The 56,794-nt window shown below is 63.3% G+C and carries 51 protein-coding genes and 1 tRNA gene (1 of these 52 only partly in view); 23 read left to right on the top strand and 29 right to left on the bottom strand.

The features are described 5' to 3' along the window. The 8 genes from DV733_RS14110 to DV733_RS14145 all read left to right on the top strand — a co-directional run. On the top strand, positions 1-167 hold the final stretch of the coding sequence (locus tag DV733_RS14110; protein ID WP_237560462.1) for a hypothetical protein. 313 nt of this gene lie to the left of the window's left edge; the window shows 167 of its 480 coding nt (coding positions 314-480); its start codon lies off the left edge, out of view; the stop codon is at positions 165-167. Positions 168-219: 52 nt separating this feature from the next. Beyond that, the gene (locus DV733_RS14115; protein WP_049992633.1) at positions 220-906 is read left to right on the top strand and encodes an MBL fold metallo-hydrolase; all 687 of its coding nucleotides are present in this window, start codon (positions 220-222) and stop codon (positions 904-906) included. Between the two features lie 70 nt (positions 907-976). Beyond that, complete coding sequence (gene rqcH, locus DV733_RS14120; protein ID WP_049992634.1) at positions 977-3,106, top strand: ribosome rescue protein RqcH; 2,130 nt, start codon at positions 977-979, stop codon at positions 3,104-3,106. Positions 3,107-3,245: 139 nt separating this feature from the next. After that, on the top strand, positions 3,246-5,375 hold the full coding sequence (katG, locus tag DV733_RS14125; RefSeq protein WP_049992635.1) for a catalase/peroxidase HPI: 2,130 nt from the start codon (positions 3,246-3,248) through the stop codon (positions 5,373-5,375). An 80-nt stretch (positions 5,376-5,455) separates the two neighbouring features. After that, positions 5,456-6,133: a DUF4013 domain-containing protein gene (locus DV733_RS14130; RefSeq protein ID WP_049992636.1), complete on the top strand. Its 678-nt coding sequence runs from the start codon at positions 5,456-5,458 to the stop codon at positions 6,131-6,133. 82 nt (positions 6,134-6,215) lie between these two features. Next, positions 6,216-6,884: a DUF4013 domain-containing protein gene (locus DV733_RS14135; RefSeq protein WP_049992637.1), complete on the top strand. Its 669-nt coding sequence runs from the start codon at positions 6,216-6,218 to the stop codon at positions 6,882-6,884. A 50-nt stretch (positions 6,885-6,934) separates the two neighbouring features. Next, positions 6,935-8,002 carry an mRNA surveillance protein pelota gene (locus DV733_RS14140; RefSeq protein WP_049992638.1) on the top strand — a complete coding sequence of 356 codons (1,068 nt, stop codon included), beginning with the start codon at positions 6,935-6,937 and terminating at the stop codon, positions 8,000-8,002. A 65-nt stretch (positions 8,003-8,067) separates the two neighbouring features. After that, the gene (locus DV733_RS14145) at positions 8,068-9,225 is read left to right on the top strand and encodes a sensor histidine kinase (RefSeq protein ID WP_049992639.1); all 1,158 of its coding nucleotides are present in this window, start codon (positions 8,068-8,070) and stop codon (positions 9,223-9,225) included. Between the two features lie 18 nt (positions 9,226-9,243). Here DV733_RS14145 and DV733_RS14150 read toward each other — a convergent pair whose 3' ends face one another. After that, complete coding sequence (locus tag DV733_RS14150; protein WP_049992640.1) at positions 9,244-9,999, bottom strand: MBL fold metallo-hydrolase; 756 nt, start codon at positions 9,997-9,999, stop codon at positions 9,244-9,246. 142 nt (positions 10,000-10,141) lie between these two features. Between DV733_RS14150 and DV733_RS14155 the strand changes: the two genes are divergently transcribed. Then, positions 10,142-10,465: a PRC-barrel domain-containing protein gene (locus tag DV733_RS14155; protein ID WP_049992641.1), complete on the top strand. Its 324-nt coding sequence runs from the start codon at positions 10,142-10,144 to the stop codon at positions 10,463-10,465. On the opposite strand, the gene DV733_RS14160 is transcribed toward DV733_RS14155, so the two are convergent. Continuing rightward, complete coding sequence (locus DV733_RS14160) at positions 10,462-11,916, bottom strand: DHH family phosphoesterase (RefSeq protein WP_049992642.1); 1,455 nt, start codon at positions 11,914-11,916, stop codon at positions 10,462-10,464. The genes DV733_RS14155 and DV733_RS14160 overlap by 4 nt on opposite strands. Before the next feature lie 131 nt (positions 11,917-12,047). Here DV733_RS14160 and DV733_RS14165 point away from each other — a divergent pair. After that, positions 12,048-12,121, top strand: a tRNA-Lys gene (locus tag DV733_RS14165). Positions 12,122-12,369: 248 nt separating this feature from the next. Here DV733_RS14165 and DV733_RS14170 read toward each other — a convergent pair. The 3 genes from DV733_RS14170 to DV733_RS14180 form a co-directional block, all read right to left on the bottom strand. Continuing rightward, positions 12,370-13,806 (bottom strand): oligosaccharide flippase family protein, encoded by a 1,437-nt coding sequence (locus DV733_RS14170; RefSeq protein ID WP_049992643.1) that lies wholly within the window; start codon positions 13,804-13,806, stop codon positions 12,370-12,372. Positions 13,807-13,939: 133 nt separating this feature from the next. After that, entirely contained in the window at positions 13,940-14,905 is a 966-nt protein-coding gene (locus tag DV733_RS14175) for a hypothetical protein (protein WP_049992644.1), read from the bottom strand. A 65-nt stretch (positions 14,906-14,970) separates the two neighbouring features. Then, a complete protein-coding gene (locus DV733_RS14180) occupies positions 14,971-16,035 on the bottom strand; it encodes a glycosyltransferase (protein ID WP_079979348.1) in 1,065 nt (354 codons plus the stop codon). A 111-nt stretch (positions 16,036-16,146) separates the two neighbouring features. On the opposite strand from DV733_RS14180, the gene DV733_RS14185 reads away from it, so the two are divergent. Continuing rightward, positions 16,147-17,136: an alkaline phosphatase family protein gene (locus DV733_RS14185; protein WP_049992646.1), complete on the top strand. Its 990-nt coding sequence runs from the start codon at positions 16,147-16,149 to the stop codon at positions 17,134-17,136. A gap of 102 nt (positions 17,137-17,238) precedes the next feature. Here the strand turns inward: DV733_RS14185 and DV733_RS14190 are convergent, their stop codons facing one another. Together DV733_RS14190 and aglG are read right to left on the bottom strand one after the other, a co-directional pair. Next, entirely contained in the window at positions 17,239-18,384 is a 1,146-nt protein-coding gene (locus tag DV733_RS14190; RefSeq protein WP_049992647.1) for a glycosyltransferase, read from the bottom strand. 69 nt (positions 18,385-18,453) lie between these two features. After that, the gene (gene aglG, locus DV733_RS14195) at positions 18,454-19,386 is read right to left on the bottom strand and encodes a glucosyl-dolichyl phosphate glucuronosyltransferase (protein WP_049992648.1); all 933 of its coding nucleotides are present in this window, start codon (positions 19,384-19,386) and stop codon (positions 18,454-18,456) included. 157 nt (positions 19,387-19,543) lie between these two features. Here aglG and DV733_RS14200 point away from each other — a divergent pair, with 157 nt between their 5' ends. The 3 genes from DV733_RS14200 (at position 19,544) to DV733_RS14210 (ending at position 24,817) form a co-directional block, all read left to right on the top strand. Then, a complete protein-coding gene (locus tag DV733_RS14200) occupies positions 19,544-22,471 on the top strand; it encodes an oligosaccharyl transferase, archaeosortase A system-associated (RefSeq protein WP_049992649.1) in 2,928 nt (975 codons plus the stop codon). 2 nt (positions 22,472-22,473) lie between these two features. Beyond that, on the top strand, positions 22,474-23,454 hold the full coding sequence (locus tag DV733_RS14205) for a DUF368 domain-containing protein (protein WP_336884730.1): 981 nt from the start codon (positions 22,474-22,476) through the stop codon (positions 23,452-23,454). Between the two features lie 64 nt (positions 23,455-23,518). Then, positions 23,519-24,817 (top strand): glycosyltransferase, encoded by a 1,299-nt coding sequence (locus DV733_RS14210; protein ID WP_049992650.1) that lies wholly within the window; start codon positions 23,519-23,521, stop codon positions 24,815-24,817. 29 nt (positions 24,818-24,846) lie between these two features. On the opposite strand, the gene DV733_RS14215 is transcribed toward DV733_RS14210, so the two are convergent. The 4 genes from DV733_RS14215 to DV733_RS14225 form a co-directional block, all read right to left on the bottom strand. After that, positions 24,847-26,361: a carboxypeptidase M32 gene (locus DV733_RS14215; RefSeq protein WP_049992651.1), complete on the bottom strand. Its 1,515-nt coding sequence runs from the start codon at positions 26,359-26,361 to the stop codon at positions 24,847-24,849. Positions 26,362-26,459: 98 nt separating this feature from the next. Continuing rightward, entirely contained in the window at positions 26,460-27,533 is a 1,074-nt protein-coding gene (locus DV733_RS14220) for a M20 family metallopeptidase (RefSeq protein WP_049992652.1), read from the bottom strand. Between the two features lie 55 nt (positions 27,534-27,588). Then, positions 27,589-27,726 carry a hypothetical protein gene (locus DV733_RS17170; protein ID WP_154019508.1) on the bottom strand — a complete coding sequence of 46 codons (138 nt, stop codon included), beginning with the start codon at positions 27,724-27,726 and terminating at the stop codon, positions 27,589-27,591. Between the two features lie 428 nt (positions 27,727-28,154). Further along, positions 28,155-28,904 carry a PHP-associated domain-containing protein gene (locus DV733_RS14225; RefSeq protein ID WP_049994256.1) on the bottom strand — a complete coding sequence of 250 codons (750 nt, stop codon included), beginning with the start codon at positions 28,902-28,904 and terminating at the stop codon, positions 28,155-28,157. 116 nt (positions 28,905-29,020) lie between these two features. Between DV733_RS14225 and DV733_RS14230 the strand changes: the two genes are divergently transcribed. Next, the gene (locus tag DV733_RS14230) at positions 29,021-29,326 is read left to right on the top strand and encodes a DUF7565 family protein (RefSeq protein WP_049992653.1); all 306 of its coding nucleotides are present in this window, start codon (positions 29,021-29,023) and stop codon (positions 29,324-29,326) included. On the opposite strand, the gene DV733_RS14235 is transcribed toward DV733_RS14230, so the two are convergent. From DV733_RS14235 to DV733_RS14260, 6 genes are all read right to left on the bottom strand, one after another. Beyond that, positions 29,323-30,138, bottom strand: a complete 816-nt coding sequence (locus tag DV733_RS14235; RefSeq protein WP_049992654.1) for an endonuclease III domain-containing protein — start codon at positions 30,136-30,138, stop codon at positions 29,323-29,325. The genes DV733_RS14230 and DV733_RS14235 overlap by 4 nt on opposite strands. Before the next feature lie 88 nt (positions 30,139-30,226). After that, positions 30,227-30,640 (bottom strand): DUF371 domain-containing protein, encoded by a 414-nt coding sequence (locus tag DV733_RS14240; RefSeq protein WP_049992655.1) that lies wholly within the window; start codon positions 30,638-30,640, stop codon positions 30,227-30,229. A 45-nt stretch (positions 30,641-30,685) separates the two neighbouring features. Continuing rightward, positions 30,686-31,822: a DUF373 family protein gene (locus DV733_RS14245; protein ID WP_049992656.1), complete on the bottom strand. Its 1,137-nt coding sequence runs from the start codon at positions 31,820-31,822 to the stop codon at positions 30,686-30,688. Between the two features lie 100 nt (positions 31,823-31,922). Further along, the gene (locus DV733_RS14250; RefSeq protein WP_049992657.1) at positions 31,923-32,813 is read right to left on the bottom strand and encodes a coiled-coil protein; all 891 of its coding nucleotides are present in this window, start codon (positions 32,811-32,813) and stop codon (positions 31,923-31,925) included. Positions 32,814-33,130: 317 nt separating this feature from the next. After that, a complete protein-coding gene (locus tag DV733_RS14255) occupies positions 33,131-34,975 on the bottom strand; it encodes a glycoside hydrolase family 2 protein (protein ID WP_237560463.1) in 1,845 nt (614 codons plus the stop codon). Positions 34,976-35,128: 153 nt separating this feature from the next. Further along, entirely contained in the window at positions 35,129-35,848 is a 720-nt protein-coding gene (locus DV733_RS14260; protein WP_049992658.1) for a diphthine--ammonia ligase, read from the bottom strand. A 230-nt stretch (positions 35,849-36,078) separates the two neighbouring features. Here DV733_RS14260 and DV733_RS14265 point away from each other — a divergent pair, with 230 nt between their 5' ends. Further along, entirely contained in the window at positions 36,079-36,576 is a 498-nt protein-coding gene (locus tag DV733_RS14265; protein WP_049992659.1) for a hypothetical protein, read from the top strand. 137 nt (positions 36,577-36,713) lie between these two features. Here DV733_RS14265 and DV733_RS17390 read toward each other — a convergent pair whose 3' ends face one another. Then, the gene (locus DV733_RS17390) at positions 36,714-36,866 is read right to left on the bottom strand and encodes a hypothetical protein (RefSeq protein WP_170178709.1); all 153 of its coding nucleotides are present in this window, start codon (positions 36,864-36,866) and stop codon (positions 36,714-36,716) included. Positions 36,867-36,996: 130 nt separating this feature from the next. Further along, complete coding sequence (locus tag DV733_RS14270; protein WP_049992660.1) at positions 36,997-37,965, bottom strand: sugar phosphate nucleotidyltransferase; 969 nt, start codon at positions 37,963-37,965, stop codon at positions 36,997-36,999. A 98-nt stretch (positions 37,966-38,063) separates the two neighbouring features. On the opposite strand from DV733_RS14270, the gene DV733_RS14275 reads away from it, so the two are divergent. Then, positions 38,064-38,354 (top strand): transcriptional regulator, encoded by a 291-nt coding sequence (locus DV733_RS14275; RefSeq protein ID WP_049992661.1) that lies wholly within the window; start codon positions 38,064-38,066, stop codon positions 38,352-38,354. A gap of 16 nt (positions 38,355-38,370) precedes the next feature. On the opposite strand, the gene DV733_RS14280 is transcribed toward DV733_RS14275, so the two are convergent. Further along, the gene (locus DV733_RS14280) at positions 38,371-38,796 is read right to left on the bottom strand and encodes a Rieske (2Fe-2S) protein (protein ID WP_049992662.1); all 426 of its coding nucleotides are present in this window, start codon (positions 38,794-38,796) and stop codon (positions 38,371-38,373) included. Between the two features lie 91 nt (positions 38,797-38,887). On the opposite strand from DV733_RS14280, the gene DV733_RS14285 reads away from it, so the two are divergent. From DV733_RS14285 to DV733_RS14295, 3 genes are all read left to right on the top strand, one after another. Then, entirely contained in the window at positions 38,888-39,955 is a 1,068-nt protein-coding gene (locus DV733_RS14285; RefSeq protein WP_237560464.1) for a saccharopine dehydrogenase family protein, read from the top strand. 25 nt (positions 39,956-39,980) lie between these two features. Continuing rightward, complete coding sequence (locus DV733_RS14290) at positions 39,981-40,514, top strand: DUF1684 domain-containing protein (protein ID WP_049992664.1); 534 nt, start codon at positions 39,981-39,983, stop codon at positions 40,512-40,514. 132 nt (positions 40,515-40,646) lie between these two features. Beyond that, a complete protein-coding gene (locus DV733_RS14295; protein WP_049992665.1) occupies positions 40,647-42,104 on the top strand; it encodes an MATE family efflux transporter in 1,458 nt (485 codons plus the stop codon). A gap of 243 nt (positions 42,105-42,347) precedes the next feature. Here the strand turns inward: DV733_RS14295 and DV733_RS14300 are convergent, their stop codons facing one another. Next, entirely contained in the window at positions 42,348-43,226 is an 879-nt protein-coding gene (locus DV733_RS14300) for an aminotransferase class IV (RefSeq protein ID WP_049992666.1), read from the bottom strand. 86 nt (positions 43,227-43,312) lie between these two features. Between DV733_RS14300 and DV733_RS14305 the strand changes: the two genes are divergently transcribed. Next, complete coding sequence (locus DV733_RS14305; protein ID WP_049992667.1) at positions 43,313-44,113, top strand: RIO1 family regulatory kinase/ATPase domain-containing protein; 801 nt, start codon at positions 43,313-43,315, stop codon at positions 44,111-44,113. Here DV733_RS14305 and DV733_RS14310 read toward each other — a convergent pair. Continuing rightward, on the bottom strand, positions 44,110-45,009 hold the full coding sequence (locus tag DV733_RS14310) for a DMT family transporter (protein ID WP_049992668.1): 900 nt from the start codon (positions 45,007-45,009) through the stop codon (positions 44,110-44,112). The two genes, DV733_RS14305 and DV733_RS14310, sit on opposite strands and share 4 nt — an antisense overlap. 115 nt (positions 45,010-45,124) lie before the next feature. On the opposite strand from DV733_RS14310, the gene DV733_RS14315 reads away from it, so the two are divergent. Further along, complete coding sequence (locus DV733_RS14315; RefSeq protein WP_049992669.1) at positions 45,125-45,577, top strand: pyridoxamine 5'-phosphate oxidase family protein; 453 nt, start codon at positions 45,125-45,127, stop codon at positions 45,575-45,577. A 9-nt stretch (positions 45,578-45,586) separates the two neighbouring features. Beyond that, positions 45,587-46,471, top strand: coding sequence for a universal stress protein (locus DV733_RS14320; RefSeq protein WP_049992670.1), 885 nt, complete (start codon positions 45,587-45,589; stop codon positions 46,469-46,471). A gap of 13 nt (positions 46,472-46,484) precedes the next feature. Here the strand turns inward: DV733_RS14320 and DV733_RS14325 are convergent, their stop codons facing one another. From DV733_RS14325 to DV733_RS14355, 7 genes are all read right to left on the bottom strand, one after another. Next, positions 46,485-46,973, bottom strand: coding sequence for an SRPBCC family protein (locus tag DV733_RS14325; RefSeq protein WP_049992671.1), 489 nt, complete (start codon positions 46,971-46,973; stop codon positions 46,485-46,487). A 43-nt stretch (positions 46,974-47,016) separates the two neighbouring features. Next, positions 47,017-48,828, bottom strand: coding sequence for an alpha-amylase domain-containing protein (locus DV733_RS14330; protein ID WP_079979350.1), 1,812 nt, complete (start codon positions 48,826-48,828; stop codon positions 47,017-47,019). Between the two features lie 123 nt (positions 48,829-48,951). Further along, positions 48,952-50,715, bottom strand: coding sequence for an alpha-amylase domain-containing protein (locus DV733_RS14335; RefSeq protein ID WP_079979351.1), 1,764 nt, complete (start codon positions 50,713-50,715; stop codon positions 48,952-48,954). Positions 50,716-50,866: 151 nt separating this feature from the next. After that, a complete protein-coding gene (locus DV733_RS14340; protein WP_079979352.1) occupies positions 50,867-53,008 on the bottom strand; it encodes an alpha-amylase domain-containing protein in 2,142 nt (713 codons plus the stop codon). Between the two features lie 138 nt (positions 53,009-53,146). Beyond that, entirely contained in the window at positions 53,147-54,382 is a 1,236-nt protein-coding gene (locus DV733_RS14345) for an alpha-amylase domain-containing protein (protein WP_237560465.1), read from the bottom strand. A gap of 196 nt (positions 54,383-54,578) precedes the next feature. Further along, complete coding sequence (locus tag DV733_RS14350) at positions 54,579-55,835, bottom strand: Glu/Leu/Phe/Val family dehydrogenase (RefSeq protein WP_049992673.1); 1,257 nt, start codon at positions 55,833-55,835, stop codon at positions 54,579-54,581. Between the two features lie 70 nt (positions 55,836-55,905). Further along, the gene (locus tag DV733_RS14355) at positions 55,906-56,754 is read right to left on the bottom strand and encodes an HpcH/HpaI aldolase/citrate lyase family protein (protein WP_049992674.1); all 849 of its coding nucleotides are present in this window, start codon (positions 56,752-56,754) and stop codon (positions 55,906-55,908) included. Between the last annotated feature and the right edge of the window lie 40 nt (positions 56,755-56,794).

Consider the following 56,794-nt stretch of genomic DNA (forward strand, 5'->3'; position numbering starts at 1 on the left):
CACCCGAGGTGGTGTTCGAGCGGACCCGCTCGATCGTCCCGACCTGGGAGCGCAACCGTCACGCTGACTGGGAAGCGGTCTGGCGCGAGCGGACCCAGCGAGTGCTCCAGTGGGCGGTCGTGTTCGGCCTCGTGACAGCCGACGACGGCCAGTTTGGCACCCAATAGCGCCCTCCATCTGTCGGGCGGTTTATGGTTGCTGAGGCGTTAGAGAAGGTGTATGGCGGAAGAACTGGCTCCGGGTGTGTGGTTTCTCGATCTCGGCTTGATCAGGCCGGTCGAGACCAACTGTTATCTCGTCGACGACGGCGAGGTGACGCTCATCGACACCGGACTCTGGTGGAACCGCCCCTCGATGGACGCCGAACTTGCGGAGGCGGGGTACACGCCCACAGATGTCGACCGCGTGCTCCTCACGCACTACGATCTGGACCACACCACGGGACTGCGACACCTCCCTGGATTCGAAGGGCCGATCTACATCGGCGAGGCCGACTACGACCTCTACACCGGCGCGAGCGACCCGCCGTTGATCCACCACAAGGGACTCTTTCACCGGCTCGTTCGGCCGTTCTTCCCGCTGCCGAGAGACGCCGACGTCCGGCCCGTCGCCGATGGCGAGCGGATCGGCAATTTCACGGCGTATCACACGCCCGGACACAACCCCGGTCACCTGGCGTACGTCCACGACTCGGGTGCGGCGTTCGTCGGCGACCTCCTCTGGGAGGACGACGGCGAGCTGACGCCGCCGTTCTGGCTGGACTGCTACGACACCACGCAACTGCGCGAGAGCATCGTCGCCTTCGCCGGGGCGATCCCGGACGTGGAAGTCATGGGCATGGGCCACGGCACGCCGATCAGAACGGGCGCGCATCGACTGCTCGACGATCTCGCGGCGCGGCTGTGAGTAGTTCGTCGGTGCGCGTCGCCCGACAGCCGAACGTCACGTCTTTGGGGCCGCCGCCAGTGGTGGCAGTATGGACCGAAAGCGGGAACTCACGAGCGTCGACATCGCGGCCCTGGCCGGCGAGTTGGGCCGGTACCGCGGCGCGAAAGTCGACAAAGTCTATCTCTACCCCGAGGAGGATCTGCTGCGCTTCCGAATGCGCGATTTCGACCGCGGCCGCGTCGAATTCCTGATCGAAGTCGGCGAGGACAAGCGCGCCCACGTCGCCGACCCCGACAACGTCCCGGAGGCCCCCGAACGCCCGCCGAACTTCGCGATGATGCTGCGCAATCGCCTCTCGGGCGCGGATCTCGCGAGCGTCGAGCAGTTCGAGTTCGATCGCATTCTCGTCCTCGAGTTCGAACGCGACGACGCCAACACGAAAGTCGTCGCCGAGCTATTCGGCGACGGCAACGTCGCCGTCCTCGACGAGAACGACGACGTCGTCGACTGCCTGGATACCGTGCGCCTGAAATCTCGGACCGTGGTCCCGGGCAGTCACTACGAATTCCCGTCGGCGCGGTTCAACCCCCTGACCGTCGACTACGACACCTTTCTCGACCGTATGGGCCAGTCCGACAGCGACGTGGTCCGGACGCTGGCGACGCAGCTGAACTTCGGTGGCCTGTTCGGCGAGGAACTGTGTTCGCGTGCCGGCGTCCCCTACAACCAGGACATCGACGAGACGACCGAGGCGGAGTTCGAGACGCTCTACCGGGAGATCGAGTCGCTGTCGCGACGCCTCTCGGAGGGCGATCTCGACGCCCGGGTCTACTACGAGGGCGAGGGCGACGACCGCGTCCGGGTGGACGTGACGCCGTTTCCCCTCGAAGAGTACGACGAGCGCGAGAGCGAGGCCTTCGAGTCGTTCAACGCCGCGCTGGACGACTACTTTACCCACGCCGAGGCGGATCACAGCGAACACGAGTCGAGCAGCGGGGACGGTGGTCGGGGACGGCCCGACTTCGAGAGCGAGATCGAGAAACAGAAGCGGATCATCCAGCAACAGCAGCAGGCCATCGAGGACTTCGAGGACGAGGCGGAGGCCGAACGCGAGAAGGCCGAGCTGCTCTACGCTAACTACGATCAGGTCGACGAGGTACTCTCGACGGTTCAGGAGGCCCGCGAGGCGGGTCACTCCTGGGACGCGATCGCCGAGACGTTCGAGGAAGCCGCCGAGAGCGGCGTCGAGGCCGCCGAAGCCGTCCGTGACGTCGACGGCAGCGAAGGGACGGTCACGCTGGACGTCGATGGGACGAGAATCACGCTCGACGCGAGCGACGGGGTCGAGAAGAACGCCGACCGCCTCTACACCGAGGCCAAGCGGATCGAGGAGAAAAAGGAGGGCGCGAAAGCCGCCATCGAGGACACGCGCGAACGCCTCGAAGACGTGAAAGCCGAGCGCGAGGCCTGGGAAGCAGACGACGGCGAAGCGAAAGAGAGCGACGAGAGCGAGGACGAGGAGGAAGTCGACTGGCTCACTCGCTCGTCGATCCCGATCCGCCAGAGCGAGCAGTGGTACGAACGGTTCCGGTGGTTCCACACCAGCGACGACTACCTCGTGATCGGCGGCCGAAACGCCGACCAGAACGAGGAACTGGTCAAGAAGTACCTCGACCGCGGGGACCTGTTCTTCCACACGCAGGCCCACGGCGCGCCCGCGACGATTCTCAAGGCGACCGGGCCGAGCGAGTCTGCCAGCGACGACCTCGAGATCCCCGAGGGGAGCAAAGAAGAGGCCGCCCAGTTCGCCGTCTCGTACTCGACAGTCTGGAAAGAGGGCAAGTACGCCGCCGACGTCTACATGGTCGGCCACGACCAGGTCACCAAGACGCCCGAGAGCGGCGAGTATCTCGAAAAGGGGAGCTTCGCGATTCGCGGGGATCGCACCTACTACGAGGACACACCTGTCGGAGTCGCTGTGGGGCTCACCTGTGAACCCGAGACGCGCGTGATCGGCGGCCCGCCGAGCGCGATCGGTCCACAGGCCGAGACCAGTATCGAGGTCGAACCCGGCCAGTTCGCCCAGAACGACATCGCGAAACGCCTCTACCGCGAATTCAAGGAGCGGTTCGCAGACGAGACGTTCGTCCGGAAGATAGCCAGCCCGGACCTGGTTCAGGAATTCCTGCCGCCGGGCGGCAGCCGGATGGTCGAGTGAGAGCTCACGGATTTCCCGTGGCGTGGGGGCGAGGGCGTCTACGATCGGATTTCTCCATCCATTAAAAATCTTTTGTGAAGTGGGACATCACGTTCGTCGTTTAGCCAATCTTTTACGTATTGGGCGGAATTCGATCACGATGCCCCGATCCAATCAGGACTGGTGGCCGAACCGACTGAATCTGGAGATTCTCGATCAGAACGGCCGTGACGCCGGGCCGATGGAGGAGGAGTTCGACTACGCGGACGCGTTCGAGCAGCTCGACCTCGACGCAGTGAAAGCCGACATCGAGGGGGTCATGACGACCTCCCAGGAGTGGTGGCCGGCCGACTACGGTCACTACGGGCCGCTGTTCATCCGGATGGCCTGGCACAGCGCCGGGACCTACCGCACTGCAGACGGTCGCGGCGGGGCCGCAGGCGGGCGACAGCGCTTTGCCCCATTGAATAGCTGGCCGGACAACGCGAACCTCGACAAGGCCCGACGGCTGCTGTGGCCGGTCAAGCAGAAGTACGGCCGGAACCTCTCGTGGGCCGACCTGATCGTCCTGGCCGGCAACGTCGCCATCGAGTCGATGGGTGGGAAGACTGTCGGCTTCGCCGGCGGTCGCGAGGACGCCTTCGAGCCCGACGACGCCGTCGACTGGGGGCCGGAAGAGGAGTGGGAAGCCAACGAACGCTTCGACGAACCCGGCGAGATCCAGGAGGGTCTGGGCGCGTCGGTGATGGGGCTGATCTACGTCAATCCAGAGGGTCCCGACGGCAACCCCGATCCCGAGTTGTCTGCGAAGAACATCCGCCAGACCTTCTCCCGGATGGCGATGAACGACAAGGAGACGGCCGCGCTCATCGCCGGCGGACACACCTTCGGAAAGGTCCACGGTGCCGACGATCCAGAGGAGAACGTCGGTCCCGAACCCGAAGCGGCCCCGATCGAGCAGCAGGGGCTGGGCTGGGAGCACGAGGGCTCCAAAGAGGGCGCGATGATCACCAGCGGGATCGAGGGTCCCTGGACCAGCTCGCCGATCGAGTGGGACATGGGCTACGTCGCGAACCTCCTCGACTACGAGTGGGCAGCCCAGAAGGGTCCCGGCGGGGCCTGGCAGTGGACGCCGGTCGATGACGACATCGAGACTGCACCGGACGCCCACGACGACGAGGACGTCACGCCGATGATGCTCACGACCGATATCGCGCTCAAGCGTGATCCCGACTATCGCGAGATCATGGAGGAGTTCCGGGACAACCCAATGTCCTTCGGGATCAACTTCGCGAGAGCCTGGTACAAACTGACCCATCGCGACATGGGCCCGCCCGAGCGCTTCCTCGGTCCCGAGGTCCCCGACGAGGAATTCGCGTGGCAAGATCCCTTGCCGGACGCCGATCACGGACTGGTCGGCGAGGAAGAGATTGCGGCGCTCAAAGACGAGATTCTCGACTCCGATCTCTCGACCGCCCAGTTGGTCAAGACGGCCTGGGCGTCGGCGTCGACCTACCGCGACAGCGACAAGCGCGGCGGAGCCAACGGAGCGCGGCTCCGCCTGGAACCCCAGAAGAACTGGGACGTCAACGAACCCGAACAACTGGAGCGCGTCCTGGAGACGCTCGAGGACATCCAGGCCGAGTTCAACGAATCACGGGGTGACGGCACGCGCGTCTCGCTCGCGGATCTGATCGTCCTGGGCGGCAACGCAGCCGTCGAACACGCGGCGGCCGAGGCCGGCTACGACGTGACGATTCCGTTCGAACCGGGTCGCGTCGACGCCGACCCCGCCCAGACCGACGTCGAGTCCTTCCAGGCCCTGAAGCCGCGCGCGGACGGCTTCCGCAACTACCTGCCCGAGGACGAGGAGACGCGGGCCGAAGACCTCCTGGTCGACAAGGCAGACCTGCTGAATCTGACCCCGTCCGAGATGACGACGCTCGTGGGCGGCATGCGTGTGCTCGGTGCGACCTACCAGGACACAGACTGCGGCGTCTTCACCGACGAATCGGGCACGCTGAGTAACGACTTCTTCGTGAATCTGCTCGGGATGAACCTCGAATGGGAGCCGGTCTCCGAGGATCGACAGGTGTTCGAGGGATACGATCGTGACACTGGCGACCTCGCCTGGAAAGGGACGCGCTTCGATCTCGTCTTCGGCTCGAACGCGCGCCTTCGAGCCATCGCGGAAGTCTACGCCGCCGACGACGGCGAAGAGCAGTTCGTGCAGGACTTCGCGGACGCGTGGCAGAAAGTGATGCGACTCGATCGGTTCGACCTCGAATAGCGGCTGGCCGCCAGCCGCTGAGCGCGCCCGGCCGAAACTGCTACGTTTATACCCGGCCCGCCGTGACTCGACGGTGAGAGATGATCAAGGAGGCGCTTCGGGCCCCACTGGCTGGCGAGCGACGATGGAAACGCCTTGCGATCGGCGGTGGATGGCTCGCGGTTTCGTTCGGTATCGTCCCACTGTGGGTCGTTCTGGGGTACGTGGTCCAGTTCGCCGAGGCCGTCGCCGAGGACCGTTCGGACGTTCCGCCGTCGTTCGAGTACTGGGGCCTGCTCATGAGCAGGGGGGTCCGGGCGTTCGGCATCAGTGTGGTCTATCTGTTCGTACCGGCGGCGTTCGCGATCTACGGTGCCTTCCTGTATTTCATCGCACCGTTCAACGAGAGCTTCACCACCGCGCGGGCCCACGAACCGCTCGCTATCGCGGCTGTGCTCTTCGCGATTGCGTTCTACCTCCTTCCGGCAGCACTGCTCACCTACGCCATCGACGGCCGTACCCGTGCAGGCTTCTCCCCGCGCCAACTGGTCCGGTTCTGGGTCTCCTGGACCTATCTCCGGAGCTGGCTCCTCTCCGTGTCACTCGTGGTCGCTTTGCACCTCTGTGCAATCGCCGTCGCGCTGACTGCCATCGGCGTGCTCGCAGTTCCCGTTGTGATCTTCTACAGCTATCTCGTCGGCATGTACGTCCTCACGACTGGAACGAGCAGTCTGCTGGCAGACATCGATACGCGCACTCGGCCGGGGCGACGGACGTAATACCACCGGGACGATCCTCTCTGAGGATCCGTCGTCGAATCAGGGTTCGTTTTTATATGGTTATTCCTCGTTGGCATCGACAATGATCGAAGACGCGATTTCGTTTCCACGGAACAGTGACGACTGGCTGACGACACTGCTGATCGGCGCGATACTCTCGATATTCTCGTTTCTGCTCGTCCCTGGGTTGATCCTCCAGGGGTTTCTGCTCCGGGTTGCGCGGGCCGGCGCGAACGACGAGGTAGAACCGCCGACGTTCGGCAACTGGATCGAACTGCTGGTCGACGGCGTGAAAGCTTTCATCGTCGCCTTCGTCTACGGAATTCTTCCAGCGATGGTATTCGTCGCCATGATTTCGGTCCTGGCCGGCGGTGCGGTGTTCTCGGCGCTGAGTGGGAACGCGGGGGCTGCGGCCGGATTCGGCGTGCTGATCGCCGTGGTCGTCCTCGTGATGCTGCCGGTGTTCCTGTTGATCGGCTATCTCACGATCGCTGCACAGGTCCGCCTTGCAGTCACCGGCGACCTCGGCGCGGCATTCCAGGTCGGCACAGTCGCCCGGACCGCGTTCAACGCTGATTTCTTCGTGGGGTTCCTCCTCGGAGTGATCGTCGGGATCGCCCTTTCGATCGTCGGCTCGCTCCTCGTGATCGTCCTGGTCGGCCTGTTGATACTGGTCTACGCACAGATCTCGATGTACTATCTCTTCGGCCGTGGGTACGGGAAGGCGACCGGCGATAGTAGTCGGGCGTGACACAGATCGGAAACAGCAGGCACTTACCGCCACCTCTCGGAGCCACGACCATGCGAATCGCCGAGCGCCAGCGCGTCGAGGGCGGGGGCGAGCGGATCACTGTCGTCCCCGAGAGTCTCGACGACCTCTGGCACCTGAGCTACGTCATCGATCCCGGCGACTTCGTGGCCGGGGACACGACCCGCCGTATCCAGCGCAACGACGAGGACCTCCGGGACACTGGCGGCGAGCGCGAACACCTCTGGGTCAAACTGGAGGTCGAGGACGTCGAGTTCGCGAAGTTCGCCAACCGACTCCGGGTGTCCGGCGTCATCTCGGAGTGCTCGCGGGAGGACCAACTGGGGCTGCACCACACGATCAACGTCGAGGAACACACCGAACTCGACGTCGAAAAGGTCTGGAACACAGATCAGCTAGAACGCCTCGAAGAAGCCGAAGAGGCCACTGACCAGCCCGACGTCGCCATCGCGACCGTCGAGGAAGGCGAGGCCTACGTCCACACGGTCGCCCAGTACGGCACCGAAGAGCGGGCGTCGATCACCGGGCCGACGGGCAAAGGCGAGTACGCCCGCCCTCGCGAGGAGCTGTTCGAGGAACTCACGGCCGTCCTGCAGCGCCTCGATGCGGACGCGATCATCCTCGCGGGACCGGGATTCACCAAACAGGACGCCCTCGGATACATCGAGGAGAACGCGGCAGACCTGATGGAGAAGATCACGACCGTCGATACGAGTTCCGTGGGTGATCGTGGCGTCCACGAGGTGCTCAAACGCGGTGCCGTCGAGGACGTCCAGCAGCAAACTCGGATCGCCGAGGAGGCGTCGCTGATCGACGAACTCACCGAGCGCATCGCTACGGGGGCAGAAGTCGCCTACGGCCCGGATTCGGTCGCCGAAGCGGCCGACTATGGCGCGATCGAACACCTGCTCGTACTCGACGACCGACTTCGCTCGGAGCGTGCAGGCGAGGGCGAGTGGGACATCGACGTCGACCGGCTCGTCGAGACCACCGAACAGAAGGGCGGTGAGGTGACGGTCTTCTCGAGCGAGTTCGACCCCGGTCAGCAACTCGCGAACCTCGGCGGGATCGCTGCATTGCTCCGTTATCGCCTTTCATAATCTCGCCGAAACGGTTTTTTGCCTCCCCGTCCATCGTTCTGTAATCGGGTACCGATTCGAGATAGATGTCATTCGAAGAACAGGCAGACTTCGCCAAGCAGGTCGCCGATCTCAACAAGTACGGACAGGCCCTCAACAGCTGTGAGACTGTCGAAGAGGTCGTCTCACTCACGCTGGAGGCAGTCTCACTACTGTTCGATTTCACTTCAGCGACGTTGATCGAGGTTCGGACGAACGGACCCGAGGTCATCGAGAGCACGAATCGGAACCTCTCTGCGGGCGATCGGCCCAGTGAGGTGGGCCGTCGTGCCGTCGAGACCAAGGAGACGATCACCGAGACTGGCGCGGACGCCGGAGTGGCCCCCGATTCGTCGGTCACGGCGACGCTTGCGGTCCCGGCGAAGATCGTCGACGACGTGGTGGTCGTCCTCGTCATTCGGTCGACGTCAGTCGACGAGATCGGCGAAGAGTACGCGACGCCGCTGGAGATTCTGGCCTCACACGCGGCGACGGCGATCAGCAACATCCGCTCGCGCCAGCAACTCGAACGCGCCCGCAACGACCTGGCAAAGCGCAAGGAGATGATCGAGCTCTACGACAAACTCCTGCGCCACGACCTGGGTAACGACCTGCAGGTCATCTCCGGGTTTGCCGACGCGCTGGTCGGTCGCCTCGACGGTGACAACGCCCGCTACGCAGAGAAGATCCATCGGGCGGCCGAGAACTCCGCCGACCTCATCGAGCGGGTCGGGAACCTCGTCTCGACGCTCGAAGCCGAGGAAGAGCCCGAACCCCGGTCGCTGCAGACCGTGCTCACGACCGTCGTCAAGAACGTCGATTCCCAGTACGAGACGTTGCGGATCGAGTTCGATCCCGACATCTTCGACTACCAGGTCTACGGTGGGGATCTGCTGGATTCGGTCTTCCAGAACATTCTCTCGAACGCCGCCGTCCACAACGAGGGCGAGGTCACGGTCCGGCTATACGTCGAGGAACTCCCGCCGGATGCGCTCGTGGTCGGCATGGCTGACGACGGCAGCGGTATCCCCGAAGCGATCCGCGACGAACTGTTCGAGATGGGCAAGAAAGGCCCCGAGAGCGAGGGGACCGGTCTGGGTCTGGGCTTCGTCCGTGCGCTCACGGAATCGTACGGCGGCGGTGTCGAAGTGACCGACAGCGAGTTCGGCGGTGCCGAGTTTCGCGTCCACCTCGAACGCGTCTGAGTCGCCCCCGCGCTCCGATCAACTGACCTCGACCGTGAGCCCGTCCTCGGCGAATCTGACGTCCCCGTCGTATTGCTCGTCGAGCGCGTCCAGCATCCGCTCGTGTCGCCCCTCGGTGTGTGGATAGAGGTGGCTAAGATAGACGCGGCCGACCTCGGCGTCCGCGTTCGCCAGTGCCCGGCCCAGACTGGTCGGCGTGGCGTGGTTCGAGACGTCGACCTCGTCGGGGAACGAGCAGTCGTGGACGAGGACTGCCGACCCGTCGGCGAACGCGATCAAGTCGGTGAAGGCCTCGCTGTCACCCGAGAACGTGAGTTCGGCCTCGCTGTCGGGGTGGCCGAGTCGGTAGGCGAAACACTGCATCGAGTGGCGCGTCTCCATCGCCTGGCAGTCGAATCCGGCGAGGGAGAACGACCCCTCCTCGAGGTCACGGATCGCCAGGTCGACGCGGTCTTGCAGGTAGTCGTGGACCTCGAGCAGATCGCGGACGAGCGACGCCGTACCCGGCGGGCCCGCGACGGTCAGCGACTCTGCGCCGGCGAGCCAGCGTGCTTTCAGCAGGGCGAGCAGATCCGAGACGTGATCGAGGTGGTGATGCGTCAGGAGGACGGTGTCGACGCCCTCGTAGCCGACGGGGGTGCGCTGGAGGGCGTGCAGGACCCCGCTGCCGCAGTCGACCAGGAGTCGGTCGTCACCCGATTCGACGAGGAGTCCGGTCTGGAACCGGGTGCCAGTGGGCATCGCAGATCCAGTACCGAGGACGGTGAGTTGCATGCATAGAGCGACGACGCCCGGGAGAAAATGGCTGGCGGTCCCCAGCGCCAGTGACAGAATCTCGCTGCCGCGCAAGACGCGAGTCAGACGCTCGGAAGCCGAGCAACCAAGAGTTAAGGTTCCACAATTCGAGAGGCCGCATATGGCTATCGACAGGGAGACCACGCCATCGGAGATCACGACGCTGGTCGGTCGCGAAGTCTACTCGAACAACGGCGTCTTCGTCGGCGAAATCGAGGATCTACGCCTCGATCTCAACGCCGAGTCCGTCACGGGCCTCGCCCTCCACCAGCTCAACCACGAACTGTTCGACCAGGAGACCCGCAGCTCCAGGGGCGTCATCGTCCCCTACCGCTGGGTCCAGGCCGTCGGCGACGTCGTCATCATCAACGAGATCGTCGAGCGGATGCAGACCCCAGACTCCGAATCGGCAGAGCCGGACGCAGAAGGCGAAATGCGCGCCTAGGACCCGTTGGAACTGTCGCCCTCGACGCCCATCGCCTCGAACAGTTTCGTCTTGACGGCTTCCTCGGTGAGCGACAACAGCAGTTCGCGATTGTCCTCACTGCTCTCGATGCCCGTAAAGATGCCAAGCGGAATCTCGACGCTGGCGTCGGTCGAGTGGCCCGCGGCCTCGCCGATATCGGAGAACGCGTCGCTGAGGACGTTCCCGATGTTCATCCGGATATCCTTCGAGCGCGCGGCGAGATAGATCGTCTCGTCGACGATGCCGAAGACTGCAGTCGTGGTGATTCCCTCCAGATTGAGGAGTTGCTGGGCGGCCTGGGCCAGCGCCTCCCGATCGCGGATGAAGCCGGCGTTCGAGACGAGGTGGCTCCCCCGGACGTCTCGGTTGCGGATCGCCTCGGCGAGAACGTCGAGGGTCTCCGGGCTCATCGACGGCGACTCGACCTGTTCGAGCGTGTCGTGATCCGCGAACGGATAGAGATAGGCGGCCGCAGTCAGATCCGCCGGCGTCGTGTCGCGTTTGAAGTCCAGCGTCTCGGCTCGAATACCGTACAGCAAGGCTGTCGCGACTTCTTGACTCAGGTTGAGGTCGAACTCCTGAACGTATTTGGTGAGGATGGTCGAGGTCGCGGAGACGTTGGGCCGGACGTCCGAGAAACTGGCGTCGATCTCGGTTTCGGGTTCGTGATGGTCGATGAGGATGTCGACGCTTTCGAGTGGTGTGGCCTCCGGGTCGCCGCTCTTTGAGTAGTCGACGATGGCGATCGTGTCGTACTCGTCGAGATTGGTCTCGTCGCGGGCGAGGAGATCGATCCCCAGGAGATTGACGAACGCGCGGTTCTCGTGGTGGCCGATCTCTCCCTCGTAGATGATATCGGCGTCGATTCCGCGGTGGTCGGCGATCGCCTGCAATGCGGCCGCACTGGCGATCGAGTCCGGGTCCGGGCCCCGGTGAATGAGAATCGCGAGTTGATCGCCGGTCGCGTCGATGACCTCGGAGAGTTGTTTCGCGCGGTGTTCGAGTTCGCCGGTTTCGAGCGATCGGAGTGCAGAGTCGGCGATGACGGCCGAGGGATTGATGACGACGTCGGCTCCGCGCTCGGCGAGTTCGTCCGCGGAGACGGGGTCGGACGCGCGGGCGACGATGAAGTGGTCGGTCTCTGCTTCTCGAAGCGTTTCGACGGCCGTTTTGTTGGCCTCGACTTCAGATGAGAGGATGAGGACGGCGTCGCGGCCGGCGACGTCCTCTGCGATCGAGGGGTCCTGAATGTCCGCGACGCGTGCGTTGAGATCCTGATCGCGGAGCGCTTCGACCCGTCCCTCGTCCTTGTCGAGGATGAGGACGTCTTTGCCCTCCTCGACCAGTTCTTCGGCGACGGCGTGGCCGACGCTTCCACAACCGAGGATGGCGTAGGAAGACATCGAGGCCATCGTAACGACGCTGCTCATAGCGTCTTGGTGGTCGTGTCGGAAGGCCTTATAACACCGACTTTCCTCTCAGTCTTTGAAATGAGAGGGCGTGCCGTCCCGCGGTCGAAAGGAAACCTATTTTACCGGCCTGCCATTACGAGCAGGTGCAAGGGCCGGTAGCTCAGTCTGGCAGAGCGTCTGACTCTTAATCAGACGGTCACGTGTTCAAATCGCGTCCGGCCCGCTCACTCTATCGCTCGCAAAACCGCGAGCAATTGCTGTGCGGACCCGGCGGGATTTGAACGCAGGGAGTGGGAGGTGAGCGACGTCGAAGGCGGAGCGAACGGGAACGACCGTGTGTTCAAATCGCGTCCGGCCCGCTCACTCACTCTTCGTTGTACGTCACGAGAAGCACACTGACATCGCTGCGGCCCCGCATCGTTTGACCGACCAGTCCGGGGTCGACAAGAGGATTTGAACGTTACTGGCCAGTCATAACAGCCCCGCATCACGTCCGATAGCCCGCACGGTCGATCGAAGCTCTTTGCTGGTGAACAAGAGCGAGACGGTGTAGGTCAGGCCACCGACACAGAGGATCGCGATGACATTTCCCCACCACGCTAGCGGTAGCATCGACCTGGCCGTCCACACGACAGCGGCCATCAGCGCACCGCTGACGAACTGTTCGATCAGCGGCCGTGGGAGGAGTTCGATCCCTGGAACGAGAGTGCCCACCACATAGGCTCGGAAGAGATACCCAAGAGCTTCGCTGACGACCGTCGCGGCGACGACACCGATCGGCCCGATCAGGAAGTACAGACCGACGCCCAACAACAGGTTCACGGAGAAGACGACGACAGAGGTTCTGAGATTGAGTTCTGGTCGGTCCACCCCGTTTATCACCGAGACGAGGATCGATTTCTGTGACCGAAACAGGTGAAACAGCGCTAGTCCGGCGACGAAGGCCCCAGCATCCGCGTATTCGCTCCCGAAGAACGTGACCACGACTGGTCGGCCCATCACCAACCCACCGAAAAACAGGGGGACAGCGATCACGCTGGCGTACGCGAGATTGTTCCGGACTTCCCGTTCGATCTCCTCGCCCTTGCTCTGGAGATTACTGATTCGCCCCATGAGACCACTGCTCGACACGCCCGCAACGAACATCGCCGGCATGGTAATCTTCATACTCACTTCGTAATTACCGACGACACTGGTACTGGCCAGCGCACCGAGGAGTAGCACGTCCATTCGATTCTGTGCGGTGCCGACGATACCGTTCGGGATACTCGACCGGGCGAAAATCCCGATTTGGCGGAGTGAGTCCAGGGACGGGACCCGCGGTCGGGCCCCGATCAGGTAGAGCGCAACCGGTGCGACCACGAGGTTCGCGATGACCATCCCACCGACCATCCCCGCGACCCCGTAGCCGCCGAGCACAAACGCCGCCTGTGCGAGGACGCGGATGACGTCCCTGGCTGCCATCAGCCAGTTGCTCACGCCAAAATATGCAGTCGATTTGAGCACTTCCAATGTCGTGAGATACACGACAACGCCCGAGAACAGCACCGAAACTAGAATCCAGCCGTCGGATTGCTCGGTAAGCCTCGCGATCGGGTCGGCGAACACGAACGCCGTTATCGTGACCACGACGATCGAGATGAAGATCCCGATCAGCGTCGAGCTGACTGCCTCTCCCGACGGAAAGTCGACTTCAGTCAAGCGCTTTCGACACGCATTTGCCCACCCTGTGACAGGATTGTCGAGAAACGAGACGATCGCCATCAACAGATAGAACGCACCGTATCCCGACGGTCCCAGCAGGCGTGCGAGAAGTATCGCACCGAGGAACGCGACCAGCATCGTCACGACCCGTCCAACTACACCGATCCCGACCTGGACGCCGAAGTCCGTGTCTCCGATGCTCATCTGTCAGATCTTGGAATTGGGGTTGTCGTACCCGTCGGTGCCCGCCAACGAGTGGCAGTCGTCGAAGAGCGTGTGTACGTCGAAACAGTCTTTCCTGACGGTGTCCAGAACGACCAGGGCAACGTTCGCCATTTCAGACTCTGTACCCGAGATCGCGGAGCCGATTGTCGATCTCGCCTTCGTCGCTCTCGTGACGACTGATCTCACCGTCGACGATCCGTCGTCGGGAACCGACTTCTGTCACCGCCCACGGGACCTCCGTGAGTCGGGGGTGTCGAACGCCGTCGGGATGGGCGTACCCGCGCAGCGGGAACGGCCAGAGCCGCTCGCCGAACAGTTCCCCGTGGTCAGCACTGAACACTGTTCGGCCCCCGAGGTCCTCGGCGAGGTCCTGGGCGTAGTGGAACGCATACTGGAGGTTGTCTTTGTAGCCTTCCCACACTTCCTCGCGTGTCACGTTTCCCGCCTTGAGGTCGTCACCCGGGTGGAGCCCGTCGTCTGTGTCGGCTCGCGGTGTCCCGTCGGCGTTACCAACCACTGGTGCGTGCGGCTGGAAGTAGTGGACGATGATCCGCTTGTTCGGGTATCTCTCGTGGACCGACCGAGCTGCGTCAGAGAGCGTGTCCGGATGGATGGTGACACCTCCGCTGACACCCACACCGTCGATCGCACCACCGGCGTTTTTGATCTCTTTTTCGGAGAGCTCACCGGACTCCACCCACAGGTTCACGATCTTGTGGAAGGAGTCGGGCGCGATCTTCGAGATCCAGGGGTTAGCCGTCACGTAGACCGTGTCGGGATACGCCGCGCCATCGAACGTCTTCTCCATCCACTCCGGGCTGGAACAGCCGATAGAGTGGACACGCCGGTACTCGTCGAACTGCTCGGTATCGATACACTCCTCGAAGAGATCCGCTCGGCAGGCGTCCAGAAGGAACAGATTGTCCCAGTCTTCGTCCATGAAATCGATGCCCGAATTACCGTGTATCTTCCCCAGTATCGGGCCCGCGATGCGGGAAGAGAACCGCAACCGCCACCAGTACGGATCGTCTCCATTGGCGGCGATCTCGGAGGCCGCGTACCGTATCTTATCCAGCATTCTTGTGGGACACGAGGTCACGCTGGTTGAAATCAGTCGTGGTTTGTCGGCCACCGAGATATCGCTCACAGGAGGCGTTGGTAAACCGCTGCGTGGGTCGCGGCGATGTCGTCCATCCCGTGGGCAGCCCGGTAGTCCCGCATCGATTCGAGTACCGGCTGTGGGTCTTCGAGCACCGTTCGCACTCGCTCCGCACCACTGTCGGGGTCGTCGATCGGGAACACCGCCGGGAAGCCGTACTCGGCTGTGAGTTCCCGGAAGCGCTCCACATCGGTTCCGAGAACCGGGACCTCGTAGGCGAGACACCAGTTCAGTATCCCGCTCTGTGTCACTGATTCATACGGGAGCACTGCGAGGTCCATCGCGTTGAACAGCGCGTGAAATTCGTCGTCGTCCAATACCCCTGTGACGACGACACCCTCGCCACATCTGGACTGGATCTCGGCCATGTACTCCTCGTATTCGCCTTCGTGCGTACCGCCGCCGACGACGAACGTCGCTTCCGGGACTCGTTCGGCGATATCGAGGAACGTGTGATACCCTTTCTGCGGCCGCACGAACCCCGGTTCGGCGACGATGTCGGTGTCCGGATCGAGCCCGAGCCGATTGCAGGCTTGTTCACGTGACATCGGATGGATGTCGGTCGGAACGCCGTGGGCGATCACCTCGACGGACGACAGCGACGTGGTCGCCTCGAACGTCTGCCGCGTGTCCTCGGAGAGGAAGATCGCGTAGTCGGCCACGCGTGCCAGCATCCAGTTGTTGAGGCGGAGATACGTCCACTTCAAACCCACCAACGGCGGCTCGACGGTCTCTTCGCCCCATGCACTGTGGAAGGTGATGACGATCGGGCGTCTACGGAGCGTCGAGAGGATCCACAGGATCGGAAAGACGAACCAACTCGCGATACTTTTCGGCCCGTAGATATCGTACTCGTGTTGAACGTGAATGACGTCGCTGTCCGTCGTCCCCGCCTTCACAGATTGTCTGATGTAATGAACCACGTTGCATGACCGCAATCTCAGCGGCGTTCGGTGGTAGTCGATCTCCAGAGCGTCCTCTAGAGTCTTCGTGTATGTCGCAATGCCACAATCCTGATCCGGGCCAGTCGCGAAGAGCTCTACTTTCATTGGACGCCGTTTTCGTAGTGATGGCCCTGCTGCCGGCAGATAACTCTTTCCATCCCCTTCTCCTCACCCGACCGAAGGGAATATAGTGGCTACCACGCACACAACGATTTGATGAGCGTCCTCGACGGATTACGCTACGCATACCGAGAGATACGCGACAACTACGACGACCGTTTTTGGTGGCGTAATCGATTCTTCCATCGTCTCATCGCGCCGTTCCACCTCACTGTGTATCCGACACGGAGCGCTGCGATAGACGTTCCAGAAGCGGACTGGGATACGCTGATCGTTCTCGATGCCTGTCGAACCGATCTCTTCGAGGAACGGGCGGATGTGGGCAGGTTCGACGAGTACCGCACCGTGACGAGTCGTGGCAGTGCTACCCAAGAGTGGGTCCGTCAAAACTTCGCTGGCAGGTCGTTCGGTGATATGGTCTACGTGACAGCGAACCCGTTCGTCTCGCGGGAAGCGGGGGATGCCTTCCACGAGATCTACGAACCCTGGGTGAGCGAGTTCGACGAGGAGACGCGGACAGTTCTCCCGGAGAAGACGACCGAAACCGCGATTCGAGCCCACCGTGACCATCCCGACAAGCGAATCGTCGTCCACTACATGCAACCCCACCATCCGTTCGTCACGGCCCCCGAGTTACAGTTTCACGGGTGGCAGATCGACGACTTCGAGGGGTGGAAAGAGAAACAGGAAGAGACAGGGCTGAAAGACGACGTGAAGAAGGGGCGCCCACATACGCCGTGGGACGCACTGTATATGGGTCTCGTCTCGAAGGAGGCTGTCTGGGACGCGTACGGGGACAATTTGACCAGAACGCTGGATTCCGTCTCCGAGTTGCTAGACGAAATCGAGGGACGGACGGTCCTGACCAGCGACCACGGAAACATGCTCGGTGAGCGGACGTTTCCCCTGCCACTGCAGGTGTACGGTCACCCGTCCGGCATCCGCAATTCCGAACTCGTCGACGTACCGTGGGCAGTCGTCGAGACTGGGCAGCGCCGGACCGTCTCCGACGACGGAACGGTTACGCAATCGGAGCACGATCAGGAGATGGTTCAAGACCGTCTCGAAGACCTCGGCTACGTCTGATAGTGATTACTGTCGGTCTGTTCCACATCGACCGTCCGGAGTCGGGTGGTCGTAGTGATAAAGCGCTACAGTACTCACTGTGAATCACCGTCGCGGTGATCGCTACGTTCGACTGTCGGCGTCGGAGAGGTCCACGAACGACCGGTACTCGCTGTCCAGCGTGTTCCGAAGTCGGCGACCAAACGCGTCCACGGAGAATTTGTCCACCCGCTCACGCGGGTCGCCGTCGATGCCGTCACGCTCGAATCGCTCGATGGCTTCCCGGATCTCGCCTGGAGTCCCGTCGTGAAAGAGCCCGTTTTCGCCCGCAGTCACGAACACTGCCGGGAATCCCTCTTCGCGGGTCAGCACGGCCTTCCCGCTGGCGTTTGCCTCGATGGGGACGATCCCGAAGTCCTCGTTGCGACCGTTAAAGACGAGTGCCCGACAGTTCGACAACAACTCGTACTTGGTCTCCTCGGGCACGAAGCCCCGGTACTCGAGGTTCGGCGCGCGCTCGATGTCGCGCCGGACCGTGTCCGCAACGTCTCCCGCACCGCCTGCGAGGACGAGTTCGTGATCGGTCCCCCGGAAGGCCGTGACGATCTCGGGAACTCCCTTTTCCTCGTCGAGACGGCCGAGGTGGAGGTAGTATCCGCGATCCCCGCCAGTTCGGCACGCAGCCAGGTCGACTGGCGGATACACGACTGTCGATTCTCGGTCGTAGTACTTCCGAATTCGACGGGCGATGACCGGGCTGTTGGCCAGATAGTGATCGACGCGGGGATCGACAGTCACGTCGCGCAGCCTGAGATATCTGACCAACGGGCGGGCGAGTTGCCCCGTGAACGAGTCCTTGCGGTCGTGATAGAGGTCGTAGAACCACCGCGGCGGCGAGTGACAGTAATTGATGTGAAGGGTGTCGTCGGGCGTAATTACAGCCCGGGTCGTCGCGCCCGATGTCACGAGGATATCCGGATCGCCGAACGCCCGCCAGTCGACGTCTTCCCAGAGGGCGTACTCGAAGACACGGCCGACACGAGACTGGAGGCGTCGAAGCGGCGTCGGAGACAACGACGGTACGACGTCGACAAACTGCACGTCTCCATATGGATTCGGTTCGTCGGGAGACGGGGTGCCGATCGTGTACACTGTGTCTTCACCGAGCACGTCGGCGAGATGCGTCACGAGATACTCGGCGCCACCCCAGGCGTTGACGTGCCAGTGGGCGACGGCTACGTCGAGATCCGCCAGCGCGTCGTCGGTCATACGATATCGTGGGGGACGCCGGTGAAAAAGATAGCGAGCGCACCCCCCGTCGTAGCCACTGCATCAGCGTCAGTATTTGCGGGCGCCATAGAGGTAGCCCGCGCCGACAGTGCCAGTCAGCACGAACAGCATGACCAACTGGGTAATCGCGGATTTCGACGGTGACGTAACGGCTGACCGAAACCGTTCCGGGGCGAACTCGGTGAGCAATCGTTCCAGAAAATCGGTCTCTTCGTCGGTCGAATCCTCGACGAAGGTCTCCATCGCCCGCTTGGAGTAACCCTGCCAGAACGCCCTGTCGAGCAACCAGCGGACGTCTGTTCGATACTCGAATACCTTGTGCGCGACGACCGCCCTCGGGTTGTACCAGACGCCCTGTCCGTACTCTTTCTGGAGACGTGCACAGAGCTCGGTCTCGCCGCCCTGGAGGTTGGCGTCGCCCTTGCGGCCGCCGATGTCGGTGTCGAATCCGCCCAATTCGAGGAAGACCTCGCGATCGAACGAGATGTTCGAACCGTTCGTGTTGCGAACCTCGCCGGCTTTCTCGACGTCGCCGTCGGGGCCGAACCCGCGGTGGGTCACGCCGATCAGCCAGTAGAACTCTTCGGGGAGAAATCCGGGTTTGCCGGCGACCCACTCGGGGACCATCTTCCCGCCGGCTGCGATGGCGCCCCGATGTTCGTACGCCTCGACGAGTTCGGCGACCCAGTCGGGATCGGCGATAGCGTCGTCGTCGAGAAACGCCACGACGTCGCCGGTCGCGGCGTCGGCACCGTGGTTGCGGGCTTCGAGGAGGCCGCGGTTCTCGGGAAGTTCGGTGACGACGGTGTCTCCGTCAGCGCCGAAGTCCCACTCGAACCGTTCTGTGACCTCGTCGTTGCCGTCGCTGACGAGCACGAGCTCGACGTTCTCGTAGGTCTGGGCGCGGACGCTGTCGGCGGCGTCCAGCAGGTCGTCGTAACGATCCAGCGAGTGGGTACACAGGACGACCGAGACGCGCATGGGTCGGGGTGGGAGGGCCACGGGCCTAAGCGTTTTCTTCCGAATGCGGTCTGCTCGACTTCCGGCGATCTGACCTCCCCGAGCGGACAGACTTCATAAGGCTTATGCGCGCCTTGGCAGTTTGACCGGCTAATGAGTACCTGGAGGTCGCCCGTTTATGAGCCAAGAGAGTGACGAAGCGTTCGCAGAGGTAGACGAGGCGCTGGCATGGTTCAAGCAGTGGTATCACGTGCCGGCGCTTTTAGGACTCCTCGTCTTTGCGTTCTGGACTCGGGCACGGACGTGGGGAAACTTCGTCTCCGGTGGCGAAGTGTATTTCAGCGGAAACGACGCCTGGTATCACCTCCGCCAGGTGAAGTACACGGCCAGGAACTGGCCGGAGACGATGCCGTTCGAGGTATGGACGAACTTCCCGACAGGAACCTCCGTATCGCAGTTCGGGACGATCTACGATCAGGTAATCGCCACGGCCGCATTGGTCGTCGGGCTCGGGAATCCGAGTCAACAGACGATCGAATTAGTCCATCTCTTCGCGCCAGCCGTCGTCGGGACGTTGATCCTGATCCCGACGTACTACCTCGGCAAGCGACTGGGTAAGAATCGTTTCAGTGGCATCGTTGCAGCTGTGATCGTCGCCCTGTCGAGCGGAACGTTGCTGGCCCGCGGTCTCGTCGGCTCCGCGGACCACCACGTCGCCGAGGCGTTCACGCAGGCGCTCGCCGCACTCGCAATCGTCGTGGCACTGCAGGTCGCAGACCAGGAAAAGCCCGTCTGGGAACTGGTCCTCGACCGAGACTATGCGGGGCTTCGCCGGCCAGTCGCCTATGCAGCACTCGCCGGAATCGCGACAGCGCTGTACATGTGGGTCTGGCCGCCTGGCGTGTTGTTGCTCGGCATTCTTGGCCTGTACGTCACTATTCAGGCTGTCCTGGACCATCTCAAAGGCCGCAGTCCCGAACACGTCCTCATCGCCGGCGCGGTCCTCTTCGTCGTCACCGCGGTCTTGATGCTGTTGCCCATCGAGCGACTCGACGTCGCACCGGTGAAGTTCTCGCTGCTCCAACCCGGGCTGGCCTTGATCGGGGCGTTCTGGTGTGCAGCACTGGCCGGTATCAGCCGAATCTGGGACGACCGCTCGTACCCCGAGTGGACGTACGCCGTCGTCGCTTTCGGCACGATCATCGTCGGGGTCGCCGCGATAGCGCTCCTCGCGCCACGGGTCTACAACCTCTTCTACCAGCAGTTCATCCGTATCTTCGGTCGGTTCGTCGGACAGAGCCCCTCGGGCGCGGCGGCAACCGTCGCCGAAGTTCGAGCGCTGCCGAACCCACTGGAGACCCTCCAGACGTGGTACGGGTTCGTCCCCTTCATCGCGCTCATCGGAGCTGGGCTGGCAGTCGTTCGCTCGGCCATCCTGCAGAAGTCCCGACCCGAGCTGCTGTTCGTCGTGCTGTGGCTGTCGGTGATGTTTTCAGCCTCGTACACGCAGGCACGATTCAGCTACTATCTCACGGTCCCCTTCGCAGTGATGGCAGCCTACGCGATCGGCACTGGCTTCCAGTATCTCAGCCAGGCCGCCAGAGAGGCCTCGACGGACGTTCGTCCGTATCAGATCATGGCGGTCGTGACGGTGTTGTTGCTGCTGGTCGTGCCGATGGCCGTCGGCGTGAGTGGCCAGCAGAGCGACGTCCTCTCACAGTCAGAGACCCGCGAGCCGATCAGCGTGATCAGCTGGGACAGCAGCCTCGACTGGCTGAACGAGAACACCCCGGACCAGGGCAACTACGGCGGCGAAGGCAACACGCTGGACTACTGGGGTGAATTTGCCAACGTCGACGACTACGATTACCCCGACGGATCGTACGGCGTCCTCTCGTGGTGGGACTACGGTCACTGGATCACGACCGAGGGCGAGTCTATCCCGGTTGCCAACCCGTTCCAGGAGTCCGCCAGCGACGCCGCACGGTTCCTGCTGGCCGAGAACGAGACCGTCGCCAATCAGGAAGTCCTCGCGAACATGAGCGAGGGCGAGAACGCCCAGACGCGCTACGTCATGGTCGACTGGCAGATGGCGACTGGCGGCAGCAAGTTCACTGCACCGCCAGCGTTCGTCGACGACAAGGAAGCCAGCGACTACGTGCAGGGTGTCGGACTGGGACAAGGATACTTCCTGTACACGCAGGACTACTACGAGACGATGGTCAACCGTCTCTATCGCTATCACGGCAGCGCGATGGACCCACAGCCGATCGTGACGCGCTGGGGTGGTGGTCAGGACACCCAGCTTCTCCAGACCTACAGCAGTATGAACGCTGCACGAGCCGCGGTCAACAACTCGACGGCCGCGCAGGTCGGTGGGTTCGGTCCGTATCCGAGCGAGCGCGTGCCGGCGCTGGAACATTACCGACTGGTCCAGGTCAGCGACCGGACGATCAACCCACTCCAGGCGTCTCACAACCGACTGATCAGATTGTATCAGCAAGGGCTCGATCTGAGCCAGTTCGGGCTCAGTCCTCAGCGAACGCTGCAGCTGTCAGAGCGTAACCCCCACTGGACGAAAGTCTTCGAGCGCGTCCCCGGCGCGACCATCGAGGGGCAGGGGCCGGCCAACGCGACAGTCACGGCGACCGTCGAGATGCGGATCCCGAACACCAATCGGACCTTCCCGTACTATCAGCGCGCCCAGACGAACGCCGACGGCGAGTTCACGATGACCGTCCCCTACGCCTCGACCGGCGCGGACGAATGGGGCCCGGACAACGGATACACCAACACGAGTGTCCGTGCGACCGACTCCTATCAGTTCGCAGCACAGCAGTACTCGCTGGTGAACGGATCGGTCGAGATGGCCTACTACAACGCTACCGAGGACGTGACCGAAGCACAGGTCATCGGTGAAGACGACTCGCCGGTCGAGGTGACGCTGACCGAGGTCGACCTCCCGGACCAGAACCAGACCAACGACACCACAGACGGATCAGGCGATAACTCCAGTGACGACGACCAGAACAGCGGGTCCAGCTCGATCGAACCCGTCTTCGACGCGGTCGAGCCTCAGATCCCCGCGGTCAGAGTCGCAGGCTAACCGTGGCGGGCGACACCCAGCAGGATACGGCGGTCGCTGTCAGCGCGTCCGTCCAGCAGCTGGTAACGGTCTATCTGAAGGGGCTGGCGATGGGCGCGGCCGACTCCGTCCCTGGGGTCTCCGGCGGAACGATCGCGTTCATCACGGGGATCTACGAGCGGCTGATCACGGCGATCACGCGCCTCGATCCGACAGCAGTGTTCCTGCTGGCCGGCGTCCACCGTCGTGAGGGCCGGCGGCGCTTCTACGACCGACTGCTGGAGATGGACGTCCCGTTTCTGCTGGCACTGGGCCTCGGCGTCGTCAGCGCCATCGTCACCGTCTCTCGGGTCATGCACGCCGCACTCCAGGAGGCAGAAGCGCTCACCTTTGCTTTCTTTTTCGGACTGATCGCTGCCTCGGCGGTCGTCCTCTACGAGCACATGGCCGTCGATACGCCCGGCCGGATCGCTGCGGCGGTTGCGGGCTTCGCGATCGCGTTTCTGGTTTCGGGAGTCACCTCCGGTAGCGACGTCGCCCACACCGTACCGATCATCTTCGTCGCGGGATCGATCGCGATCGTCGCGATGATCCTGCCGGGCGTTTCGGGGGCGTTCTTCCTCGTATTGTTCGGACAGTACGAGTACCTGACTGGTGTCCTCACGTCGTTCGTCGACGGCGTGCTCGCCGTCGTCGTCGGTGATCGTGCGATCGGATCACTCGCCGACGCCGCGACGACAGTGTTCACGTTCGGTCTCGGTGCGATACTCGGGCTCTTCACCATCGCGCATCTGATCAGGTGGGCGCTCGACAACTACCGCGTCGCGACGCTGTCGTTTCTGGTGAGTCTGATGGTCGGTGCGTTGCGACTGCCCGTCGAGCGCGTACTGGATACGGACCCGACACTCGCAGCCGGGTCGGTGTTGCCGATCGTCCTCGCCGTCGCTATCGGTGGCGGTGTAGTGTTGCTGCTGGATTACTTCACCGACGACCTCGCGTACTGAGCAGATACCCGGGCACCGCTTCAGTTGAAAACGTATATCCGTTCGGACAGGAGACACTCATCCAATGGGAACACTACGAGAGTGGGCCGGACGAGTCGGTTTCCTCGCGATTTCAGTCCTGGTCCTCGCTGGCGGATACGTCCAGGGATTCTGGGCAGTGGGACTCTCGGTGGATCAGCCACCGCTGGTCGTCGACCTGCAGTTCATCGAAGCGACCTTCGCGATGACGACGTTCGCGGGCTTCTTTCTGGTCTCAGGGCTGCTCTTTCTGTGGCACAGCTACCGGGACGGCGAACCCGGGATCGCAACCGATGGTGGCCACGTGGCCGCACTGGTCCCAGTTTACGACGACGCGGGCGTACTCCACCGCAGCGTCGAGAGTCTACTCGCTTCGACTTACGAGAACCTGACCGTCTGGGTCGTCTACGAGTCCGACGATCAGCCGAGCAAGCAGCGAGCACACGAACTGGCCGACGACCACGAACGCGTCGAAGCCCTGGAGAACACGAAGTATCCGGGATCGAAAGCCGGCGCGATCAACTACGCGACCGAGATCGTCGACGCCGCGTTCGTCGCCGTCTTCGACGCCGACGAGCGGATCCACCCGCGGTTCGTCGCGGCCGCCGTCGCCGAACTCGACGACTGTGACGTCGTCCAGGGGCGGACGATCCCCGACCCGACTGGCGTGATCGAGTCGATCGCCTACTACGAGTCGGTCCTCCTGAACTTCGTCGCCCGGCGCGGACTCTACGTGGTCACCGACTTTCGGATGGCCGCCTCGCGTGCAGTCGTCATGCATCGGGAGGCGCTGGTCGAGACTGGCGGGTATCACACCGAGATGCTGACCGAGGACTTCGAGTTCGCCTATCGGTGTTACAAACATCGACTGGACGTGGTCGAACTGCTGGCGTACCCCTCCAAGATCGAGGGCGCACACACGTTGCGGGACTGGTGGGGCCAGCGCAAGCGCTGGATGACGGGCTACGCCCAGTCATCCCACTACCTCCTCGGAGAGAGTCGACCGCTGACGGACTACCGCAATCCGCTCTCGGCGCTGATCGCGCTCGGGACCGTCGCGGCAGGGTTGTTCTTGCTGTCGGTCATCTCGAAGTTCGCCGTCCTGGCCGTCGACGGCGGATTCGACGTTCTGATCGGTGGACTGGCAATCGTCATCGCGATCACACTCGCGGTCCAGATCCAGGATTACTGGCAGGGGTCGATCGACGCCTTCGGGCTGACGTGGCTGGCGATTCCCCTGCTGTTCCCGCTGTACAGTCTGGTCGCTATCAAGGCGCTCGTCGAGTACCTCTTCACCTGGGAAGGCGAGTGGTACAGCGTCTCGAAAGGCGTCTCGGCCGACTGAGGGGGCGGAAAACCGAAGCGGCGGATCGATCAGAGGTCGTACAACTGGCCGTACTTTTCGGTGACGTACTCGAGGAAGTAGTCGGCCGTATAGGACTCCCCGGTCGCCACTTCGACCAGTTCGTCGGTCGTATAGCGCGCACCGTGCCGGTGGACGTTCTCGCGAAGCCACTCCTGGAGGGCTTCGAACTCGCCGGCTCGGATATCGCCGTCGAGGTCGCCGAGGTCGTCTTCGGCGGCCGCGTAGAGCTGGGCTGCCATGACGCTGCCCAGGGTGTACGTCGGGAAGTACCCGAAGTTACCGTAGCTCCAGTGGATGTCCTGTAGACAGCCCTCGGCGTCGTTTTCGGGCCGAATGCCGAGATACTGCTCGTACTTGTCGTTCCAGACCTCGGGGACGTCTTCGACGTCGAGATCGCCGTTGACGAGGTCGCGTTCGATCTCGAAGCGGACGATGATGTGCATGTGATAGGTGAGTTCGTCCGCGTCGACCCGGATGAGGTTGTCGTCGTAGACGACGTTGGCGGCCTCGTAGAGGGTCTCGTCGTCGGCGTCGACGTCGAAGGTCTCCCGGACGTCGTCGCCGATCAGCTCCCAGAACGGCTGGCTGCGGCCGACGTGGTTCTCCCAGAGGCGCGACTGTGATTCGTGGACGCTGAGATCCCGGGACTCACCGAGCGGGTCGCCGTAGTGGTCCTGGGACAGGCCGAGATTGTAGAATGCGTGTCCGAACTCGTGGATCGTCGCAGTGAGTGCACTCAACGGATCGTCTTCGAGGAACCGCGTGGTGACACGGCAGTCGAACTGAGAGCCGGAGGTGAACGGATGACTGGACGTGTCGAGGCGGCCGCGCTCCCAGTCGTAGTTGAGACGGTCGAGAATGTCACGTGAGAGCGATTCCTGGGCGTCCGTCGAGTACGAGCCGCCGTCGAAGGCACGCGGGAGCGTGACGTCGCTCTCGCCGATGTCCTCGATCAGCGGGACGAGTTCCTCGCGAAGGCGCGTCAGCACTCGTTCTGCGGTTTCGAGGTCGAGGTACGGCTCGTACTCTTCGAAGAGTACGGCATAGGGCTCTCGATCGGGGTCGATGTGAGCGGCGATCTCGCGGCGAAGTTCGACCAGCTTCTCCAGAGTCGGTGCGAACTGCGAGAAGTCCGAGTCGGCCTTTGCACCCTCCCAGACTTCGATCGCTTCCGAGGCAGTCGCGGTCACTTCCTCGACTAGTTCCTGCGGGACAGCGTCGGATCGCTCGTACTCTCTGCGGATCTCCCGAACGACGGCTGCCTGCTCGTCGCTGAGGTCGGCGTCGGCGAGAGCTTCGAGGGCGTCGCCGACGGCCTCGTCGGTGAGCAGTTCGTGCTGGAGTCCCGACAGCGTCGAGAGTTGCTGACTCCTGGCGGGGGCACCGCCTTCGGGCATCATCACTTGCTGGTCCCACGAGAGCACTCCCGAAGCCTTGTTCAGATTACTGTATCGTCGATAGTGCTCGAGCAACTCCCGATATGCTTGCGGGGCGTCGGTCGCGTCGTCTGTCGTCGCTGGCATAGCGCGGCCTACGGGCGGGCCACCTAAAGAATCCGTGGACGTGCGCGAGAGAGTCTCAACCACGCTTTTCGACGGCCGGAACGTTCGACCGTCTCGACCTAGGCCCAGGTCTCTGCGATGGATCGGTAGATCGCCTCGCAGCGGTCGACGACCGCTAGCGAGACGCTCTCGGTCGCGGTGTGGGCTTCGCCCGGCTCAGCGGCCCCGATAACCAGACACGTCGTCCCGGCCCGGGAGGCGAGCCAGCCGGCGTCAGTCGCGTGGGGTTTGACGACGAACTCGGGCGTCCCGTCCTGGACCGTGTCTGCGGCTTCGAGCGCGACGTCTGCGAAACGCCCGTTCCCGCAGGCCATGGGCGGCAGGTCTTGCTCGACAGCCCAGGAGACGCCGTCCAGTCGCTCGACGCGATCTAGTGGCGCGCGCGTTCCCGGAACGGTACGCTCGTCGACTGTCACGGTGCACTCCTCGGGAACGACGTTCCAGGCGCTGCCGCCTTCGATCTCGGTCGCGACGAGACTCCCCGCCACCTCGTGATCGAGCACCGACGTCTCCGGGAACGGCAGGTCGCGGACGATGTCGACAGCGTCCAGTGCACGGTAGATGGCGTTCTCGCCAGTCTCGGGTTCGCTCGCGTGTGCGGCTGCACCTCTGGCAGTGATCGTACTCCCGCGCCGACCCTTGTGGGCGATGGCGACGTCGGTCACGCCGGCTGCCGAATACCCGGTCGATCCTTCACCGACGACCGCGAAGTCGGGCGCGAATCCATCGTCGATCGCCGCACGACAGCCGATCCCGCCCTGTTCTTCGCCGACGAACGAGACGAAGACGAGTTCGCCCGCCGGGTCTGCGTCGCTGAAGGCAGTGGCCATCGCGGCGAGTGATCCCTTCATGTCTGCGGTGCCGCGACCGTAGAGCCTGTCACCGTCTGCTTCGAAGACGTATTCGTCGTCGTCGAGCTGGCTGTCGTCCGGCGCCACGACGTCGTGGTGGCCGACCAGTGCCAGCGACTGCTCGCCCGAACCACGGCGTGCGAAGACGTTGCCGTGGTCGTCGCGCTCGACGTCGGCGTCGGTGTGGGTTTCGAGCCACTCGACCAACCGGTCGCCGACTCGTGCCGGATCCTCGTGGCTCGGAATCGAGACTAACTCACGCGTCAACGACGCAGCGTCCATACCCTCTCTAGAGGGAGGGGCCGCAAACAAGCTTCCCAAGAACGATCAGCGGTCGTTACTCGTCGGTCCGGGTCGAGCGCATGTGTGATAGCGTAAACTCGTCGATGGGACACTCGCGGGTGTCCACGGACGGTGACGTTCCCTCCGGCAGGACGTTGCGATCCCCGTGCGCTCGGATCTGAGTCGTGGGCATATCTATGCGTTCTCACGCATCCATCAAAAAACCTTGTATCCGGAGATACAAATAAGTAATAAACAACCGTGTAGGCTACTTCGCGTCGTGTTTTGGCGTGGACACTCTCCAGTTGAGTACCAGTAGCACCTGATTCTCGGCCACACCTAATAACACCTATTACAGACAGTTTGAGACATTATACCGGAGCGCAGTATTAGGGGAAGGTATATATGATCGACATCCGTGTATCCGAATACAACATGAGTTCCAAAACGAAACCTTCGATGGAAGATAGTGACAGTTCGTCCGAGAAAGTGCTGCATTTCTGGTCGAAGACCGACGCCAAAACGGCCCGAAAGACGAACGAACGGGCGTAAACGAGCAGATCGTTTTTTAGATCGTCAATATTTCTCGAAGAGCATGCGACGAATGTCGTTCCTGAGGCCTCAGCCCAGAACCCCGTGGCGATCGACACGGACGTCGTCGAACCGACCACCGTAGGCGACGTGGCCGGGGTGGGTCGGCTCCATGCCGGAGCGGACGACCCGATCGAATTTTTCCCAGGTGTTCTCCCAGCCGAGGTGAGCAAACTCTGCGAGACAGCGCACGCGATGGGTGGCTCCGGTCCGATGGCGAAGTTGTGGGTTGCCGGACCGTAGTGCTGCCGTCAGGTCTTCTGGGGCGTTTATTGGTCGGTCGAACGTCGTCCAGGCTTCACCGACCGTGGTCAGGAGATGTGCGTACGAAGAGGTGAACGCGGGGCGGTCGGACTTGCGGGTGATTTCACTGGCTCGTCGGTTGTGCCAGGAGAGGTGTTTCGGATTGTAGGCCTCGACGCCGTCGATTACGTCGCTGTAGCGGTCGATCTGTGCGCGGTCGAGGCTGACTGTCAGAAATTCGGGATGTGGGACCAGAACAGTCGCCTGCTGACGATCGAGTTCCTGCATCGCGCCCTCCAGGGTGATGAAGTCCGGAATCGGCTGCGAGAGGTCGACCGCCAGGACGTGGCGGCGGTCGTGCCAGGGACCCGCGAATATCTCTCGGGCGGGCACGACGGTCAGTTCGTCGTCGCTGAACTGTTCGGCACGCTGTTGGATCGTCGGCAGTCGGGTGAAATGTGGTGCGTAGACCAGCACGTCGATTCCGCGTGACTTGGCGCGTTCGACCACCGACTCGTCGAGGATCTTCACGTGCATGTCGACCCTCGTCCCGCGACTCTCGGTCACTGTCCCAGGTATATCCCGGGCCACCCCAAAGGGATTCTGATCCAGCCCGGATAGCTTTAAGTCCCTCAGGGGGCCTACGTGTGAGTATGGCACGCTGGGAGTGTGCGATCGAGGGCGACGGCCGGACCTTCGATCGTGTCGAGGACCTTATCGTCCACCAGGCGACCGATCACGAACGCGTCGAGTGTGAAGTCTGCGGGACCGTCCTGCCCGACGGCTACTTCGCCATCCGCCACGCGTTCGAAGAACACAGCCGCGCCGAGTACGTCCGTGCCTACGACGCCACCGCCAAGGAGGTCCGCCAGCGCGAGAACGTCAAGGACGTCATCGAGAGCGAGGCCGACCTCCGCGAGGTCATCGACCGACTCGAAGGTGGCAGCGGTTCCTTCTAAGCCTCGCTCGGATCGACTACGTCCCCAGTCTCGGGATCGACGCCGACTTGCTCGCAGAGATCCGCCATCGGACAAGCCTCCGGGTCGTCGAGGCAGGCCGGCTTACGCGCGCTGCAGTACTCCCGGCCGAACTGGATCGTCGCCGTGTGTCCGAACCCACATTTCTTGGCCGGCACTTCGCGTTCGAGATGCTCGCGAACAGTTTCGTGATCGGCGTCGGCAGGGGCCAGCCCGATCCGGCGGGCGATCCGGTGGACGTGGGTGTCTACTGGAAAGACACCCTCCTGCCCGCCCGCAAAGAGCAAGACGCAGTCGGCAGTCTTCGGCCCGACGCCGTCGTAAGAGAGCAGTTTCTCTCGAACCTCGCCCGGCTCACCGTCGCGAACGAACGTGTCGAAGGCGTCCTCGTCCCCGAACTCCGCGCGTATCTCTTCGGCGATTGCGATGATCCGCTCTGACTTTTGATTGTAGAGCCCGGCCGACGAAATCGTCTCGGCCAGTCGTTGCTGGTCGGCTATCGCGAGTGCGTCGACGAGGTCGCCCCGACCGGCCGGTCCACCTGGGCCGTAGCGCTCTATCAGGCTATCGTGGGCGGGCTGACTCGCCACGTCGGAGGTATTCTGACTCAGGATCGTCCTGACGAGACACTCGAAGGCGTCCTGGCCGCCGTAGGCTTTCTGCCAGTAGCGCTCGCCGAGGCGGTCGACGACTTCCTCGGCGCGCGTCGCGGCTTCACCCGTGGTGAACGCACTCGCTCGCCCACCACCCGATTCGCCGCCGCTGATGTTCTCGGCAGGTTCGTCCGCTGGCATGGTCGACTCTCCGGGTGAGAGCACGAAAAACGCAGTGGTCGTCGCCGCGTGACTGCCCACGACGACAGTCTGTCGTCTACCAGCCGCGTCACTCGACCGAAAGCGTCAGCGTCACCGCAGCACCGTCGGCTAGCGCACGCACCAAGTCGCGATCCAGGTCGCCGGCAGCGGCGTCTGCTTCGACCATGACCGTCCGGTCGTCGACGTACTCGCTGGTCCGGCCGACCAGCGAGCCCTCGTTCTCGAAGGTCATCTCGGGATCACCGCGTCCGGTGATGGTCGTCTCGTGACCCCCGGCTTCAAGTGTCGCCGTGATCGTCGCCTCGCTGTCCTGGCAAGCTTCGACGAAGGCGTCGTCGAACTCCGCTGGGACCCGGTCGGCCTCGATACCCAGGATACAGTCGCCCGCGGGCGTCAGGTAGTCGTCGCTGGTCAGTTCGAACGTACTCGCGTGCTTGGCGCTGACGTTCTCGTGACCGCTGGCGCGAATCGTCTCGTCCATGTATTCGGCGAGCGGACCGGCGGATTTGACGGTGACGATCCGAGTTTAGCTCTCTTTGGAGAGGTCGGCTTCGACGTTCCGGCCACTGAAATAGGCGGCAAAGCGCACGCCGATCAGACTCACGAGAACGCCAGCGATCAGAAACAGCGCGAGTTCCGCGCGCGGTTGGAGCTTGACGGCGGCGACCGACAGCGGACCGAACTCGATGCCGGGCATCGTCACAGTCTCGACGAGGTCCGCCCGCGTCAGGAAGTACGAGGCGACCCCTCGAACCACGAGCCCGACGGCGATTGCGCCGAAGGGCAGGTTCAGATAGGCGTTTCGGACGCCTTCCTGTCTGAGTAGTTCGTCGACGAGTCGCCCGGTCGCCGCCGCCAACGCCGCTGCGGTCAGCCAGGGGACGGCGTCGTAGACGAACCGCATGCCCAACAGGAGGGTCGCGTGGTCACCAATCTCCGAGACGCCCAGCGCACCGGCAAACAGCCCGATGAGTGCGAGCCCGCCCGCGACGACGTAGGTGACCAGGGCCACCTGACCGGAGTACAGCGCCTCCCGAACCTGTGTCGAGAGCGTTTCGAGCAACTCGTCGATCCCCAGTCCCTTGTACAGCAGGAACCCGCCGAAGAACGCGGCGATCGCTCCGAGCGCAATCGTCACCTGCCCGAACACTAACAACAGGACCGGAAAGACCAGCAACGCAGCGCCGACGGGGACGAACACCGTCTCCCTGAGTTCTTCGTCGGCCAGAAACTGTTTGAGCAGGTAGTAGGTCGACTCGATATCCCGGGCCTGACGCACGACGACCCGGTCGACGGCGTCGACAGTCAGCCGGCTCTCGACGATCGGGACGAGCCGTTCGTCTTCGGCGCTGTCGACGACGACGACCGCCGAGTCGAGGTCGTACTCTTCGACGAGCCGGTCGGTCTGTCTGGCGACCGCGCGGTCGATGCTGACCGGATCACCCACACCCGAGAGCATCGCGACGACCGCGTCCTCGCCAGTGTCTTCGAGATCGCGGGCCACGCGCAGCGACTCCAGCAGACAGTTCACGTGGCTGTCTTCGGGGTCTTCGACGCCGAAGTCCGTCACCAGTGACTCGACGGCCTCCCAGCCGACGACCGGTGCGTCGGCGTCCCCCGCGACGTCTGCCCCGCGATCGATACTGACGACCAGCGTGGTCACAGCCGAGAGCAGACGGCCAGTCTATAAAAATCCTCGACACTCACCGCCGATAGCTGTCGCTCCGGGCTGTGAAAAACGGAGAAGAAAGAACGGACCGGGCTTAGAGCAGACCGGTCTTCTGCAGTTTCATCAGGTCCTCGGTGTCGAGGGTCTCGCCTTCCTTGAACTTCTGGTAGATCTCTTCTGCTTCCTCGCGAGCGGCTTCCTGTTCCTGCTCGCGTTCCTGGCGCTCTTCGGCTTCTTCCTTTTTGTCCAGCTCGCGCAGGCGCTTCTGGACGCGCACGAAGTCCTCGTGGTGCTGGTCGGCCGCTTCCTGGGCCTCGACGAACTTCTCGTGCATCTCGTCGGCCTCGTCACGGATCTCGTCGGCCTCGCGGTAGGCCTCGATCATCTCGTTGTGGTGTTTCTGGGCCTCGTCCGCGAGTTCGGTCACTTTCTGGTGGTGACGGGAAGCTTCAGAACGGATCTCCTCGGCTTCCTCTTTGATGTCGTCGACGTCGTCGGTCTGTTCGAGCTTCTCCTTGCGCTCGGCGAGCTTCTCGCGCTTGTCCTCGATCTTCTCGATGAGTTCGCGCTCTTCCTCGGTGCCGAGCACTTCGGTCTGCTGTTTGAATTCGAGATCCTCGATCTCGGATTCGAGCTTCTCGACGCTCTTGCCCTCGTTGAGTTCGAGGTCACTCTTCTGCTGTTCGACCTGCTCGAACAGTTCGTTGGCCTCGGCGTTGAGCTCGTTTCGCTTCTCTTTGTGCTCTTGGACCTGCTCGTTGAGCTCGTCACGCTTCTCGCGGTGCTGCTGGGCCTCGTCGACCTTCTCACGAGTCTTCGCGTTCAGCTCGTCACGGTCGGATGCTCGTTCAGAAGCGAGTTGGTTGAGTTCGTTGCGTCGATCCCGAAGTTGCCCGGCGAGTTTGATGAGTTCGCCTTTGGACTTCGTCTCGAGTTCTTCATCTGTCACCGATACGTTCTTGGATTCGTCTATCGAGTCTGCCATGTGTTGGAATCCTCCTATGCCATACAGCTCCCATCTTCGACAGAGGTTCCTCTAGAGAGTGGCGTACGCCGGATAACAAGGTTCCCTGTCATGTTGGGCGTCGCACGATGCTGCCGAACGCCAGGAGCGTTCTGGTGACTGTTTCTACACCTTTCGGGTATTAAAATATTCCGGTCGGGAACTCACCTGGGCATGAATACCACACACATGGACCGGGTACGCTATGGACTACCAATGTCTCTATGTACGTTTATATACTACTTCGATAGGAATCCACACACTACTATTCGGGCTGGAACGAGAGAAACGAACGACGGCTAGCCGAGAGCGTACGTATTCTCGACAGTTCGGTCGGCGGTCGAGAGCGTGAGCGTCACGGCCCCTTCTGCGGGTAACTCGATGGTCGTGAGGGCCGCGCGAGCGTTTGTATCGATGGTCACCTCGGTCGAACCCGACCCGGCCGGCGACTCCCACTGCAGTTCGCCGGTGAACCGGGTATCGAGGGCGTTGTGGACGAGTACGTCGCTCTCGCTCGCTCCTGGGTCGGCCAGCGTGGCCTGGATCGGTTCGTAGGCGCTCGCGAGTGCGTCGAACGCCCGCTTTCGGTCGCCGTCGCGTGACAGCACGCCCATCCCTGCGTCGCCGCTGTCCCGTAGTGCGAACCCTGCGAGTAGTGGCACGCCGGCGTTTCGTAGCCCCTCGGCGACTCGCTTGACGACGGTCGCCTGGTAGCGCTGGGAAGCCGCGACGTCCCCGCCATCGGTGTGAGTGTCGTGCACCCGTCGGTCGAAGCCGGCCGGTTCCTGCACCGAGTCGGTCGCGAGCGCGCCCGCACCGAACTCTGCGACGGCGTCGATATCGGGGTGTCGATCCAGCAACCAGTCCAGGTCGGTAGCCGAACCGTAGCGCCAGCCGGGATACAGCGTTGTCCCGTCGGCGTCGATTCCCGGCGGGCCAACCACTGGGAATCGCTCGACATCGTCTGGCAGCGTCTCGGCGATCGATCGGGCGTCGCCTGCGTCGTAGCTCGCGCGCCAGGCCCGCCAGCGAAATCGCAGTCGATCCAGAAAGCCGCTGCCCAGTGGCGTGTCGAACGGATCGACGGGATCGTCGTGGACGGTGACTGCCGAGAGCGAGGCCGCCCGGCTGTACTGCCGCCCGACCGCAGCCGCCAACTCTCGTCCCCGATCGACCGACACCCGCTGCGAACCAGTCTGGGGCAGATCGACCCATAACAGAACGCCCGCACGCTCACAGGCGTCGACGACGGCCGGAGAGGGAAGATGGGCGTGCGTCCGAACGAGGGTTGCGTTGGCCTCGACCGCGCGCTCGACGTCCTCGGGCGTCGAATCGAGCAGATTCAGCCCGCGAGCGGTCGTCTCGGTGCCGTTGATCGTCACTTCCCCGTCCTCGTGGTCGAACTCACAGAAACCGACGGTCGTCGCCTTCTCGACCCCGTCGAGCTTGGCCGTGACGACGTATCGATTCTGCTCGCCCAGATCGTGTGGCCACCATAGCGACGGGTCTCGCATGGGAATCGAGTGCTCGACAGTGACCCGCTCGCCCGCGGCCGCCTCGATCGACGCCCGTTCCATCATCCCTCGCTCGCGTCGATCACCGGCCGGTCGAACGGAGAACGTCAGTCGATCGTCGATGGCTTCGGTCGCGACGACGGTCGCCTGCACGTCGATCGTCCCTTCTGTCCCGTCGATTCGGGGCGTGCCCGTGAGCCGATCGAAATACGTTCCCTGATACGTCCTGAGCGTCGCGTCCCACCAGATTCCCGGGACAGTCGCAGCGTCAGGGAGGAGGTCGGTCTCGTAGACGCCACCACCACCGTCGGCGGGTCGCCTGCAGACGACGACGAGTTCGGTCTCGGGTGTGAGGTAGTCGTCCAGGCGGACCCGCAACGGCTCGAAGTAGGTGTCGTGGGTCGCCAGTTCGGTCCCGTTGCACCACACCGTCGTCTCGGCATAACAGCCCGACAGTTCGAGGACGGCGTGCGGTTCGGTCGCGGTCGTCGGATCCTCGACGACCGTCTTGTAAGCGACGGCCTCCGACCCGGCGAAGCGCTCGGGTCGCCCCGGCACGTCGACCGGTGTCCACTCCTCGGGGTCGGGACGGCCTGCCTGCGACTCGATCTCGGCACCACGCCACTGCATATCACCTTCCGCGTGCGCCGCCGGCATAAATCCCGCCACCACCACCTTTTTCTCGTTGGGTCGCTCCTCCGTCGCGACCACGCCTCGAAAAAGCTGGACCAAAAAGCCGCGAGTCGCTTCGCTCCTCGCGGTCCTACTGCTGGCGATTCCGCATCACACTAGTCGGGCGTCGTCGATCCGCAACCGCCCGCGCGTTCCGTCCCACTCTGTCGTATAGTCGAGTTCGATCTTTCGATCCATGTGTGGGCCGTCCGTCACCAGCGTCTCGAATTCGCCGCCCTCACCCAGGATGTGGACGCCGTACTCGTCGTTAAGCGTCTCCAGCTCGGCGATCGTACCGGCGTCGAGCGTGCGACCCAGCCAGGATTCGTCGAGACCATGGGCCGCGACCTGGATGATCCGGATCTCGAAGCCCGCGTCGAGCATCGCCTCGGCCAGCGTTCGGGGGTCGCGCTGCCAGAGCGGCGCGAACAGTTCGGCGTCGAGCCGGTCGGCCATCGCCTGGATCCGGCTGGTCTGGTACTCGCTCTCGACCGCGCCTGCCGTTATTCCCGTGACACCACCGACGAGTTCTGAATCGAGATTCTCGAGTGCGGCCTCCAGCGGTTCGAGTTCCGCGTCGCCCTGCGCCCCCGAGTCGGTCGCAGACCCGGCCTCGAAGTCAGCGGGTTCGACTGCCACCAACTCGATCCCGATACTCTCGGCGGCGAGTTCGGCGAGTCGCGTCGCCGGCACGTGGTACATGTACGAGTCGCCCTCTGGATGGACTGTCACCAGCCGTTCGACCGGGTGGCCCGCCTCGAGCGCCCGGTAGAGCGCCCACGAGGAATCTTTACCGCCGGAGAAGAGACTTACCCACGCGCCGTCGTTCATACCCGCGGTAGCGTCGCTGCTCGTTTACGTTGCTCGGTTCGACTGAGAGGTTCCGGGAATCGTTTTTCGACGGTCTGGTAGAAACCCTCGATCGGTGATGGGATACTCGAGGACGCACCCGATCAATAATCGATTTCGGAAGTCGTACTGAATACAGCGCCTATTCAACACGAGACGCACGCGAAATATCGTGGACAAATTTTTCATTGGATCGTCAGCAATGCCTACACATGGTCCGCGTGACCCGCCGCCAGACCCTCCAGCTGAGCGCGAGCGCGATCCTCGGCGGCCTCACAGGGTGTAGCGCTCTGGGTGGTGATTCCGACCCCGATGCCAGGCTCGGTGAAATCGACGTGACGAATCTCGATTTCCGGGCACACACAGTGTCGGTGCTCATACTCGACGACGAGGAACCAGTGTACTCCGGGGAGATGACCGTCTCGGCAGCCGAACCGGAAGCAGACGATTCCACAGACGTAGCGACGGCCGGCGGTAGCTCTTTCGAGGGGGTCCCATCCTCCGTCGAGGGGTGCATTCTGTACGCCTGGCGCGACGACCAGTCTCCCTCGAAGTGGAGTGAATTCGACTTCCGGGAACAGAGCGCGTCGTGTCTGGGGTTGGACATCCGGGTCGGAGACATCCAGGATCCCCGCTCCGACGAGGTCACAATCTTGCACACGACGAATACCAGTGTCTGTGAAACGGCCGCCAATCACACTACTAGTTGACTGATACTGGGGTGTGAGAGATCTCTACTGCAGTTCCGTCCGGAAGAGACGCGAAGAAGAACTCGCCTCACGTCGTCAGGGTGCCCGAAGACAGCACCACAGGCGACGACAACTGGTCGCGATGCAGTCTTTACCGCCTACCGCCGGACTGTGATCGTCACCGCGCCACAGTCACACTCGTAGACGTGTCGCGTCCCACCGTCAGTCTCGTAGACGATCCGGCGATTCTCGACGTCGAGTTCGCGATCACACCCCTCGCCAGCGCACGTGCAGGTCAGTTCGTTCAACATATCTCAAACTATTGACCGAGGGGTACTCAAGGCGAGCCATCCGCGGAGTGAAAGTGAAAGTGGTCCGCTCGGCTGGTCGATGCGACGGAATCAGTGGCCGCTGAGAGGTGTCAGTGGCCATTCGCGTACATCAGTGCCCGTTGGCGATGTGAGTGTGCGCACCGATGAGCGCGCCCGCGAGGTCGAGGTTCTCGATGTGGGTGTCCTGATCGATGATCGACTCGCGGATCTCGCTGTCTCTGATCGTCGAGTCCGAGAAGATGATCGACTGATCTATCGTCGAGTCGACCACTTCGGCGCCCGGGAGGATGTGGACGTTCTCGCCGATAGTCGAACTTTCGACCGTCGCCGACTCGGCGATGATGCTCTCGCCGTCGAGTTCCCAGGCGACGGCGTCGAGGTAGCTCTCGGGCGTCCCGATGTCGAACCATGCCTCCTCGAAGGGGAACGCGTGGACGGCCTCGTTGTCGACGAGCCACTGGACGAACCAGCCCGGCTCGTCGGGGTTGTTCCCGTCTTCGAGGTACTCCTCGAACCGGACCGCGTCGGCCGGGAAGGCATAACAGGCGATCGAGACGAGCGTGCTCTTGGGATCCTCAGGCTTTTCCTGGAATTCGACCACGCGCTCGTCGTCGAGCTCGACGACGCCGTAGGCCGAGGCGCGGTCGTACGAGCCCACGTCGTAGGCCGCGATCGTCGTCGTTCCGTGTTCGTCGAAGTCGTCGAGGAAGTCACTGAGACCGAAACTGATGAGGTTGTCTCCGGCGACGACCAGGAGGTCCTCGCCGTCGAGACCCTCGCGTTCGACCAGCTGGGCGAGCGCGCCGACGACCCCGAACTTCTCGTCTTCTTCGGTCGTTTCCTCGATCGAGAGCGTCGGCTTCTCAAGGCCGGACTCGGCCATGTGGTCGCGGAAGTCCTCGGCGAAGCGTTCGTTGGTCGAGACGTAGACGCCGTCGATTCGATCGTCAGCCTCGAGTTCCGTGAGGATCCGATCGATCACGGTCGTCTCGCCGACCGGGAGGAGCATCTTTGGTCGGTTCTTCGTCACGGGCCACAGCCGCGTCGCGTAGCCGCCGGCGAGTACGACAGCTTCCATACTCGAACTCTCAGAACGTGCGGCAAAGTCCTTTGTGTTTCCCCCACCCGCAAATCGCCCTCCCGAAGACGTATGTATGTTCACATGGAACACACTGTATGCGCGAGGCGAGTCGGACCACGCGACAGCGGATCGCCGATCGATTGCGCGACACACCTTTGGGGGCGAGCGAACTCGCGGCCGAGTTCGAGATTCAGACCAGCGAGGCGCTGACACACGTCCAGCACATCGCACGCTCGCTGGATGGGACCGACGAGGAGCTACTGGTCGCGCCGCCGCAGTGTCGAGACTGCGGCTTCGAGGACTTCGACGACCTGCTCAATCGCCCGAGTCGCTGCCCCGAGTGCAAGAGCGAGAGTGTCGCGGAGCCGACCTTTACGATCGAGTAGGGTTCGTGTCCGCTGCTCAGAACCCGAGGCGTTCACCCGGTGACGTCGAGCCGCTTCCGGCGGTGTGGGCGTCGGCCGGGCCCTGGTAGGCGAACGCGTACTCGTCGTCGGTCAGCAAGACCTCACCGTCCTGAACTGTGACGTCGATCTCGTTCAAGTACGCACCTTCGCAGGGGCCGAAGGTACACTCTCCCGACTCGCGGTCGAACGTCGCCGCGTGGCGACGACAGGCGATCTCACCCCCGCGCATGGGAGCGCCATCGCCCGTATCGAGGCGGATGTCAGTCCAGTGCTGACAGTAGTTGCGCCAGGCGACGACCGAGCCGTCGGCCAGTCGCGTCAGGATCGCTTCGCGTTCCTCGTCGTCGTGTTCGACCGTAAAGAGGAGTGTCCCGTCAGTTGGGACAGCATCGAGATCCGCGATTCGAGCCGACTCGCTCATGAGATCCGGTGGGTCGTCTGCGTGTTTGAATCACACGCTTCGATCCAGTATTGCAGCCACAGTTAAGTCGGCGGCACTCGCCTTGAAGGACGTGACGGACGATAGATGGCTCATCTACGGCGCGTACGGCTACACCGGCGAGTTGATCGCCCGGGAGGCCGTCGATCGGGGGCTCGATCCGATCCTGGCCGGCCGAACTCGCGGCAAACTTGATCGACTGGCAGAGGACCTCGGCTGTGATTTCCGGGCGTTCGGTCTCTCGGACGAGGCCCTGCCCCAGTTGCTGGACGACGTCGCCATCGTGCTCAACTGCGCGGGGCCGTTCGCAGAGACCTACGAGCCGATGGTCGGCGCGTGTCTCGAAAGCGGGACGCACTATCTCGATATCACGGGCGAAATCGAAGTGTTCGAGGCGATCAAGGGCTACGACGAGCGCGCCCACGAAGCCGACGTCATGTTGCTGCCGGGCGTCGGCTTCGACGTTGTCCCCTCTGACTGTCTGGCCGCACATCTGGCCGAGCGACTTCCCGACGCGGAGTCGCTCGCACTCGGGTTCAAAGCAGAGGGTGGGTTCTCGCCGGGGACGATGAAGACGGCGATCGACGGGCTCGGAGAGGGCGGGATGATCCGCCGGGGCGGACAGCTCGAATCGGTGCCGGCCGCCTGGAAGACTCGCGAGATCGACTTCGGCGACGGGCCGGCGATGGCGACGACGTTCCCCTGGGGTGACGTCTCGACAGCACACCACACCACTGGAATCCCCGACATCGAGTTCTACCTCGCGTTCCCGCCGTCGACAATCGAGCGGATGAAGTACCAGCGCTATCTCGCGCCCGTGCTCTCACTGGGGCCAGTCAAGTCGCTGCTCAAGTCGCTGGTCGACCGCAAAGTCGACGGCCCCGACGCCGAGACGCGCGAAACGACCGACGCGCTGTTGTGGGGGGAGGTTAGCGACGGCGAGCAGACGCTGACGTCGCGATTGCGAACGCCCAACACCTACCGGCTCACGACGCTTTCGGCGCTCGAAATCCTCCAGCGCGTCCTGGATGGGGACGCCCCGGTCGGCTATCAGACCCCGGCGAGCGCGTACGGTCCCGACCTCGTGCTTTCGATCGAGGGCGTCGAGCGGACCGACGAGCCGGCCGAGACGCCGAACTGATACGCCTCGACGGCCAACCACCGGTATGACCGACGACTACGTCGACGAACTCGAAGCCAATCGCGCCGAAAAAGACCGATTTCTCGCCGAGCATCGACAATCGCCCATCCCACCCGAAGAGCGCGAGGACTTCGACGGGCTGGACTACTTCGAGCCGAACCTCGACTACCGGGTCGAAGCGAGCGTGACCGTCCACGACGCTCCCGAGACGGTCGAGATGGATACCTCCGCCGGACGGTCAGTGGAGTACCAGCACGTGATCACGTTTGAATTCGACCTCGACGGCGAGAGCCACCATCTTCACGGCTACCAACAGGCCGGCGACGACGCGATCTTCGTCCCGTTCCGGGACAAGACGACCGGCCAGCAGACCTACGAGGGCGGCCGCTACATGGAACTGGAGCCTGATCGCACGCTCGAAGACGGTGACACTGTGACGATCGATTTCAACCTCGCGTACAGCCCATTCTGTGCGTTCAGCGAGACGTTCGACTGCCCGCTCCCGCCGGAGGACAACTGGCTCGAAGTGGGAATAAAGGCGGGCGAGCAGTCGCGATAGCGGCACGCGAGCAATCTCGATCGAGATCAGTGACCAGTCGGGATAGAAACGGCTAACACCGTCGATCAGCTAGGCCCGTCAGACTCTGTGTCCCCCCGTTCGACCCGCTTCGTCCGTCACCTTCGACGGGTAGTGCTCGCGCTCGCTCGGTTCCTGAGCAATCCGATCAGCGGCGTCATCGTCGCTGTCGGGAGCTTGCTGGGTCGATTCGGCCTGGCCGACCGCGAGCGGACCGAGCGCACGGCCGAACTGGCCTGGCCCCGCATCGTCACCGGCATCGCCCGGATGTCGAAAAACGCCGTCGACGTCGCGATGGTCGGGATCGCCATCGGGCCGCTCGCGATCGCTGGCGTCGGCTTCGCCGGCCCGTTCTGGGGGCTGGCCTTCTCGTTCGGCGGCGGCGTCGCCGCCGGCTCGATCGCGCTCGTCTCCCAGCGCTTCGGGGCCGATCGACTGGACGCCATCGGCGGCGCGGTCCGTTCTTCGGTCTTGCTCGCGGTCGTCCTGACGCTCCCGCTCACGGCCCTGTACTGGCTGTTCCCGGTCGAGTTGCTCTCGTTGCTCACGGACAATCCGCGGACGATCGAACTCGGGAGCGCCTACCTGCAGATCGTGGGGCTCGGCGTCCCGTTCGCGGCACTGAACCTCGTCGGGAGTCGCGTCTACATCGGCGTCGACGACGCCTGGACGCCGATGGTCATCCGTTCGGCCGGTGCGATCACGAACGTCGCGCTCAACGCCGTGTTCATCTTCGTCCTCGACATGGGCGTCGTCGGCGCGGCGCTCGGGACGGTCCTCTCGAACGTGCTCGTGACCGCCACCTTCGCGTTCGGACTCGTCGTCCGGCAGATCCCGGGAACCAGACAGTTCCCCACGTGTATCTCGCCGCTGGGGACCTACGCCGATCGAGGGACGATCCGTGACATCGTCGAGATCGGCCTCCCCGTCGCCGGTCGCAACAGCGTCTGGACGGTCGCACAGTTCCCGATGCTGGCGATCGTCGCCCTCTACGGCGAGTTCGTCGTCGCTGCCTACGTCATCGCGCGTCGGATCTGGGGGCTGATGAACACGCCCGGCTGGGGTTTTGGACTCGCCGCGTCGAGTCTCGTCGGTCAGCAACTCGGAGCCGAAGACGAGGATCGGGCGGCCGCCTACGGCAAGGAGATCACCCGGCTGGCCATCGGGACCTATCTCGTCGGCGGGATTCTGACAGCGCTACTCGCCGAGCCGATCGTCCGGCTGTTCGTCGACGACCCCGCGAACACGTCGATCCCCATCGCGGTCGCGCTGGTCTACGCGGCCTGTCTCGCCATCGTCCCGCAGGCGATCAAGGCGACCATCGCCGGGGCGCTCGATGCGACAGGCGACACGCGCTGGCCGTTCTACAGCCAGGCGCTCGGGATGGTCGGGGTCGCGATCCCCCTGGTGTATCTCGGGGCCGTGACGCCCCTCGGGATGTGGGGCCTGTACCTCTCCTTTGTCGCTGAGAGCACGATCCCCGCGGCGATCAACTACTACCGGTTCGCGACCGGGAAGTGGCGCGCGATCAGTCGGGAGTACCGGCCGGACGCCCAGGTCGGAGACGACTGACGTGTCGACGGCCGGCACGGCCACGCGTTCATGCGTGGCCAGTCCAGCCGGGAGAACTGACGTGTCGACGGCCGGCACGGCCACGCGTTCATGCGTGGCCAGTCCAGCCGGGAGAGGATTGACGTGTCGACGGCGGCTCGCGAGCACGTTCATGTGCGAGTAGTCCAGCCGGGAGACCTGAGTTGTCGACGGCGGCTCGCGAGCGCCCTCGTGCACGAGTAGTTCCCCCCAATCGACGCGTCGTCAGTAACACAACTGTTCGACGCGTTCGTCGTAGAGTCGCGCGAGCAGGGTCGTCATCGGCCCGCGCCCGATCTCGATCCCATCGAGAGACGCGACGGGGCGGATCCCCCACGTCGAGTTGGTGAGAAAGGCCTCGTCGGCGTTGCGGACGTCCTCGACGGTGTAGCGACCCTCGCGGACCTGGAAGTCCTCCTCCTGGGCGAGTTGGATCACGATCGATCGGGTGACGCCGGGCAGGATCGACTGCTCGCGCGAGGGGGTCTTCAATACCCCGTTGTCGACGAAGAAGACGTTCGACGTCGCGCCCTCGGCGACGTGCCCCTCGGTATCTCGCATGAGCGCCTCGTCCGCTTGAAAGTCGTCGGTCGCCGCCCGTCGGAGTTCCAGCCGAGCGAGGATTCCGTTGAGGTAGTTGTGCGTCTTCGCGTCGGCCGGGATCGCCTCGTCCGGGACACGGCGAGTCTTCACGGACTGGAGGGTCGCGTAGTCGTCCCAGACCGACTCGCCCTCGACGCCGCCTCGGGGCAGCGAGTCGACCTGCACGACGACTGTGGGATCGACCGCTTCACCCGGCGTGAGTTTCCCGGGCTGGACCCCGCGGGAGATCGAGAGCTTGACGTAGGCGTCGTCGAGGTCGTTGCCGTCGAGTGTCGTGACGACCCGATCGTGAAGGTCCTCGCGCGAGGGGAGGGCGTCCACGAAGCCGAGGGTCTTCACAGTCCGTTCGAGACGGTCGGCGTGGGCGTCCCAGGCGAAGACCGTCCCGCCGTAGGCCCGCATCGTCTCGAAGGCCGCGTCGCCGTACATGAATCCGCGGTCGCGGACGCTGACGGTCGCCTCCGAGGCCGGCACGAGGTCGCCGTCGACGTGATACTGCATCACCCGCTCGTAGGAACGGGGTGAGTTTGGGGTTTTGGATCCTGCTGTGACGCAAGTGCTAATGCGATCGAACACACAGTTGCGATATGGCCCTCCGCCGGCTTCTCCGCGGGCAGATCGACTGGGATCGCCTGGAGGCGCTCGCCCAGGAGATCGCCGACCGCTACGACCAGCCCGGGAGCCGCGTGGAGTTTCTGGACGCCGACAACTGGCTGTCGACGCCCTTTGTCGTCGACGACCGCTATTTCGTGAAAGCGATCTCTCGGCAGCATTCACTGGTGCACACGCTGTTGACGACGGGCCGTAACCTCGGTGCCTATTCGAGCGGCTCGGAGGGATTCTTCGAACACGTCGACACGCCGGTCGAGATGGCCGAACGGGAACTGGCGGCCACCCGGCGGATGCGCGAGTTAGGTATCAACGTCCCACGACCGGTCGCAGCCTTCGAGTTCGACGGCCTGGGCGTGCTGGTGATGGAGTACATCCCCGAGTTCGAGACGCTGGACGACGCAGACCCCGACACCGTCGACGACCACGCCGAGGAGCTGTTCGAGTGGCTCACCGAGATGCACGAGGCCGGCTTCGCCCACGGAGACCTCCGCGCCGAGAACGTCCTGCTCTCACGGGGTGAACTCTACTTCATCGACGCGACCAGCGTCGACGAGGACAACATCCCCGACGCACGAGCCTACGACGTCGCCTGCGCGCTGGCCGTCCTCGAACCGATCGTCGGCGCGAACAGGGCCGTCGAGGCCGCTGGCGCGATCTGCGATCGCGAGACGCTCGTCACCGCCAGCGACTTCCTGGATTTCGTGAATATCCGCCCGGATCACAGTTTCGACGTCCTCGCAGTCAAGGGCGAACTGGCGAAAGCGACGGCGGGCTAATCCGCTTTGGGCCGCGACCGCGCCGTCAGCACGATCCCGGCCAGGACCACGGCACCACCGACGACTGTCAACGCGGGTGGGACCTCTCCGAGCAAGACCAGCGCCAGCAGCGTGCTCCCGACGGGCTCGCCCACGAGCGTCACGCTGACCACACTCGATTCGACGTGGCCTAATGCCCAGTTGACGACTGTGTGCCCGAAAATTCCCGGCCCGACGGCCATCCCCAGGAACAGGAGCCACTCTCGCGGCGGATAGGGGCCGAGCGACGCACCCTGGCCGACCGTCCAGACGAGCAACCCCGCCGTACAGACCGAATAGACCACGACGACGTAGGGAACGAGCGGCATGTGCTGGCGCAGAGAGCGGCCGGCGAGCACGTAGCCGGCGGCCGCGACAGCACCCAGGAGTGCGAGCGCGTCGCCGTACAGTGGGTCGGCCCCGGCGAAGACACCCCCTGTGAGAAAATCACCGGCCGAGAGAAGCACGCTCCCGAGCAGTGCAATCGCGATTCCGACGGCCATCCGGCGGTTGAATCGCTCACCCAGGAGGAGAACGGCTCCGATGGCGACGAACACGGGCTGAGTCTGGACGAGCGTGACCGACGCCGCCACGCTCGTCCAGTCGAGACTCTCGAACCAGGCTGCGAAGTGGACGGCCAGCGCCAACCCCGACGCAGTCGCGACGAACCAGTCTCGGGTAGTGAGTCGCGCGAACGCCTCGCGGTAGCGCCAGGCTGCGACGGGTACGAGCAACAGCGTCGTGAACAGGACGCGATAGAAGGCCGCGACCGACGACGGTGCGTGACTCCAGCGAATCAGGATGGCGCTGGTGCTGACCGCGACGACGGCGACAGCGAGCGCCACCAGCGGTGGCACGGGTGGCTGATCGTCGACCACGGTCGAGTCTCGGAGGCCAGCGCCCTCACCGTTTCGGACCGGCCGCGATCGGGGACCGCCGAGACCCGGACCGTCGCGGGATCGGACTTATTGTCTCCGGCGACGAATATCTATTATGGATGTCCCTGAGATTGTGACAGTAGACGATACGGACCGGGATAGACTACTGGGCAACGGGGGTGTCGGAGTGCTGTCGTTCGCCGGTGACGGGGGCGATCCGCCGCACTCAATCCCGGTTTCGTACGGCTACGACGTGAGCGAGGCGACGTTCTACTTCCGGCTTGCCGTCGACGAAGACTCGGCAAAGGGAGAGATCGCGGACCACTCTGTGACGTTCGTCGTCCACGGAACCGACGACGACCTCGGATACTGGAGCGTCGTCGCGAGTGGGCACCTCGAGACCCTCGAAAAAGCGGACGTGACTACCGACGCGCTGGACGGACTCGACTCGGTCCAGATTCCGCTCGTCGACATCTTCGGGACCTCGACGCGGAACGTCACGTTCGAGTTCGCCAGACTCATCTCCGAGAGCTTCACTGCACGCACCGATTCGCCGACCACCGAGTGACGACGATCCATGTACGACACAATCCTCGTTCCGACCGACGGGAGCGAACACGCACAGCGTGCAGCGGCTCACGCTCGCCAGCTTGCGATTGCTTTCGACGCCGACGTGCACGTCCTCGCAGTGGTCGACGTCTCGGACGCGGCCGGGCCGTTCAATGCGGGCGGCGTCGACAAAGCGTACGTCGAACAGCTCGAAACCCGGTACCGTGAGGGCGTCGACGACGTCGAAACGGTACTCGGGCCCGACGTGACCGTCCAGACGGCCCTCCGCCGTGGGCAGGCCGCCGAAGAGATACTGGAATACGCAGCCGAGGTCGACGCCGACGCCCTGGCGATGGGGACGCACGGTCGAACCGGGATCAAGCGATTCGTCGCGGGCAGTGTCACCGAGACTGTCCTCCGGAAGTCACCCGTACCAGTGTTGACGGTTCGGGCGACCGAACGGAGCGACGTTACCGGCGGCTACGACGATATCCTGTTGCCGACCGACGGTAGCCAGGCCGCAAGCGTGGCGTTCGAGCACGGGATCGCGCTCGCAACGGCTTTCGACGCTCGTATCCACGCGGTGAACGTCGTCGATATCGCCGCGTTGAGCAGCGAGGAACCGCTCCCCTCGAACGTCCTCGATATTCGCCGCGACGCGGGTCAGAAAGCCGTCGAGACAGTCGCAGCTGAGGCCCGCGAGTCGGGGCTGGAGGCCGTCACGGCGGTTCGGGACGGCTACCCGGCGAGTGATCTGCTGGAGTACGCAGAAGCAAACGAGATCGACCTCATCGCGATGGGGACGGCCGGTCAGACCGGCCTCTCGCGATTCCTGCTGGGGAGCACGACCGAGCGAATCGTCCGCCACGCCGAAATCCCGGTGCTCGCGGTCAACGCTCGCCGCGAGGAGTGACACCCCCGCAGACTCACCGTCGCGGTTCGAGCAGTTCTTTGGTCTTCCGGTGCCGATAGCGGAACATCGGCTCGAAGCCCACCCAGGCCAGTGGACTCGCTGCCCGACCGAGTCCACCGCCGGGGAGTTCGTACTCGACGAAGTCCCGGACGACCGTTTCGTCGCCGTCCCCGTAGAAGGAGTGTGTGTGGACCCAGTGTGGGAACGGTCCCTCGACCATCTCGTCGCGGAACACCGCGTAGTCGTCGTCGCGCTCGCGCTCGACGATCGCCGACACCCAGCGCTGGCGCGGCCCGACGCCGAACGGTCGGACCGTCGAGACGATCTGCGAACCAGTTTCGAGGATATCGGGGTCGGGCTCACCATCGGGCCCAGTCTCCGATTCGATCTCCAGGTTCATCCACCCGGGCGTGAGCGCGACGAGACCGTCGCCACTCGAATGAAACTCCCAGACACGGTCCAGCGGCGCGTCGACGCGGACCGATCGCTTGTACGTGGCCATACCTCCCGTTCGAACTCGACAAAAATAGGCGGACGGGTCCAGATTAGACCTGCTCGAAGTACCACCGCTGATTCGAATTGCCGTACCACTCCCACTGATGGACGTCCCCGCCGTCGGCGTTCGACCAGCCCGCGACGTCCAGACACTTCCCGCTGTGGCGTGAGGACACCCGATAACCGTCCCCGACAGACTGGATGTCCCAGCGCTGATTGTCGCCGCCGTGCCAGCGCCACTGATGGACGTTCGTGCCGTTGTCGGTCGACGGACCGGACACGTCGAGCGCCTTCCCGCTGTGAGCTGGCGTCAGTCGATACGAGCCGTCGTCCAGCGCTTCGGCCGTCCAGCGTTGATTCGAACCGCCGTGGTAGGACCACTGGTGGACGTCCGCCCCGTCGGCGCTCGACCAGCCCGCGACGTCCAGGTACTTGCCGCTGTAGGCGTTGCGGATCTCGTAGGTCGCACCGTCCTGAATGCCCGTTTCGGACTCACCAGTCGGTGCGTAGTACGTCCAGCCGCCGGCCGGGACCGTGACGTACGCCCAGCCCTCCGAATCGGTCGCGATCGGCTCGCCAGTCCCGGAGTAGTCCTGAAGTATCTGGTCGCTCCAGGAGGTCTGGACCCACTGGCTAATCGTGGTCGAACCGTTGTTCAGGCCGACCAGTAGGTGGCTCTCGCGCTCGAAGATCGCGAGGTTCGCGTCGGTGTGTCGCCATATCGTCGAACCGCCCGCGAGGTTCTTTTTCACCCAGATCATGTTCCGGAAGTCGGCGTCGCCCAGGATCTCGTCGGGGTAGAGATTGTACAGCATGGGATATCCCGCCGCGCCCAGGACGAACGCGTGGGCGAGTTTGTACTGGTCGGGATGTTGCGTATCGTGGTTCTCCACGATCGGCATCGCCCGTGCGGAATCCTGGGCGATCAGTCCGGCCCCTTCCAACACGCGCATGTCGCCGTGATTGAACGCGTCCTCGATGGCGAAGTACAGCGGGTAGTCGAAGACGTGCATCCCGGTGTCGGCGTACTGCTGGGCGAGTTCGACCGAGGTGGTGAACACTTCCCCGACGCGGAACATCCCGCCGAAGTCGTTCTCGGCCCACGGGTTGGCGTGCTGGCGGAAGAACCACTCCGGCATGTTCTTGGCGGCGTCGAAGCGGTAGCCGTCTGCACCCGTGTTCGCGATCTTCTGCATGTAGTTGTACAGCTTCGTGCGGACGTACTCCGAGGACTGCTTGAGATCCGGCAGATTCTCGATCGATCCCTTCTCGACCAGCTCGGGATCGCATTCGATGCGGTCGGGATCTCTGGGTTCGCCGTTCTCGAAACAGCGATCGTCTTCGGGATCGAAGCCGTACGCCCAGGTCGGAATCCCACCCTGATGGTGGAAGTCGTTCCAGCTGAACTGCGGGAAGTTGTCGAAGTTCATCCCCGCCGCCATGTGGTTCATGACGGTGTCGACGTACACTTCGACACCCTCACGGTGGGCGGTGTCGATGAGAGTCTGTAGCTCCGCTTCGGTTCCCATCACGCTCTCGAAGTCCAGCAGGTCGACCGGCTGGTAGCCGAACGGTGGCTCCCCACGGCCGTCCCGAACCTCGTGGCCGGGCGTGAGCCGCGATTTCTGTGGCGGCTGGATCCAGATGGCGTCGATCCCGACCTCGGAAACACGACTCAGATCGTCGGTGATCGTCGGCCAGTCCTCGTGGAAGTACTGTAACGCGACCGGCTCACCTGCGCCGTGGTCCGCCGCCGTCGTCCCCGCGCTGGAGACGCCAGCGACGCCTGCTGCGGCCGCGCCCGTGAGCCCTTTGAGTATCTGTCTGCGCGATACGTCCGTAGCGATGTCTCTCGATACCATGTGTGCCCCTGGAGAGAGGGCTGTTCCCCCTTCCCCAGACCATTCTCCAAGTACAGATATTATAAATATTTTCTAGATCAATTGAATAAAGAATGTAGTTTCGACAAGAGGACGATCAGCGGGTCAGACCTGTTCGAACGTCCAGCGCTGGTTGTCGCCGCCGTGCCAGTCCCACTGGTGGACGGTCGCGCCGTTGTCGGTCGAGTAGCCGCTCACGTCGAGATATCTTCCGCTGTGGCGGGCTTTGATCGCGTACTCGCCACCGCCGAGGCCTTCGATCGCCCACTGCTGATTCGAATTGCCGAAGTAGTCCCACTGATGGACGTTCGCGCCGTCCTGGGTCGCGCTCGTGCCACCGGAGACGTCCAGACACTTGCCGCTGTGGGTGGGCGTGAGACGGTAGTAGCCGTCGCCCGTCGCCTCTGCGGTCCAGTGCTGGTTGGCGTTGCCGAGGTAGTCCCACTGGTGGACGTCCTCGCCGTTGCCAGTCGCGCCCGTGCCACCCTCGACGTCGAGGGCTTTGCCGCTGTTGACGTTCGTGATCCGATAGGTCCCCCCGTCCTGGATTCCCGAGCCGCCGCCACCGCCGCCGTCGTGGCAGGCTGTCGAGTAGACGACGTACTCCTGGGCAGGAATCGTGAGCTGGACCCACGAGTCGCCGTTGGTGTCGACGTAGCCCATCGTCCCGGTACAGTCCGACAGCGACTGGTTCGCGCCGATATCGGTGTAGACCCACTTGCTGCGCTGGCTGCTGCCGCGATTGATGGCAACAAGCGCGTCCCCGCGGTCGAAGATGTACAGGTCGGTGTCGACGTGACGGACGGCCGCGCCGCCACTCAGGAGGTTGTTCCGGATCCACAGCAGATTCCGAATCTCGCCGTCGTTGACCCCGATCCGATGGCTGTAGACGCGCGGATAGCCCTCGTACGTGAGGATGAACGCGTACGCGAGGCGTTCGTACTGCGGTGGCCGACTGTCGTGGTTCGAGACGAACGTCATCGACCGATAGGAGTTCCAGTTGACGTACCCCGCGCCGTCGAGGGCGTTCATATCGCCGTTCTGGTGGAAGACGTCCTCTTTCATCGTGTAGTACAGTGGGTAGTCCGTCACCGACTGGCCGGTCTGGGCGTAGCTATCGCAGACGTTCGGGTCGCCGTTGAGTACTTCCCCGACCTTGTAGAGACCGCGGTCGTCGGCCCACTGGTTGGCGTGGTCCCGGAAGAACCACTCCGGCATGTGCTTGGCCGCGTCGAAGCGGACGCCGTCGACGTCAAGGTCGGCGTACTTGTTCAGATAGTCCTGCAGTTGCCCGCGGACGTAACTCGACTCCTGTTTGAGGTCGGGCAGCCCCGAGAGGTCACCCTTCTCGACTGACTCGGGGTCGTCGTAGTTAATCTCACCCCAGTGGTGGAAATCGTTGTAGCTGAAGTACGGGAACTGATCGAACGGGACGCCGTAGGCCATGTGGTTCATGACCGCGTCGGCGATGACATCGAGGCCCTGGTTGTGGGCCTCGTCGACCATCTGCTGGTACTCCCATTCGGTCCCGAACTCGCTGTCGAAGTTCTTGTGATTGACGGGCTGGTATCCCAGCGGCGTGTGGAAGATCTCGCTGTCGTAATCGCGTTCGTTCCACGACAGTTTGCTCTCCTGGGCCGGTGGGACCTGGATCGCGTCGTACCCCTGATCCGCGATCGTCGGGAGATTCGCGCGAATGTCGTTCCACCGCGTGTGGTAATACTGATACACCGCGCTGTCGCCGATCGCTGCCGACGCAGAGCCGGTAAAGCTCGCTCCTGCTGCTGTGGCTGCGCCTGCTGCGCCGATACTCTTCAATACGTCTCGTCGAGAGAAGTCTTCACTTCCCCCCGTGATGTTCCCCAACATCCATCTGGCGTTATTCACCCCCGTGGTAAAACATTATCTTATACTATATAGTATATTTAGTGAGAAGAAAATATAAGAAGTATTATACGAAATGGTCTAGTAGAGTGAAAGCTGCTCGAAAAATCGATGCTGAGAGGCGGTGACGAGGCAGTTAGATCTGTGTGAGCGTCCAGACCTGACTGTCGCCGCCGTGTTCGGATTGCTGTTGGACGGTGTCGCCGTTAGCAGTGCCCATCGCTTCTGCGACCTTGTCGCTGTGTCGTGCTCGAAGGAGGAAGCCACCGTCGACCGACTCGATCGACCACTGCTGGTTGGCGTTGCCGAAGTAGTCCCACTGGTGGACGTTCGCACCGTCCTGGGTCGCGCTCGTGCCACCGGAGACGTCCAGACACTTGCCGCTGGTGTGGTTCGGCGTCAGGCGGTAGTAGCCGTCGCCCGTCGCCTCCGCGGTCCAGTGCTGATTGTCGCCTTCGAGGTAATCCCAGACGTGGACGTTCGCGCCGTTGTCCGTCGAGACCCCCGAGACGTCGAGGGCTTTCCCGCTGGCGACGTTCTGGATGGCGTAGGTCGCGCCGTCCTGGACGGTCGTGCCACCGCCGCTGTCGCCGCCGCTGTCGCCGCCGTCGTCGCCGCCACTGCCGCCAGTAAAGCCGTCGGACCAGCCGTTGAACGACGGCGAGGGGTTGTCGCTGGTGTGGTTGTCACCGGACTCCCAGACCTCACCGGCGCCGCCCGAGGGACCGCGTCGGACCTTCCACTCGAACGACCCCGTATCGGCGAGGCTCACTTCCCAGGTGTCGCCGCTCGGGTTGGTCCCCTCGATTCCGCCGCCCCAGTTGGTGAGGGTACTCGTGCTACCGGTGAAGTACACCGACTCGCCGCTTCCGGTCGGAGCCTGGATCTGCAGCGTCGTCCCAGTGGTGTCGTCGCCGCCGCTGCCGTCGTCACCACCGCTGCCGTCGTCGCCGCCGCCACCGTCGACGCAGGCCGTCGAGAGGACGACGTACTCCTGTGCCGGGACCGAGACCTGGACGTATCCGTCGCCGTTGGTGGTGGCGTTGCCGACGGTGCCCGTACAGTCGGCCAGTTCGGTGTTCGCGCCGAAGCCGGTCTGGACCCACTGGCTGCGCGAGCTGGAGCCGATGTTGATCGCGACGAGTCCGTCACCGCGCTCGAAGACGTACAGATCGCTGTCGACGTGTCGAGTCGTCGCCGTCCCCGAGAGGACGTTCCGGCGGATCCACAGCAGATTCGAGATGTCGCTGTCGTCGATCGCGCGCCGGTGGTTGTAGACTCTGGGGTAGCCCTCGTATGTGAGGATGTACGCGTACGCGAGGCGTTCGTACTCCGGCGGGCCCTGGTCGTGGTTGGAGACGAACGTCATCGCCTGGGTGGCCGACTGATTGACCATGCCCGCCCCTTCCAGGGCGTTCATGTCGCCGCCGCTGTGGAAGACGTTCTCGCGCATCGTGAAGTACAGCGCGTAGTCGGTGACGGACATGCCCGTGTTGGCGTAGCTCTGATTGACCGAGAGGTCTCCGTCGAGCACTTCGCCGACCTTGTAGAGGCCGAACTCGTCGGCCCACTGGTTGGCGTAATCCCGGAAGAACCACTCGGGCATGTGCTTGGCCGCGTCGAAGCGGACCCCGTCGACGCCCAGGTTGGCGTACTTCGCGAGGTAGTTGTACAGTTCCCCGCGGACGTACGACGAGGACTGATCGAGGTCACGCAGGCCGACGAGCCAGCAGTCCTCGACCGATTCGGGATCGTTGTAGTTGATCGAACAGCTCGGGTGGAGGTCCTGGCTGCTAAAGCGTGGGATGTCGTCCATCGACACCTGCCGATCGAAGTAATCCCCACCCGCTGCGAGGTGGTTCATAACGGCGTCGGCGATGACGTCGAGGCCCTGATTGTGGGCCTCGTCCACCATCGCCTGGTATTCGGCTTCGGTGCCGAACACGCTGTCGAAGTTCGTGAAGTCGATGGGCTGATAGCCCAGCGGCTGGTGATAGACGAACTGGTCGCTGTCGCGTTCGTACTCGTACAGGCGGCTGAACTGGGCGGGCGGGACCTGGATCGCGTCGTAGCCCGCGTCCGCGACTGCAGAGAGGTTGTTTGTGATGGTACTCCAGTCGGTGTGATAGTACTGGTAGACGGCGCTGTCACCGATCGCTGCTGACGCAGATCCGCTGAGCGAACTGCTGCCAACCGCAACGGCGCCGAGTGCCCCCAGCCCCTTCAACACGTTCCGACGAGTCTGCGATTTACTACTGATGTGGTCTTTCCCCGACATCGAGTAAACGAAAGAGAGGGGGGCCTATAAACTATTTTGAATATTCAATATCATATTCTAACATATACAAAGCTAATTAAATACAATTTAGAAGAGTAGTGAAAGAATAACAGCCGAACAGCGACGAGTCGGTCGGCCTCAGGGAGCGTAACAGACCCAGCCAGTCGGCGGAATCCAGAGTTTGACCCAGGAGTCGCTGTTGGTCGTCACGTCACCCGCGTTGCCCGAATAGTCGTTGAGCGTCCGGTTCGCGCCGATGCCGGTGTAGACCCACTTGGACTTCCAGCTGTTGGTGCGGTTGAGCCCAACGAGGAGGTTGCCCTGACGCTCGAAGACGTACAGGTCACGTCCCGAGTGGCGCGTCACGGCCGAGCCGTTCGCGAGGTTCCGGCGAATCCACAGCAGGTTCGTGATGTCGCTGTCGTAGATGCCGATCCGGTGGTTGTACACGCGTGGATACCCCTCGTAGGTGAGAATGTAGGCGTAGGCCAGCTTCTCGTACTGGGGCGGCCGGCTGTCGTGATTCGAGACGAAGGTCATCGCCCCGAAGGGATTCTGATCGACGTAGCCGCCGTTGTCCAGTGCCGAGAGGTCGCCGTTCTGGTGGAAGGCGTCCTCTTTCATCGTGTAGTACAGCGGGTAGTCCGTCACCGACTGGCCGGTCTGGGCGTAGCCGTCACAGACACTCGTTGCGCCGTTGAGGACTTCCCCCACCTTGTAGAGACCGTGGTTGTCCGCCCACTGGTTGGCGAAGTCGCTGAAGAACCACTCGGGCATGTGCTTTGCCGCGTCGAAGCGAATCCCGTCGACGCCGAGCCCGGCGTACTTGTCGACGTAGTCTTTGAGTTGCCCGCGAACGTAACTGGACTCCTGTTCGAGGTCCGGCAATCCGACGAGGTCACCGTTCTCGACCGACCACGGATCGGAATAGTCGATCGCCCCGTTGTGATGGAAGTCCGGATAACTAAAGTACGGGAAATCGTAGCCGACGCCCGCCGCCATGTGGTTCATGACGGCGTCGGCGATGACGTCCAGGCCCTGATTGTGAGCCTCGTCGACCATCTGCTGGTACTCCCACTCGGTGCCGAACTCGCTGTCGAAGTTCTTGTGGTTGATCGGCTGGTATCCCAGCGGCGTCTGGAACTTCTCACTGTCGTACTGCCGCTCTGACCACGAGAGCTTACTCTCCTGGGCCGGCGGGACCTGAATCGCGTCGTAGCCCGCACTGGCTACGTCCGAGAGGCTGTTCCGAACGTCGTTCCATCGGGTGTGATAGAACTGGTAGACGGCGCTATCACCGATCGCTGCGCTGGCCGTCCCGCTCGCCATCGCCCCGGTCGCTGTGGCCGCACCTGCTGCTCCGATGCCTTTCAATACGTCTCGACGAGAGAACTTTCCGTTCCCCCGAATGTTGTGCCCCAACATCCACGTCAATCATAATTCGTGGGGGTATATATCACTATTTTACCCCATCCTATAATTTTGATTAGTCAATACAATTGTAATCTTGTGACTGACAAAGTATCAACAGCCACAGTGGGGAATTTTTGATCGAACGGCCAGATTTCAGTCAGGGGAAGACGCCGGCTTCCTCGGCGGCGTCGAGAACGCGTTGGATCGAGACGACGTACATCGCCGTCCGGAAGTTCGGCGTCTCACGGTCTTCGTAGGCACTCGTCAGGTCGTCGAAGGCCTCGGTGATTATTCGTTCAAGTTCCTCGTTGACGCGCTCTTCCGTCCACGCAAACCGCTGGCGATTCTGGACCCACTCGAAGTACGAGACAGTGACGCCGCCGGCGTTGGCGAGGATGTCGGGGAAGACGTGGACGTCACGCTCGGCCAGGACGTCGTCGGCGTTCGGCGTCAGTGGGCCGTTGGCCGCTTCGACGACGATATCGGCGCTGACGTCCTCTGCGAGATCGGCGTCGATCGCGTTCTCCAATGCCGCCGGGATCAGGACGTCGACGTCCAGTGTCAGTAGTTCCTCGTTGGTCAGTTCCCGGTTCGCGCCGTCGTATCCAGTGACGCTGCCCGTCTCGTTCTTGAACTGCTTGACGGCCCCGACGTCCAACCCGTCGGGGTCGTAGACCGCGCCGCTGGAGTCGCTGACGGCGACCACGTCAGCGCCCTGGCCGTCGAGGAGTCGCGCTGCGACCGAGCCGGCGTTACCGTAGCCCTGCACGGCAACGGTCGCATCTTCGATGTCTCGGTCGAGATACCCGAAGGCTTCCCGTGTGACGATACTGACCGACCGTCCCGTGGCCTCGACCCGACCGGCGCTGCCGCCGCTCTCGATGGCCTTGCCCGTGACGACGCCCGGTTCGGTCGTGTTTTCGAGCGTCTCGTAGGTGTCTTTGATCCAGTTCATCTCCCGCTGGCCGGTGTTGACGTCCGGCGCGGGGATGTCCCGGTCCTCACCGATGATCGGCCGGAGTTCCTCGGCGAAGGCCCGAGTGATCCGCTCCAGTTCCGAGTCGCTGTACTGGTCGGGATCGATCTCGATGCCGCCTTTGCCGCCGCCGTAGGGGATATTGACGGCTGCACACTTGTAGACCATCCACCCCGAGAGGGCCTTGACTTCGGCCCGGGAGACGTGGGGGTGGTACCTTATTCCACCCTTATAGGGGCCGCGATCGCCGTTGAACTGCGACCGGTAGGCCCTGAACGTCTCGATCGATCCGTCGTCCATCTCGACCGATAACGTCGTTTCGAGGACACGCTCGGGTTGTTTGAGCCGTTCGAGCATGCCGGGATCGACGTCGAGGTAGGCCGCCGCGTCGTCGATCTGTTCCTGCAGACTCTCGAACGGGTTGACCTCGTCTGCCATACCCCCAACTGACAGCCAGGACGGGCAAAAGAATGTCGACGTGAGTGTCTACTGGGATCGTCTCCCCAGGTCAGGCCAGCTCCCAGGCGTCGCCGGCCTGCGCCCGCGCCCGGATTCGTTCTGCCTGCCGGATCTGGGGTGCGTCGATCATCTCGCCGTCGAGGACGAACACCGCCCGATCTGGGTGGTCGCCTGCAGCGTCGAGAATTCGGCGCGCCCACTCGATTCGCTCTCGTGAGGGCGTGAACGCCTCGTTTATTACGGTAACCTGATCAGGGTGCAGCGCCATCTTCCCGTCGTAGCCCAGTTGCAGGGCGAATTCGGCGTCCTCCCGAAGTCCTTCTAGATCTCCATAGTCGGGGTAGTGCGTGTCGATCGCGTCGATTCCGGCCGCACTGGCCGCGAGGACCGCCTGTGAGCGGGCGGCGAGCACCTCTGTCCCTTCGTCGGTCCGCAACGCGCCGATATCACCGGCCAGGTCCTCGGCGCCAAACAGGAGCGCGTCAGTCGACTCGACAGCGGCGATCTCCTCGGCGTGGAGGACGCCCGCCGCGGACTCGATCAGCGCGAGGATCGGCAACTCGATGTCGTGTTCGCACACCTGTGCCGCCAGTGTCTCGACGGCTTGTGCGCCGTCGACTTTCGGGAGCATGACGCTATCCGGGCGCGAATCGGGACCGAGTACGCCGTCGAGGTCCGCCTCGGCCGTCTCTGGATCGGCGTTTACCCGCAGGCAGACTTCACAGTCTGGATCGATCGACCGGAGCGTCTGCCGCGCCGTCTCTCGGGCCTCCTTTTTGGCGTCTGGGGCGACTCCGTCTTCGAGGTCGAAGACGACCACGTCGGCGTCCATCTCGACGGCTTTGCGCTGCATCTCGGCTCGGTCGCCGGGCGTGAATAGAACGCTCCGTCTGACCATGCCGCTCGTAGGCAGGCCGGCGGTAAAGGGATTCGCGTGG

Origin of the sequence: Halapricum salinum (assembly GCF_004799665.1) — an archaeon.
Classification (GTDB): domain Archaea; phylum Halobacteriota; class Halobacteria; order Halobacteriales; family Haloarculaceae; genus Halapricum; species Halapricum salinum.

What these genes read in the sequence shown, in the direction of transcription:
- DV733_RS14115 (WP_049992633.1), top strand. Translation starts at nt 220, where the DNA reads ATGGCGGAAGAACTGGCTCCGGGTGTGTGGTTTCTCGATCTCGGCTTG.
- rqcH (WP_049992634.1), top strand. Translation starts at nt 977, where the DNA reads ATGGACCGAAAGCGGGAACTCACGAGCGTCGACATCGCGGCCCTGGCC.
- katG (WP_049992635.1), top strand. Translation starts at nt 3,246, where the DNA reads ATGCCCCGATCCAATCAGGACTGGTGGCCGAACCGACTGAATCTGGAG.
- DV733_RS14130 (WP_049992636.1), top strand. Translation starts at nt 5,456, where the DNA reads ATGATCAAGGAGGCGCTTCGGGCCCCACTGGCTGGCGAGCGACGATGG.
- DV733_RS14135 (WP_049992637.1), top strand. Translation starts at nt 6,216, where the DNA reads ATGATCGAAGACGCGATTTCGTTTCCACGGAACAGTGACGACTGGCTG.
- DV733_RS14140 (WP_049992638.1), top strand. Translation starts at nt 6,935, where the DNA reads ATGCGAATCGCCGAGCGCCAGCGCGTCGAGGGCGGGGGCGAGCGGATC.
- DV733_RS14145 (WP_049992639.1), top strand. Translation starts at nt 8,068, where the DNA reads ATGTCATTCGAAGAACAGGCAGACTTCGCCAAGCAGGTCGCCGATCTC.
- DV733_RS14150 (WP_049992640.1), bottom strand. Translation starts at nt 9,999, where the DNA reads ATGCAACTCACCGTCCTCGGTACTGGATCTGCGATGCCCACTGGCACC.
- DV733_RS14155 (WP_049992641.1), top strand. Translation starts at nt 10,142, where the DNA reads ATGGCTATCGACAGGGAGACCACGCCATCGGAGATCACGACGCTGGTC.
- DV733_RS14160 (WP_049992642.1), bottom strand. Translation starts at nt 11,916, where the DNA reads ATGAGCAGCGTCGTTACGATGGCCTCGATGTCTTCCTACGCCATCCTC.
- DV733_RS14170 (WP_049992643.1), bottom strand. Translation starts at nt 13,806, where the DNA reads ATGAGCATCGGAGACACGGACTTCGGCGTCCAGGTCGGGATCGGTGTA.
- DV733_RS14175 (WP_049992644.1), bottom strand. Translation starts at nt 14,905, where the DNA reads ATGCTGGATAAGATACGGTACGCGGCCTCCGAGATCGCCGCCAATGGA.
- DV733_RS14180 (WP_079979348.1), bottom strand. Translation starts at nt 16,035, where the DNA reads ATGAAAGTAGAGCTCTTCGCGACTGGCCCGGATCAGGATTGTGGCATT.
- DV733_RS14185 (WP_049992646.1), top strand. Translation starts at nt 16,147, where the DNA reads ATGAGCGTCCTCGACGGATTACGCTACGCATACCGAGAGATACGCGAC.
- DV733_RS14190 (WP_049992647.1), bottom strand. Translation starts at nt 18,384, where the DNA reads ATGACCGACGACGCGCTGGCGGATCTCGACGTAGCCGTCGCCCACTGG.
- aglG (WP_049992648.1), bottom strand. Translation starts at nt 19,386, where the DNA reads ATGCGCGTCTCGGTCGTCCTGTGTACCCACTCGCTGGATCGTTACGAC.
- DV733_RS14200 (WP_049992649.1), top strand. Translation starts at nt 19,544, where the DNA reads ATGAGCCAAGAGAGTGACGAAGCGTTCGCAGAGGTAGACGAGGCGCTG.
- DV733_RS14210 (WP_049992650.1), top strand. Translation starts at nt 23,519, where the DNA reads ATGGGAACACTACGAGAGTGGGCCGGACGAGTCGGTTTCCTCGCGATT.
- DV733_RS14215 (WP_049992651.1), bottom strand. Translation starts at nt 26,361, where the DNA reads ATGCCAGCGACGACAGACGACGCGACCGACGCCCCGCAAGCATATCGG.
- DV733_RS14220 (WP_049992652.1), bottom strand. Translation starts at nt 27,533, where the DNA reads ATGGACGCTGCGTCGTTGACGCGTGAGTTAGTCTCGATTCCGAGCCAC.
- DV733_RS17170 (WP_154019508.1), bottom strand. Translation starts at nt 27,726, where the DNA reads ATGCCCACGACTCAGATCCGAGCGCACGGGGATCGCAACGTCCTGCCG.
- DV733_RS14225 (WP_049994256.1), bottom strand. Translation starts at nt 28,904, where the DNA reads ATGCACGTGAAGATCCTCGACGAGTCGGTGGTCGAACGCGCCAAGTCA.
- DV733_RS14230 (WP_049992653.1), top strand. Translation starts at nt 29,021, where the DNA reads ATGGCACGCTGGGAGTGTGCGATCGAGGGCGACGGCCGGACCTTCGAT.
- DV733_RS14235 (WP_049992654.1), bottom strand. Translation starts at nt 30,138, where the DNA reads ATGCCAGCGGACGAACCTGCCGAGAACATCAGCGGCGGCGAATCGGGT.
- DV733_RS14240 (WP_049992655.1), bottom strand. Translation starts at nt 30,640, where the DNA reads ATGGACGAGACGATTCGCGCCAGCGGTCACGAGAACGTCAGCGCCAAG.
- DV733_RS14250 (WP_049992657.1), bottom strand. Translation starts at nt 32,813, where the DNA reads ATGGCAGACTCGATAGACGAATCCAAGAACGTATCGGTGACAGATGAA.
- DV733_RS14255 (WP_237560463.1), bottom strand. Translation starts at nt 34,975, where the DNA reads ATGCAGTGGCGTGGTGCCGAGATCGAGTCGCAGGCAGGCCGTCCCGAC.
- DV733_RS14260 (WP_049992658.1), bottom strand. Translation starts at nt 35,848, where the DNA reads ATGAACGACGGCGCGTGGGTAAGTCTCTTCTCCGGCGGTAAAGATTCC.
- DV733_RS14265 (WP_049992659.1), top strand. Translation starts at nt 36,079, where the DNA reads ATGGTCCGCGTGACCCGCCGCCAGACCCTCCAGCTGAGCGCGAGCGCG.
- DV733_RS17390 (WP_170178709.1), bottom strand. Translation starts at nt 36,866, where the DNA reads ATGTTGAACGAACTGACCTGCACGTGCGCTGGCGAGGGGTGTGATCGC.
- DV733_RS14270 (WP_049992660.1), bottom strand. Translation starts at nt 37,965, where the DNA reads ATGGAAGCTGTCGTACTCGCCGGCGGCTACGCGACGCGGCTGTGGCCC.
- DV733_RS14275 (WP_049992661.1), top strand. Translation starts at nt 38,064, where the DNA reads ATGCGCGAGGCGAGTCGGACCACGCGACAGCGGATCGCCGATCGATTG.
- DV733_RS14280 (WP_049992662.1), bottom strand. Translation starts at nt 38,796, where the DNA reads ATGAGCGAGTCGGCTCGAATCGCGGATCTCGATGCTGTCCCAACTGAC.
- DV733_RS14290 (WP_049992664.1), top strand. Translation starts at nt 39,981, where the DNA reads ATGACCGACGACTACGTCGACGAACTCGAAGCCAATCGCGCCGAAAAA.
- DV733_RS14300 (WP_049992666.1), bottom strand. Translation starts at nt 43,226, where the DNA reads ATGCAGTATCACGTCGACGGCGACCTCGTGCCGGCCTCGGAGGCGACC.
- DV733_RS14305 (WP_049992667.1), top strand. Translation starts at nt 43,313, where the DNA reads ATGGCCCTCCGCCGGCTTCTCCGCGGGCAGATCGACTGGGATCGCCTG.
- DV733_RS14315 (WP_049992669.1), top strand. Translation starts at nt 45,125, where the DNA reads ATGGATGTCCCTGAGATTGTGACAGTAGACGATACGGACCGGGATAGA.
- DV733_RS14320 (WP_049992670.1), top strand. Translation starts at nt 45,587, where the DNA reads ATGTACGACACAATCCTCGTTCCGACCGACGGGAGCGAACACGCACAG.
- DV733_RS14325 (WP_049992671.1), bottom strand. Translation starts at nt 46,973, where the DNA reads ATGGCCACGTACAAGCGATCGGTCCGCGTCGACGCGCCGCTGGACCGT.
- DV733_RS14330 (WP_079979350.1), bottom strand. Translation starts at nt 48,828, where the DNA reads ATGGTATCGAGAGACATCGCTACGGACGTATCGCGCAGACAGATACTC.
- DV733_RS14335 (WP_079979351.1), bottom strand. Translation starts at nt 50,715, where the DNA reads ATGTTGGGGAACATCACGGGGGGAAGTGAAGACTTCTCTCGACGAGAC.
- DV733_RS14340 (WP_079979352.1), bottom strand. Translation starts at nt 53,008, where the DNA reads ATGTCGGGGAAAGACCACATCAGTAGTAAATCGCAGACTCGTCGGAAC.
- DV733_RS14350 (WP_049992673.1), bottom strand. Translation starts at nt 55,835, where the DNA reads ATGGCAGACGAGGTCAACCCGTTCGAGAGTCTGCAGGAACAGATCGAC.
- DV733_RS14355 (WP_049992674.1), bottom strand. Translation starts at nt 56,754, where the DNA reads ATGGTCAGACGGAGCGTTCTATTCACGCCCGGCGACCGAGCCGAGATG.